52 protein-coding genes (1 of these 52 running past the window's edge) are annotated in these 56,498 nt (G+C 66.0%); 20 read left to right on the forward strand and 32 right to left on the reverse strand.

What is annotated here, in order from left to right:
* Positions 1-636: 636 nt before the first annotated feature.
* The 5 genes from AC6CIE_RS05380 to AC6CIE_RS05400 all read left to right on the forward strand — a co-directional run bounded on the left by AC6CIE_RS05380 (position 637) and on the right by AC6CIE_RS05400 (position 4,509).
* Positions 637-1,428 carry an amino acid ABC transporter substrate-binding protein gene (locus AC6CIE_RS05380; RefSeq protein WP_056561484.1) on the forward strand — a complete coding sequence of 264 codons (792 nt, stop codon included), beginning with the start codon at positions 637-639 and terminating at the stop codon, positions 1,426-1,428.
* 130 nt (positions 1,429-1,558) lie between these two features.
* The gene (locus tag AC6CIE_RS05385; protein ID WP_367352239.1) at positions 1,559-2,212 is read left to right on the forward strand and encodes an amino acid ABC transporter permease; all 654 of its coding nucleotides are present in this window, start codon (positions 1,559-1,561) and stop codon (positions 2,210-2,212) included.
* 31 nt (positions 2,213-2,243) lie between these two features.
* Entirely contained in the window at positions 2,244-2,996 is a 753-nt protein-coding gene (locus AC6CIE_RS05390) for an amino acid ABC transporter ATP-binding protein (RefSeq protein ID WP_175121977.1), read from the forward strand.
* A gap of 65 nt (positions 2,997-3,061) precedes the next feature.
* Entirely contained in the window at positions 3,062-3,706 is a 645-nt protein-coding gene (locus AC6CIE_RS05395) for an ABC transporter ATP-binding protein (protein WP_367352238.1), read from the forward strand.
* The gene (locus tag AC6CIE_RS05400) at positions 3,697-4,509 is read left to right on the forward strand and encodes an ABC transporter permease (RefSeq protein WP_498091562.1); all 813 of its coding nucleotides are present in this window, start codon (positions 3,697-3,699) and stop codon (positions 4,507-4,509) included. The genes AC6CIE_RS05395 and AC6CIE_RS05400 overlap by 10 nt, the downstream gene beginning before the upstream one ends.
* 7 nt (positions 4,510-4,516) lie before the next feature.
* Here AC6CIE_RS05400 and AC6CIE_RS05405 read toward each other — a convergent pair whose 3' ends face one another.
* Both AC6CIE_RS05405 and AC6CIE_RS05410 read right to left on the reverse strand, forming a co-directional pair.
* A complete protein-coding gene (locus AC6CIE_RS05405; RefSeq protein WP_175121430.1) occupies positions 4,517-4,819 on the reverse strand; it encodes a helix-turn-helix domain-containing protein in 303 nt (100 codons plus the stop codon).
* Between the two features lie 365 nt (positions 4,820-5,184).
* Entirely contained in the window at positions 5,185-7,413 is a 2,229-nt protein-coding gene (locus tag AC6CIE_RS05410; protein WP_481144980.1) for an NADP-dependent isocitrate dehydrogenase, read from the reverse strand.
* A 553-nt stretch (positions 7,414-7,966) separates the two neighbouring features.
* Between AC6CIE_RS05410 and ilvA the strand changes: the two genes are divergently transcribed.
* Positions 7,967-9,538, forward strand: coding sequence for a threonine ammonia-lyase, biosynthetic (ilvA, locus tag AC6CIE_RS05415; RefSeq protein ID WP_175136434.1), 1,572 nt, complete (start codon positions 7,967-7,969; stop codon positions 9,536-9,538).
* A gap of 3 nt (positions 9,539-9,541) precedes the next feature.
* Here the strand turns inward: ilvA and AC6CIE_RS05420 are convergent, their stop codons facing one another.
* From AC6CIE_RS05420 to AC6CIE_RS05440, 5 genes are all read right to left on the reverse strand, one after another.
* Positions 9,542-10,486, reverse strand: coding sequence for a hypothetical protein (locus AC6CIE_RS05420; RefSeq protein ID WP_498091564.1), 945 nt, complete (start codon positions 10,484-10,486; stop codon positions 9,542-9,544).
* A 185-nt stretch (positions 10,487-10,671) separates the two neighbouring features.
* Positions 10,672-11,442, reverse strand: coding sequence for an ABC transporter ATP-binding protein (locus AC6CIE_RS05425; protein ID WP_498091565.1), 771 nt, complete (start codon positions 11,440-11,442; stop codon positions 10,672-10,674).
* A 2-nt stretch (positions 11,443-11,444) separates the two neighbouring features.
* On the reverse strand, positions 11,445-11,897 hold the full coding sequence (gene azu / locus AC6CIE_RS05430) for an azurin (RefSeq protein ID WP_239213740.1): 453 nt from the start codon (positions 11,895-11,897) through the stop codon (positions 11,445-11,447).
* Positions 11,898-11,927: 30 nt separating this feature from the next.
* On the reverse strand, positions 11,928-13,010 hold the full coding sequence (locus tag AC6CIE_RS05435) for a FecCD family ABC transporter permease (protein WP_239213739.1): 1,083 nt from the start codon (positions 13,008-13,010) through the stop codon (positions 11,928-11,930).
* A gap of 6 nt (positions 13,011-13,016) precedes the next feature.
* The gene (locus tag AC6CIE_RS05440; protein ID WP_498091567.1) at positions 13,017-14,144 is read right to left on the reverse strand and encodes an ABC transporter substrate-binding protein; all 1,128 of its coding nucleotides are present in this window, start codon (positions 14,142-14,144) and stop codon (positions 13,017-13,019) included.
* Positions 14,145-14,340: 196 nt separating this feature from the next.
* On the opposite strand from AC6CIE_RS05440, the gene AC6CIE_RS05445 reads away from it, so the two are divergent.
* Both AC6CIE_RS05445 and AC6CIE_RS05450 read left to right on the forward strand, forming a co-directional pair.
* Positions 14,341-15,024 carry a response regulator transcription factor gene (locus tag AC6CIE_RS05445; RefSeq protein WP_291381555.1) on the forward strand — a complete coding sequence of 228 codons (684 nt, stop codon included), beginning with the start codon at positions 14,341-14,343 and terminating at the stop codon, positions 15,022-15,024.
* A gap of 43 nt (positions 15,025-15,067) precedes the next feature.
* On the forward strand, positions 15,068-16,318 hold the full coding sequence (locus tag AC6CIE_RS05450) for a sensor histidine kinase (protein WP_498091569.1): 1,251 nt from the start codon (positions 15,068-15,070) through the stop codon (positions 16,316-16,318).
* Here the strand turns inward: AC6CIE_RS05450 and AC6CIE_RS05455 are convergent.
* The 3 genes from AC6CIE_RS05455 to AC6CIE_RS05465 all read right to left on the reverse strand — a co-directional run bounded on the left by AC6CIE_RS05455 (position 16,315) and on the right by AC6CIE_RS05465 (position 20,319).
* On the reverse strand, positions 16,315-18,645 hold the full coding sequence (locus AC6CIE_RS05455; protein WP_498091571.1) for a TonB-dependent receptor: 2,331 nt from the start codon (positions 18,643-18,645) through the stop codon (positions 16,315-16,317). The two genes, AC6CIE_RS05450 and AC6CIE_RS05455, sit on opposite strands and share 4 nt — an antisense overlap.
* A 183-nt stretch (positions 18,646-18,828) precedes the next feature.
* Positions 18,829-19,296: a MarR family winged helix-turn-helix transcriptional regulator gene (locus AC6CIE_RS05460; protein ID WP_498091573.1), complete on the reverse strand. Its 468-nt coding sequence runs from the start codon at positions 19,294-19,296 to the stop codon at positions 18,829-18,831.
* On the reverse strand, positions 19,297-20,319 hold the full coding sequence (locus AC6CIE_RS05465) for an NADP-dependent oxidoreductase (RefSeq protein ID WP_498091575.1): 1,023 nt from the start codon (positions 20,317-20,319) through the stop codon (positions 19,297-19,299). It abuts the gene before it with no gap.
* Between the two features lie 85 nt (positions 20,320-20,404).
* Here AC6CIE_RS05465 and AC6CIE_RS05470 point away from each other — a divergent pair, with 85 nt between their 5' ends.
* The 8 genes from AC6CIE_RS05470 to AC6CIE_RS05505 all read left to right on the forward strand — a co-directional run bounded on the left by AC6CIE_RS05470 (position 20,405) and on the right by AC6CIE_RS05505 (position 28,647).
* Positions 20,405-20,914 carry a MaoC family dehydratase gene (locus AC6CIE_RS05470; RefSeq protein WP_498091576.1) on the forward strand — a complete coding sequence of 170 codons (510 nt, stop codon included), beginning with the start codon at positions 20,405-20,407 and terminating at the stop codon, positions 20,912-20,914.
* Positions 20,915-20,941: 27 nt separating this feature from the next.
* Positions 20,942-22,108 (forward strand): acyl-CoA dehydrogenase family protein, encoded by a 1,167-nt coding sequence (locus tag AC6CIE_RS05475; protein ID WP_498091578.1) that lies wholly within the window; start codon positions 20,942-20,944, stop codon positions 22,106-22,108.
* Positions 22,109-22,203: 95 nt separating this feature from the next.
* Complete coding sequence (locus tag AC6CIE_RS05480; protein ID WP_498091580.1) at positions 22,204-23,400, forward strand: CaiB/BaiF CoA transferase family protein; 1,197 nt, start codon at positions 22,204-22,206, stop codon at positions 23,398-23,400.
* A 1-nt stretch (position 23,401) separates the two neighbouring features.
* A complete protein-coding gene (locus AC6CIE_RS05485) occupies positions 23,402-24,175 on the forward strand; it encodes an enoyl-CoA hydratase/isomerase family protein (protein WP_498091582.1) in 774 nt (257 codons plus the stop codon).
* Positions 24,176-24,186: 11 nt separating this feature from the next.
* Positions 24,187-25,074 carry an HpcH/HpaI aldolase/citrate lyase family protein gene (locus tag AC6CIE_RS05490; protein WP_367352226.1) on the forward strand — a complete coding sequence of 296 codons (888 nt, stop codon included), beginning with the start codon at positions 24,187-24,189 and terminating at the stop codon, positions 25,072-25,074.
* 95 nt (positions 25,075-25,169) lie between these two features.
* A complete protein-coding gene (locus tag AC6CIE_RS05495; protein ID WP_367352225.1) occupies positions 25,170-26,147 on the forward strand; it encodes a Bug family tripartite tricarboxylate transporter substrate binding protein in 978 nt (325 codons plus the stop codon).
* Between the two features lie 239 nt (positions 26,148-26,386).
* Positions 26,387-27,550 (forward strand): acetyltransferase domain-containing protein, encoded by a 1,164-nt coding sequence (locus tag AC6CIE_RS05500; protein ID WP_498091584.1) that lies wholly within the window; start codon positions 26,387-26,389, stop codon positions 27,548-27,550.
* Positions 27,551-27,558: 8 nt separating this feature from the next.
* A complete protein-coding gene (locus AC6CIE_RS05505; protein ID WP_175185226.1) occupies positions 27,559-28,647 on the forward strand; it encodes a porin in 1,089 nt (362 codons plus the stop codon).
* A gap of 7 nt (positions 28,648-28,654) precedes the next feature.
* On the opposite strand, the gene AC6CIE_RS05510 is transcribed toward AC6CIE_RS05505, so the two are convergent.
* The 20 genes from AC6CIE_RS05510 to kdgD (AC6CIE_RS05605) form a co-directional block, all read right to left on the reverse strand.
* A complete protein-coding gene (locus tag AC6CIE_RS05510; RefSeq protein WP_175185227.1) occupies positions 28,655-29,623 on the reverse strand; it encodes an ABC transporter substrate-binding protein in 969 nt (322 codons plus the stop codon).
* Between the two features lie 26 nt (positions 29,624-29,649).
* Entirely contained in the window at positions 29,650-30,495 is an 846-nt protein-coding gene (locus AC6CIE_RS05515; RefSeq protein ID WP_175121444.1) for an ABC transporter permease, read from the reverse strand.
* Positions 30,492-31,289, reverse strand: a complete 798-nt coding sequence (locus AC6CIE_RS05520) for an ABC transporter ATP-binding protein (protein ID WP_175136445.1) — start codon at positions 31,287-31,289, stop codon at positions 30,492-30,494. The genes AC6CIE_RS05515 and AC6CIE_RS05520 overlap by 4 nt, the downstream gene beginning before the upstream one ends.
* Positions 31,290-31,311: 22 nt before the next feature.
* Positions 31,312-31,869, reverse strand: a complete 558-nt coding sequence (locus AC6CIE_RS05525; RefSeq protein ID WP_105239048.1) for a carboxymuconolactone decarboxylase family protein — start codon at positions 31,867-31,869, stop codon at positions 31,312-31,314.
* A gap of 142 nt (positions 31,870-32,011) precedes the next feature.
* On the reverse strand, positions 32,012-32,785 hold the full coding sequence (locus tag AC6CIE_RS05530) for an SDR family oxidoreductase (protein WP_498091586.1): 774 nt from the start codon (positions 32,783-32,785) through the stop codon (positions 32,012-32,014).
* Positions 32,782-34,323, reverse strand: a complete 1,542-nt coding sequence (locus AC6CIE_RS05535; protein WP_286940303.1) for a class I adenylate-forming enzyme family protein — start codon at positions 34,321-34,323, stop codon at positions 32,782-32,784. The genes AC6CIE_RS05530 and AC6CIE_RS05535 overlap by 4 nt, the downstream gene beginning before the upstream one ends.
* A 26-nt stretch (positions 34,324-34,349) precedes the next feature.
* Complete coding sequence (locus tag AC6CIE_RS05540; RefSeq protein ID WP_286940304.1) at positions 34,350-35,237, reverse strand: ABC transporter permease; 888 nt, start codon at positions 35,235-35,237, stop codon at positions 34,350-34,352.
* Position 35,238: 1 nt separating this feature from the next.
* On the reverse strand, positions 35,239-36,210 hold the full coding sequence (locus AC6CIE_RS05545) for an ABC transporter permease (protein ID WP_175121449.1): 972 nt from the start codon (positions 36,208-36,210) through the stop codon (positions 35,239-35,241).
* A 7-nt stretch (positions 36,211-36,217) separates the two neighbouring features.
* The gene (locus AC6CIE_RS05550; protein WP_498091588.1) at positions 36,218-37,864 is read right to left on the reverse strand and encodes an ABC transporter substrate-binding protein; all 1,647 of its coding nucleotides are present in this window, start codon (positions 37,862-37,864) and stop codon (positions 36,218-36,220) included.
* Positions 37,865-37,893: 29 nt separating this feature from the next.
* Complete coding sequence (locus AC6CIE_RS05555; RefSeq protein WP_498091590.1) at positions 37,894-38,316, reverse strand: PaaI family thioesterase; 423 nt, start codon at positions 38,314-38,316, stop codon at positions 37,894-37,896.
* Positions 38,313-39,326, reverse strand: a complete 1,014-nt coding sequence (locus AC6CIE_RS05560) for a quinone oxidoreductase family protein (protein ID WP_175136450.1) — start codon at positions 39,324-39,326, stop codon at positions 38,313-38,315. The genes AC6CIE_RS05555 and AC6CIE_RS05560 overlap by 4 nt, the downstream gene beginning before the upstream one ends.
* A 35-nt stretch (positions 39,327-39,361) precedes the next feature.
* Entirely contained in the window at positions 39,362-40,471 is a 1,110-nt protein-coding gene (locus AC6CIE_RS05565; protein WP_175121453.1) for a M14 family metallopeptidase, read from the reverse strand.
* 1 nt (position 40,472) lies between these two features.
* Positions 40,473-41,342 (reverse strand): VOC family protein, encoded by an 870-nt coding sequence (locus tag AC6CIE_RS05570; RefSeq protein ID WP_498091592.1) that lies wholly within the window; start codon positions 41,340-41,342, stop codon positions 40,473-40,475.
* A gap of 292 nt (positions 41,343-41,634) precedes the next feature.
* Positions 41,635-42,375 carry an amino acid ABC transporter ATP-binding protein gene (locus AC6CIE_RS05575; RefSeq protein WP_056318048.1) on the reverse strand — a complete coding sequence of 247 codons (741 nt, stop codon included), beginning with the start codon at positions 42,373-42,375 and terminating at the stop codon, positions 41,635-41,637.
* Positions 42,376-42,393: 18 nt separating this feature from the next.
* Positions 42,394-43,494, reverse strand: a complete 1,101-nt coding sequence (locus AC6CIE_RS05580) for an amino acid ABC transporter permease (RefSeq protein WP_498091594.1) — start codon at positions 43,492-43,494, stop codon at positions 42,394-42,396.
* 1 nt (position 43,495) lies between these two features.
* A complete protein-coding gene (locus AC6CIE_RS05585; protein WP_254594260.1) occupies positions 43,496-44,686 on the reverse strand; it encodes an amino acid ABC transporter permease in 1,191 nt (396 codons plus the stop codon).
* A gap of 3 nt (positions 44,687-44,689) precedes the next feature.
* The gene (locus AC6CIE_RS05590; protein ID WP_498091596.1) at positions 44,690-45,898 is read right to left on the reverse strand and encodes an aminotransferase class I/II-fold pyridoxal phosphate-dependent enzyme; all 1,209 of its coding nucleotides are present in this window, start codon (positions 45,896-45,898) and stop codon (positions 44,690-44,692) included.
* A gap of 96 nt (positions 45,899-45,994) precedes the next feature.
* Entirely contained in the window at positions 45,995-47,011 is a 1,017-nt protein-coding gene (locus AC6CIE_RS05595) for an amino acid ABC transporter substrate-binding protein (protein WP_175121457.1), read from the reverse strand.
* A 390-nt stretch (positions 47,012-47,401) separates the two neighbouring features.
* Positions 47,402-48,127 (reverse strand): FadR/GntR family transcriptional regulator, encoded by a 726-nt coding sequence (locus AC6CIE_RS05600; protein ID WP_498091598.1) that lies wholly within the window; start codon positions 48,125-48,127, stop codon positions 47,402-47,404.
* Between the two features lie 263 nt (positions 48,128-48,390).
* Positions 48,391-49,305, reverse strand: coding sequence for a 5-dehydro-4-deoxyglucarate dehydratase (kdgD, locus tag AC6CIE_RS05605; RefSeq protein ID WP_175121459.1), 915 nt, complete (start codon positions 49,303-49,305; stop codon positions 48,391-48,393).
* Between the two features lie 274 nt (positions 49,306-49,579).
* Between kdgD (AC6CIE_RS05605) and AC6CIE_RS05610 the strand changes: the two genes are divergently transcribed.
* A complete protein-coding gene (locus AC6CIE_RS05610) occupies positions 49,580-50,566 on the forward strand; it encodes a Bug family tripartite tricarboxylate transporter substrate binding protein (protein ID WP_175121460.1) in 987 nt (328 codons plus the stop codon).
* 215 nt (positions 50,567-50,781) lie between these two features.
* Here the strand turns inward: AC6CIE_RS05610 and AC6CIE_RS05615 are convergent, their stop codons facing one another.
* Both AC6CIE_RS05615 and kdgD (AC6CIE_RS05620) read right to left on the reverse strand, forming a co-directional pair.
* Complete coding sequence (locus AC6CIE_RS05615) at positions 50,782-52,365, reverse strand: aldehyde dehydrogenase (NADP(+)) (protein ID WP_452000426.1); 1,584 nt, start codon at positions 52,363-52,365, stop codon at positions 50,782-50,784.
* A gap of 115 nt (positions 52,366-52,480) precedes the next feature.
* On the reverse strand, positions 52,481-53,395 hold the full coding sequence (gene kdgD, locus AC6CIE_RS05620; RefSeq protein ID WP_175136457.1) for a 5-dehydro-4-deoxyglucarate dehydratase: 915 nt from the start codon (positions 53,393-53,395) through the stop codon (positions 52,481-52,483).
* Between the two features lie 244 nt (positions 53,396-53,639).
* On the opposite strand from kdgD (AC6CIE_RS05620), the gene garD reads away from it, so the two are divergent.
* The 3 genes from garD to AC6CIE_RS05635 all read left to right on the forward strand — a co-directional run.
* The gene (garD, locus tag AC6CIE_RS05625; RefSeq protein WP_452000423.1) at positions 53,640-55,208 is read left to right on the forward strand and encodes a galactarate dehydratase; all 1,569 of its coding nucleotides are present in this window, start codon (positions 53,640-53,642) and stop codon (positions 55,206-55,208) included.
* Between the two features lie 60 nt (positions 55,209-55,268).
* Complete coding sequence (locus AC6CIE_RS05630) at positions 55,269-56,318, forward strand: SMP-30/gluconolactonase/LRE family protein (protein WP_452000421.1); 1,050 nt, start codon at positions 55,269-55,271, stop codon at positions 56,316-56,318.
* 71 nt (positions 56,319-56,389) lie between these two features.
* A protein-coding gene (locus AC6CIE_RS05635; RefSeq protein ID WP_175121465.1) for a Bug family tripartite tricarboxylate transporter substrate binding protein crosses the window boundary here: on the forward strand, positions 56,390-56,498 show its 5' portion. The gene runs 869 nt beyond the window's last position; only the first 109 of its 978 coding nucleotides appear in the window; the start codon lies at positions 56,390-56,392; the stop codon falls past the right edge of the window.

Here is a 56,498-nt window from a genome sequence, read left to right on the forward strand (position 1 = left end):
CGTCGAAGGGCACTCACTTCATCTAACGGAGCGCCCAAGGAAATTGGGCGCATCGGCAAATTGGGCGCTTGTAAAACAGACGTCCGTCAATCGTTATGCCCGCAGAAGCTTTCCCGACGCACCGACGCGACATACAAGCTACCAAATAGTCTAACTTTTTGAAACATCGGGCGCCAGTCTGCTTCGTTTCGCGTGTTGAAGGGCAAAGGCTGCCCTGGCTTCCACTATCAGCTTTCGCCAGAATTGGCGCTTTGCGAAAAAGCCCAAAGGCTCGCAACCAGAACAAAGCCGTCAATACACCAAAATTTGGAATGTCCGCTCCTGGCCGATTTCGGTCGTTGCCGATATCGCACCTGAGTCCGATCTCGATATTCCCGGGAGCATTCGGGACGCCTGCAAGTCGCGGAAAGTGATGAGACGCAGAGTCATACGCCGCTGCTCGCGCCACCTCTAAGGCCAATCCGTCGCCAATTAGACGTTCCAAAGCGACCGCTACGGTCCGGCGGTCCTCGAGGCTCCCCACCGCCATTCCTGCCCCCGCCAGCAAATCCCCCCAACAACGCTAAAATACCGCCTCGCGGCATACCGCCCGCTTTCCCGGCTTTCTTCAATCCTGCGCCTCGCGCCCTCACAACGATGAAAAAACTGACTGCTGTACTTCTTGTGTCCGCCACTGCTTTGCTCACGGCCTGCGGTCCCAGCGACAACGCGCCTGCCGCTGGCGCCCAAGCGCCGGCGACGCCCAAGAAGGTCGTCGTTGGCCTGGACGACAACTTCCCCCCGATGGGATTCCGCGACGCCAGCAACCAGATCGTCGGTTTTGACATCGACATGGCCAAGGAAGCCAGCAAGCGTCTGGGCATTGAAGTGGAATTCAAGCCGATCGACTGGAGCGCCAAGGAAGCCGAGCTGAACGGCAAGCGCGTCGACGTGCTGTGGAACGGTCTGACCATTACCGAAGAGCGCAAGAAGAACATCAGCTTCACCGCGCCGTACATGGCCAACCACCAGATCATCATCGTGGGCAACACGTCGCCGGTGAAGGTCAAGAATGATCTGGCTGGCAAGGTCATCGGCGCGCAGGACGGCAGCAGTGCCACCGACGCCATCGCCAAGGACCCGGTTGCCGCGCAGATCAAGGAAGTGAAGAAGTTCGGCGACAACGTCACCGCGCTGATGGACCTGGCTGCTGGCCGTCTGGACGCCATCGTGGTGGATGAAGTGGTTGGCCGTTACCTGATCAGCAAGCGTGCGGGCGAGTATCGCGTGCTGGAAGAGAACTTCGGTACGGAAGATTACGGCGTTGGCGTGCGTAAGGACGACACCGAGTTGCTGGCCAAGCTGGACAAGACGCTGGATTCGATGAAGCAGGACGGCACCGCCGGCCGCATCGCCACCCAGTGGTTCGGCGCCAACATCATCAAGTAAGCGGGAAGGCGCCTGTGGCCTAGCCGGCCGCGGCGCCTTTGCCGTTGCAGTTCGCAGCCCGCCGCAGTGCCGCAAGGCCAGGCGGGCTTGCCCATGATTCTCTCTTGCCCTCGCGGCGCGAACCCACTGCATGGACTACGTAATCTCCCTTCTGGGGCCCTTGGCGGAAGGCGCGAAAGTCACCTTGACGCTGTTTTTCATCACGCTGGCGCTGGCGGTGCCGTTGGGGCTGGTACTGGCCCTGGCGCGCATCTCGAAGTGGCCGCTGCTGAGCCGCGCGGTCAATGGCTATATCTGGTTGATGCGCGGCACGCCGTTGATGCTCCAGATGCTGTTCATCTATTTCGCGCTGCCGTTCGTGCCGGTGATCGGCATCCGGCTGCCGGATTTTCCGGCGGCGGTGGTGGCGTTTGCGCTGAACTATGCGGCGTATTTTGCTGAGATCTTCCGCGCCGGTATCCAGTCGGTGGATCGGGGGCAGTACGAGGGCAGCAAGGTGCTGGGCATGACGTACCTGCAGACCCTGCGCCGCATCGTGCTGCCGCAGATGGTGCAGCGCGTGCTGCCGCCGATGAGCAACGAGACGATCACCCTGGTCAAGGACACTTCGCTGATTTACGTGCTGGCGCTGAACGACATTCTGCGCACCGCGCGGGGCATCGTGCAGCGCGATTTCACGACCACGCCGTTCCTCGTCGCCGCTGCCTTCTATCTGTTGATGACGCTGCTCCTGACGTGGTTCTTCCAGCACATGGAAAAGCGCTATGCAAAATATGACCAATAATTCCCCGGCCGGGCTTAGCCAGCGTCCGGTCATGATCGAAGCCCGCAATATCGTCAAATCGTTCGGTTCCAACCGCGTGCTCGACAACGTGTCGCTGAACCTGGAGCAGGGCGAAGTCGTGGCGGTGATCGGCCCGTCGGGGTCTGGCAAGAGCACGTTTTTGCGCTGCTTGAATCATCTTGAGACCATCGACGAAGGCAGCATCCAGATCGAAGGCGAGACGATGGCTGCGTCTGTACCGGGTGGCCGCAGCCAGTACGCCAGCGACGGCGACGTGCGGCGCATCTGCCGCAAGATGGGCATGGTGTTTCAGTCGTTCAATCTGTTCCCGCACATGACGGTGCTGCAGAACATCATCGAGGCGCCGATTACCGTGAAGGGTATGTCGCGCGCGGAGATCGTGCCGAAGGCCGAAGAGCTGCTGCGCAAGGTGGGTCTGTCGAACAAGCGCGACAACTATCCGACGCGTCTGTCAGGCGGCCAGAAGCAGCGTGTAGCGATTGCGCGGGCGCTGGCGATGGAGCCGGACATCATGCTGTTTGACGAGCCGACGTCGGCGCTGGACCCGGAGCTGACCGGCGAAGTGCTGCGCACCATGAAGCAGCTGGCCGACGAGCGCATGACGATGCTGGTCGTGACGCACGAAATGGGGTTTGCGCGTGAAGTGGCGCACCGGGTCATTTTCATGGACGATGGCCGCATCGTCGAGGAAGCGCCGTCCGCCGAGTTCTTTGCCGCGCCTCAGCATGCGCGCAGCCGTGAGTTCCTGGCGCATATGCTCTGATCCGAGCCGCCGCCGCATACCGTGAAGCCCGCCTTGCCGCGGGCTTTTCTATATGATGCCTACCCATGCAGTCCGCGCCGATTCCCTCGCAAGTTGTTTCTGACGCGCCGCCGTTGCTCAGGCTTCGAGGCCTGTACAGCGAGCGCCTGGCGCCCGTTAGCCTGGATCTGGCGGCGGGCGAGTGCGCGGCTGTGGTCGGCGCGTCGGGATCGGGCAAGTCGCTGCTGTTGCGGCAAATTGCGGATCTGGACCCCGGGCATGGTGAAGCGGAACTCGACGGGCGCCGCCGGTCGGCCATGCGCGGTTTCGAGTGGCGGCGTCTGGTGGTGTATTGCCAGGCCGAGGCGGGATGGTGGGATGACCACGTGTCCGCGCACTACGCGGACCGCGCGGGCGCGATCGCCATCATGGCGCGCCTCGGGCTGGCTGAGGTCAAGTTCGACGCATTGGTTCATGAGCTGTCCACGGGCGAGCGCCAGCGGATGGGCTTAGTGCGCGCGCTGATGCAGAACCCGCGCGTCCTGCTGCTGGATGAGCCGACCGCCGCGCTGGATCAGGAGGCGACAGCGTTAGTCGAGGCGGAACTGTCACGCGTCCTGGCTGCCGGCGCTGCCATTCTGCTGGTGACGCATAGCCCGGAACAGGCGGAGCGCCTGGCGCGCCGGCGTTGGCGGATGACGCAAGGCCACATGGAGCCGCTATGGACGTGATCAAGCTGCAGGCGCTGGATCTGGTGATCGCGTCGCTGCTGGTGCTGCTGAGCGCTGGCATTTCCTTCGCACTGCGGTTGAATCTGCAACGGCAGGTGCTGTGGGCGGCGGTGCGCACGGTGGTGCAACTGCTGCTGGTCGGTCAGATCCTGCGCATTGTGTTCGCCCATGCCGCGCCGTGGCTGACGGCGCTGGTGGTGGCGGTGATGATGGCGCTGGCCGCGCGCGAGGTCGCGGCCCGACCCAAGGCGCGTTTGACCGGGCATGGCAATGGTTGGGTCGGGACGTTGGCGGTGGTCAGCACCACGCTGGTAACTGCGTTGTTCATTCTGAATACGGCGCTGCGCCCGGACCCTTGGTTTGATCCGCGGTACACGATTGCACTGGTTGGCATCGTGCTGGGCAGCGTCTTGAATGCGGCCAGTCTGGCATTGGACGGAATGCTGTCGGGCGTGCGCCGCGAAAGGCTGGGCATCGAAGCGCGCCTGGCGCTGGGCGCGACCGTGCATCAGGCGTTTTCGGCCTTGCTGCGCGAATCGGTTCGGCGTGGCATCGTGCCCAGCATCAACCAGATGTCGGCGGCCGGGATCATCACGTTGCCGGGCATCATGACCGGGCAGATCATTGCGGGCATGGATCCGGTGGACGCGGCCAAGTATCAGATCCTGTTGATGTTTCTGCTGTGCGGCGCGAGCGGCATGGCGGCGATGGGAGCGGCTTATGGCGCGATGCGCCGATTGACGGACGAGCGGGGGAGATTGCGGTTGGACAGGCTGATGCCGGGAGTTGCTGCGAAGCGATAGCAGGGCGTCAGAGGATGGCTTGCAGGCCTTTGTCCGCCAGGATGTTCAGCAGTTTAAGGGCCGGCCCTGTCGGGCGGGTGTCGCCTTGTTCCCACTTTCGGACGGTCGAAGCGCTGGTATGCAGATGCAGGGCGAATACGGGCTGGCTGAACCGTAAATCTTCGCGAAGCCGCTTGATGTCGCCAGGACTAAAACTTCGGACAGGTGCGGGGCAGATGGCGTCAAAGTCTCGCATTGTGACTTTGTCTATCGACCCGGCGCGGTAAAGCGCGGCGAGATCGTCGCGCAAAGATTCAATGAGTTTGGTCACAGTTCACCTCAAGTAACACGCCTGCCTGTAGTGCGCTCAAAAGGGCGGATTCCGTCAAGCCAAGAAAGACCTTGCCGGCGAATTGCAGGGCCTTGTACCCGTAACGGGCATGTTTATGCCGTGTATTTTTTACGCAGGCATTCGCTAAAGCATACGTTTGAAAGAGGCGAAAGAGGCTATCCAGTGGGCCGTAAGTCAGTCGGATTTTGGATAACGGCAGAATAGGTGGTGCTAGGTGTCAGACACCCATCCGAGGACGCAGGCATTCAGAGAGCGCCCCATAAAAAAACCGGCAGCCCTCACGGGACTGCCGGTTTTTCACATGCCCGCCAGCCAGCAAACACTGGCCAGCAAGGGCAGGGGGCTTAGCCGATCGAGGCCAGCACCTTGTTCAGCGTGGCGCTGGGGCGCATGGCCTGGCTGGCCTTGGCTTCGTTCGGCTGGTAGTAGCCGCCGATGTCCACGGGCTTGCCTTGGGCGGCCTTGAGCTCGTCCAGGATCTTGTTCTCGCCTTCGGAGAAAGCGATCGCGGCGGGGGCGAACTGGGCGGCCAGGGCGCGGTCTTCGGTCTGGGCGGCCAGGGCTTGGGCCCAGTACATCGCCAGGTAGAAGTGGCTGCCGCGGTTATCCAGGCCGCCGACCTTGCGCTCGGGCGACTTGTTCTCGTCGAGGAACTTGGCCGTGGCCTGATCCAGCGTCTTGGCCAGGATCTGGGCGGTCGGGTTCTTGTACGTGCGGCCCAGGTGGTCGAGGGACTCGGCCAGCGCCATGAATTCGCCCAGCGAATCCCAGCGCAGGAAGCCTTCTTCCAGGAACTGTTGCACGTGCTTGGGGGCCGAACCGCCCGCGCCCGTTTCAAACAGGCCGCCGCCGGCGACCAGCGGCACGATCGACAGCATCTTGGCGCTGGTGCCCAGTTCCATGATGGGGAACAGGTCGGTCAGGTAGTCGCGCAGCACGTTGCCGGTGACCGAGATGGTGTCCAGGCCTTCGCGGATGCGCTTGACCGAGAACTTGGTGGCTTCGACGGGGTCGAGGATGCGCAGGTCCAGGCCGCTGGTGTCGTGGTCCTTGAGGTACTGCTTGACCTTGGCGATGACCTGGGCGTCGTGGGCACGCTTTTCGTCCAGCCAGAAGACGGCGGGCGTCTTGGTGGCGCGGGCGCGGGTGACGGCCAGCTTGACCCAGTCCTGGATCGCGGCGTCCTTGGTCTGGCACATGCGCCAGAGGTCGCCGGCTTCGACGGCCTGTTCCAGCAGCACGGCGCCAGCGGCGTCGGTGACGCGCACGGTGCCGGCAGCCGGGATGACGAAGGTCTTGTTGTGCGAACCGTATTCTTCAGCAGCCTGGGCCATCAGGCCGACGTTGGGCACGCTGCCCATCGTGACCGGATTGAAGGCGCCGTTGCGCTTGCAGTCGTCGATGACGGCCTGGTAGACGCCGGCGTAGCTGCGGTCCGGGATGACGGCCTTGGCGTCCTGCAGCTTGCCTTCGGCGTTCCACATCTTGCCGGAGTCGCGGATCATGGCGGGCATGGATGCGTCGACGATGACGTCGCTGGGCACGTGCAGGTTGGTGATGCCCTTGTCGGAATTCACCATGGCCAGTTGCGGCAGCGTCTTGTAGGCGGCGTCGATGTCGGCGGTGATCGCGGCCTGCTGGTCAGCGGGCAGCGACTGGATCTTGGCGTACAGGTCGCCAATGCCGTTGTTGGGGTCGAAACCGGCCTGCTTGAGGGCGTCGGCGTGCTTGGCCAGAACGTCCTTGTAGAACACGGAGACCACGTGGCCGAAGATGACGGGGTCGGAGACCTTCATCATGGTGGCCTTCAGGTGGACCGAGAACAGCACGCCGTTGGCGCGCGCGTCGTCGATCTGGGCCTGCAGGAAGGACTTGAGCTTGGCGGTCGACAGCACGGCGGCGTCGATGATCTCGCCGGCCTTGACCGGGGTCTTTTCCTTCAGGACGGTCTTGGTGCCGTCAGCGGCGGTCAGTTCGATCTTGACGTCGCCGGCGTCGGCGATGAGAGCCGACTTTTCAGTGCCGTAGAAGTCGCCTTCGCTCATGTGGGCAACGTGCGACTTGGAGTCGGACGTCCAGGCGCCCATCTTGTGCGGGTGCTTGCGGGCGTAGTTCTTGACCGACAGCGGGGCGCGGCGGTCGGAGTTGCCTTCGCGCAGGACCGGGTTGACGGCGCTGCCCTTGACCTTGTCGTAGCGGGCCTTGACGTCGCGCTCGGTGTCGTTGGCGGGGGCGTCCGGGTAGTCCGGCAGCTTGTAGCCCTGGTCTTGCAGTTCCTTGATGGCCGCCTTCAGTTGGGGCATCGAGGCGCTGATGTTGGGCAGCTTGATGATGTTGGCTTCGGGCTTGACCGCGAGGGCGCCCAGCTCAGCCAGGGCGTCGGACAGCTTCTGGCTGTCGTCGAGGTAATCCGGGAACAGGGCGATGATGCGGCCTGCCAGCGAAATGTCGCGGGTCTCGACCGTGATGCCTGCGGGTTTGGCGAATGCCTGGACGATGGGCAGCAGCGAACGGGTTGCCAGTGCCGGAGCTTCGTCGGTGAGGGTATAGATAATCTTCGGAGTAAGAGACATGATCCTTGAATCTGTTCGGCTCAGGCGATTAACGCGCAAACCCGAACATGCTATGCGGCGTACGCCGGTAGATGTTGTCGAGAGTGGGTTCGTATGGCGGGACGCGCAGGCAAGCCGTCCCACCAACATGACTGCCGCCCGTCCTATTGTTTGGCTGGACCGGCCGGCCGATAAATGGGCCGTATCCGGGTCCGCCTTGGAAGGTGCGACCGCCACGAACCTTCCATTGTAATACCGTGCTACGCATTGCGCCGGGAAATGGTTCTGTTTCTTGATGGCGACGCAATATGCTTATGACAGTTTTTGGGGGACGCATTGGGCGGGGCGGGCGGAATTTGGCATCAAAGCGTCTGCAATCGCCGTTTGACAAAGCCGGGCGATAGGAGGAAAGTACGCCCCATGAATTTCCGCGCCGTCCGCATTTCGCTGATTATTACCATCATTCCTGGAATGGTGGGTTAGCGCGCGACCGCAACAGTCACAAGCCACCCGCCCCACGAGGCGGGTTTTTTGTGGCCGCCTCTGCCGGGCAAGTAACCCAAGCAGAGAAACCATGTCCGATTCATCCTCCCACGCACCCTCGGCATTCCAGGCTGGCTCCGCCACGCCGATGGAGTACCTGCGGCAGATCCTGACCGCCCGGGTATACGACATTGCCCGTGAAACCGAGCTGGATCTGGCGCGTGGGCTATCCGCCCGGTTGGGCAACACCGTTCATTTCAAGCGCGAAGACAACCAGCCGGTGTTCTCGTTCAAGGTGCGCGGCGCCTACAACAAGATGCGCAACACGCCGCGCGCCGCGCTGGAGCGCGGGGTCATCACGGCGTCGGCGGGCAACCATGCGCAGGGCGTCGCGATTTCGGCGGCCAAGCTGGGCGTGCGGGCCATCATCGTCGTGCCGCAGACGGCGCCGCAGGTGAAAGTGGACGCGGTGCGCGCCCACGGCGGACCGACCGTGACGGTGGTGCAGGCCGGCGATTCGTACAACGACGCTTATGCGCATGCGCAGACGCTGGCGCAGGAGCAGGGCCTGACGTTCGTTCCCGCGTTCGACGATCCCTATGTCATCGCGGGGCAGGGCACGGTGGGCATGGAGATCCTGCGCCAGCATCCCGAGCCGCTGCACGCGATTTTCGTGCCGATCGGCGGCGGCAGTCTGGCGGCGGGCGTGTCGACCTATGTGAAGGCGGTGCATCCCGGCGTGAAGGTCATCGGCGTGCAGACCGAGGATTCCTGCGCGATGGCGCAATCGCTGCGAGTGGGCGAGCGGGTCATCCTGGCCGATGTCGGCCTGTTTTCGGACGGGACGGCCGTCAAGCTGGTGGGCGAGGAAACCTTCCGTCTGTGCCGCGAGTATCTGGATGAAGTAATCCTGGTGGACACGGATGCGGTCTGCGCGGCGATCAAGGACGTGTTCCTGGATACGCGCAGCGTGCTGGAACCCGCGGGTGCGTTGGCGGTGGCGGGGTTGAAGAAGTACGTGGAGCGCGAAGGCGCGCGCGGGCAGTCGCTGGTGGCGATCACGTCGGGCGCGAACATGAATTTTGACCGCATGCGCTTTGTGGCGGACCGCGCCGAAGTGGGCGAGGCGCGCGAGGCGGTGTTCGCGGTCACCATCCCCGAAGAGCGCGGCAGCTTCCGCCGGTTCTGCCGGGTGATCGGGCAGCGCAGCGTGACCGAGTTCAATTACCGCATTGCCGATGCGCGCACAGCCCGCATCTTCGTTAGCGTGCAGATTGCGCGGCGCGGTGAATCCGCCGAAATCCTGGCCGCGCTGCAGGCAGAGGGATTCTCGGCCTCCGACCTGACGAACAACGAAGTCTCGAAGCAGCACATCCGCTACATGGTGGGAGGACGTTCGCCGCTGGCAGGTGGCGAGCGCCTTTTCCGCTTTGAGTTTCCGGAGCGGCCGGGCGCGCTGATGAAGTTCCTGTCGGCGATGGCGCCCAACTGGAACATCAGCCTGTTCCATTACCGCAATCAAGGCACTGACTTCAGCTCGGCGCTGGTGGGCATTCAGGCGCCGGTGGCCGATGATGCGGCGCTGGATGGGTTCTTGCGGCAGCTTGGGTATGCGCACGCCGAGGAAACGGATAACGAGGCTTACCGGCAGTTTCTGATCTGAAGTTCAACCGGCCGTTCCGCCGGCCTTGCAGCCCGGCTTGCGCGGTAATTCCACGCCCGGCTTCAAGCGCAGCGTCGCGCGGCCCTGCGTCTGGGTCAGTTCCAATGCGCTCGCGCGCCACGCCGGGACATCGTCGAACGCGATAGCGGGCGTGGCGCTGGAAGCGGATTTCGCGTCGGACCGTTCGAATTGCAAGGCTGGCAGGCCCACACATTTGTCGTCGAAATCCAGCCGCGCCAGCTCGCGCCCATCGCTCAGGCGCACGGCCCGAAACGCCAGCGGCGTGTCCACGAACTTGGTGACTTCGGGCACGTATTGCAGGTCGCCGTGCGCGTCTTTTACGCGGGCGGCCGGCTGCAGCACGACGACCTTTCTGCCCGGCGGCACTGCCAGATAGGCCACGTCGCTGGCGATATCCAGCAGTTTTCCTGGGCCAAGGTTTTGCGCCTTCAGCGGCGCATGGCGGATCATCACGGTTTCGTTCCAGGCCGAGTCCACGCGCGTCCAGCCGGGCAGGCGGGCGTCCTCGAACCGCGTGCCGTGGATGCTGTCGCGGTCCGGCTTGTCGGAAAGCGGCAGGCGCTGCACACGTAGGGAGCCGTTGACGACCTGCAGATGCGCGAGCACGGTGCTGGCGCTGGAACTGGTAAAGAACGCCAGCACCGCATCGGTTTCCAGCATGGCGACCGGACCAGGGCAGAAGAACGCGCGAGCCTGCCGTGCATTGCTGCCAGGATAGAGTAGCGCGCCGACGTCGGTGCCGCACAAGGGCTTGCCTTGGAAGGTGATGGTGGTGGCGCGCGTGGTCTGGCGCTGACCGGTGTTCCAGTCGCTGCGGCTGCCGGTTTTCACGTCGACGACCAGGCCGTGATTGTCGTAGACGATGGCGGCGCCAGAGGGCGCGGCAAGCAGGCTGAGCAAAAATGCAAAGGCGCGGCGGCTCGTCACGGCGGACTCCCTGAATGGCACAAGGGATGACTATATACCGGTGCGCCTGCGCTGGTGTCTGGCTCCGATGATGAAGGCGGACGCGCGTTCGCCCGGTGTCTGGACACCCGTTTGAGAGGATCTTCACCCTGCAGAGCTAAGGCAAAGGTGTCAGACACCTCGATGCGGATACAGCTGTCATAAACCTACGCTGATGGGCGATCAGCCAGCCCATCCACGTGGATCTGCGCCTGGCCCTGCGGACAATGCTCGACGCGCGCACGCACGCGGTATATGCGGCGCAGCGTATCGGGCGTCACCACATCGCCCGGCAGCCCCTCGGCTTCGATCGCGCCAGCGTGCAGCAGCAGCGCGATGTTCAAGTCGTGCAGCACCACCAACGTGATCAGGCGGTGCAGCCGCGTCTGGCGGCGCAGCACGTCCATGACGTGGAATTGATAGTTCAGATCCAACGCCGACAAGGGCTCATCAAGCAGCAGCAGGCGCGGACGCCGCACCAGCGCCTGCGCCAGCGACGCCAGCTGCTTCTGCCCGCCGGACAGTTCGTCCAGGTGGCGGCTGGCGAGCGGCGCGATGCCCAGCTCGGTGATGACTGCCATGGCGTCTTCCATCAGCGCATGGCCAGGCTGTCCGTGACGGCCGGATCGCGCCGCCACGAGCACGGATTCGAAGACGGTCATGTGCACGCCCTTCGGCAGGGCCTGTGGCATGTACATCGCGCATTCGGCGCGGCGGGACGGGCTGGCGTTGGCCAGGTCCTCGCCGTCCAGCCAGATCGCGCCTTGCATTACCGGGTGCAAACCGGCCAGCGTCTTGAGCAGCGTCGATTTCCCGCTGCCGTTCGGCCCCAGCAGCGCGGTGACGGCGCCTTCGGCCATGGGACCGGCGCTGGCGTTGCGCAGCACCGGCCGCCCGCCATAGCCGGCGGACAGGGCCTGGATGCGTAGCTGCGTCATCGTCAGGGTTGCAGCACCAGCGTGCCGCGCATGTGCTGCGCGTGCGCGGGGAACGAGCAGTAGTAGGTGTACGACTGGCCCGCGCGCAGGCGGCTGACGGGGAAGGTGACGGTGGCCGTTTCGCCGCCGCCCAGCATGGGCGTCTTGGCAAGGATGCGGGCGTCGCCCGGCGCCAGGAAGTCGCTGCTGGCGCCGGCCTTGATGCCGTCGACCATCACTGCATCGATGTCTTCCGTCTTGGTCAGCACCCAGTTGTGGCCCGCTTTTTCCTTGCTGTTCTTGCCAGTGTGGATCAGGCGCACGGTGAAGTCCTGGCAGGTCGCGGGCACGACGATGTGGTCGGGGCCGAATTGCTTGCCGGGACGGCCTTCGACGTCGATGGAGCAAGCGGGCGCGGCATGGGCGGTGCCGGCGATCGTCAGGGCCGCGAGCGTCAGCGTCAGGCGGAATTTCATCGGGGTGTCTCCTTGTTGCGGTTGATGCCGTCAGGCGCGCTTGAGGGCGCGCACGACGATGGTGAGAAAGAAGGGAATGCCGACCAGCGAGGTCACGATGCCGACCGGGATGAGCGCGCCGGGCAGCACGGTCTTGGACGCCACGGACGCCAGCGACAGGATGAGCGCGCCGGCCAGCGCGCTGCCCGGCAGGTAGTAGCGGTGGTCTTCGCCCAAGAGCAGCCGGGCGATGTGCGGCGCGACCAGGCCGACGAAGCCGATCGTGCCGACGAACGACACGGCAAGCGCGGCCAGCGCGCTCACGCGCAGCAGGCTGACAAGCCGCAGCCGCTTGACGTCGATGCCGAAGCTGGCCGCGCGTTCCTCGCCAAGCCGCACGGCGGTGAGCTTCCAGGCGTCGCGCATGGAGAACGGAATAGCCAGGACCAGCGCCGCGGCCATGACGCCGACGGTGGTCCAGTTGGCGCGCGCCAGGCTGCCCATCGTCCAGAAGACGATGCCTTGCAGGGCCTCCTCGCTGGCGACGAACTGCAGCAGCATCACCAGCGCCTGGAACGAATACACCAGCGCGATGCCGAACAGCACCACGCCCAGCGTCGAGCCGCCACGCCAGCGCGCCACGCGTTCCAGCACCAGCACGGACAGCAGGGTGCAGGCGAAGGCCGATACGGAAACCGTCATGCCGGCCGGCAGCGCGGGCAGATGCCAGTCCAGCGTGATGGCAAGCGACGCGCCGAACGCCGCGGCGGCCGATACGCCCAGGGTGTAGGGGCTGGCGAGCGGGTTGTCCAGCATGGTTTGCATCTCGGCGCCGCCCAGGCCCAGCGCCACGCCGACCAGCAACGCCATCAGCGCATAGGGCAAGCGGAACTGCCAGACGATGACGCGCGTACCGGTGTCTGACACCTCGGGGTGCAGCAGCGTGTGCAGCAGGTCGGGCAGGGACAGCGAAGCCGGTCCGCTGGCGATGTCGGCCAGCAGGCTGGCCACGATGGCCAGCACCAGTACAACGGTCAGCAGCAGGCGCTTGCGCACCGCGCGCCGGTACGCGGCGATGGGATCGTCAGGCACTGACGCCGCGGGCGATGCGGCGGCGGGGGCGAATCCGGTCATGGCGGACTACTTCGCAGGTGCGGCCGGAGACGTCCAGAAGGCGCCCGCGTTGTCCAGATCCAGGAACTGGCCGTACAGCGCGTCCAGCGTGCCTTGCGGATCCAGCGCGGCGGCGCGTTCGGGATACAGCCATTTCGCCATCGCCTCGATGGCAGCAACGTTATAGGGCGAGTTGTAGAACGCGTGCCAGATGCCGTAGGCGCGATGCTGCTTGACGGCGTCCAGATCGCGGATGCCGTCGCGGTCCAGCAGCGTGGCCAGGCTGTCGGCGGATACCTTCGGATCGGCGCCGGGACCAGCCAAGAGGCCCGGACGGCCGGGTTCGGAACGGCTTCCGGTGGCGATGTAGACATCCGGCTTGGCGTCGATGACGAACTCCAGGCTCACGTCGCCGATCGCGCCGGGCAGCACGGGGGCCGCGACATTGACGCCGCCTGCGGCTTCCAGCAGGTCGCCGAAGCTGCCGTTGCCGGTGGTGTGGCAGCAGGCCGGCCAGACGCCCGCCAGCATCTCCACGAAGACGCGCGGCCGCTGCGCGGGCGGCACCGGTTCCACGACCTTGCGCACGCGGGCCAGGCGGTCTTCATAGAAGGCGATGTAGCTTTCCGCCTCGGCTTCGCGATCGAGGGCCTGGCCGAGGATGCGCATGCTGGGCACCGTGTTGCGCACGGGGTGCTGGCGGAAGTCGATGAAGACGATCGGGATGCCGGCTTCCTGCAACGCCGGGATCATCGGATTGTTGCGGCCCGGGCCATGGCCGCTGACGCTGAAAATCGCCACGTCGGGCCGCAGCGAGACGATCTTTTCGGGGCTGACGCTGGCTTCCGACGTCTTGCCGATCAGGGGTACGTCGGCCGCCTTGGGAAAGCGCTTGACGAGCTGGTTCCAGGAGTAGGGATCCTGTTGCTTCAGCTCTCCCTGCCAGCCGACTACACGCGCCACGGGATCGTGCCGGTCCAGCAGCGCCATCGCAAAGGCGAAGCGGCCTTCGCCGAGCAGAATGCGTTTCGGGTGGTCGGGCACTGTCACGACGCGGCCGGCCAGGTCGGTGACCTCGCGGGCATGGGCGCCAGGCAGGGCGCAGAACAGGGCGGCGGCGGTCACGGCCGCACGGAAAAGGGCAATCGAACGCATGGCGAATCCTTCAGGGGCGTCAGCCGCGGGGTGCAGGTAACGCGAACCATTCTTATCGCCGGGCAGTGTCCGCCAACCCTCCTCAAGAATTCGTTAAGACGCGCAGCGGCTGTGGCAATGGCGCCGCAACGCCGCCGCGCTCTTGGCCGCGCCCCTACAATGTGAGATTGATTGTTATTCGCCGAGCGGTTCCGCCATGCGCGTTCTCGTCATCGAAGACGACCCCGACATTCTTGCCAACATCACCCATCACCTGACGCGGCGCGGCTACATCGTCGATTGCGCCGAAGACGGCCAGCGCGGCTATGCGATGGCGGCCTCCGGCGAGTTCGACCTGATCGTGCTGGATCTGATGCTGCCGCGGCTGGACGGCTACGAGTTGTGCCGCCGGCTGCGCACCGAGGCCGCGTGCAACACCCCCGTCATCATGGTCACGGCCCGCGATACGCTGGACAACCGGCTGACCGGCTTTGACGCGGGCGCTGACGATTACCTGGTCAAGCCCTTTGCGTTAGCCGAGCTGGCCGCGCGGGTCAAGGCGCTGCTGCATCGCGCCAGCGGGGCGGGCGCGGCCCGCGTGCTGCGTGTGGGCGACCTGACGCTGGACACCGGCACCTTGGCGCTGGCGCGCGCGGGCCAGCCGCTGCGCCTGCCGCCGTCTCCGCTGCAACTGCTGACCCTGCTGATGCGCGCCAGTCCGGCCGTGGTCCATCGCGCGCGGCTGGAAGAGGCGTTGTGGCGCGACTCGCCGCCTGACAGCGATAGCCTGCGCACCCACATCCACCAGATCCGCCACGTGGTCGACAAGCCCTACGACACGCCGCTGCTGCACACGGTGCATGGCATCGGCTACCAGTTGCGGGCCGCGAATGATGGTTGACCGGGGCAGACGCGCGGCGCGGCGCGGGCTGGCGCGCCATCTTGTGTTGACCTATGTCGCGCTGGCGCTGCTGGTGGCGGGCCTGCTGACCTGGTTGTCGGTGTGGAGCGTCGGCAAGCTGGAGGCGCATCTTCAGCGCATCGACATGGGCATGGCGGTGGAGCGGGTGCGGGGCGATTTCCTGGCGGGCATCGACCCCGGGCGGCCCAACCGCTTCTTTCATGGCGATCCGGGAAGCAGGGCGTTTCCCGATTGGCTGCGGCCGCTGGCGCCGGGCTTTCACAAGATCGAGCGCAACGATCGCGTGTGGCACGTGATGGTCGACGACTTCGAGGGCCAGCGCTACATGCTGCTGCGCGACTACACCGAATACGAGCAGAACCAGTCGGCGTCGCACTGGACCGCAGTGACGGGACTGGCGGCCAGCCTGGCGCTGGCGTTCGTCCTGGGCATCCTGGCCACGCGGCGTCTGCTGCGTCCGCTTGCGCGGCTGGCTGCCCAGGTCAATACGCGCGGCGCGCAGCCGCCGCAGACCCGGCTGGCCGAAGACTATCCGCCGGACGAGATCGGCCAGCTTGCGGCGGCCTTCGACTCGACCTACAACCAACTCGAACAGGCGCTCAGGCGCGAGCAGCTCTTCACGGCCGACGTGGGGCACGAGTTGCGCACGCCGCTGATGGTGATCTCCAGTTCCTGCGAACTGCTGCGCGAGGAGCAGACGCTGGACGCGGCGGGACAGGCGCGCCTTGCCCGCATCGAGGCGGCGGCGGCCGACATGGGCGAGCGGCTGGACACCTACCTGATGCTGGCGCGCGGCGGCGACGCGGCCGGTCTGTTTCCGCGCGAAAGCGCCGCGGACACCGCGCGCGGTCAGTTGGCCGCCTGGTCACCGGTGGCGCAGCGGCGCGGCATGCAGTTGACGCTGAACGCATCGGGTGCGCCGGAAGCGGCCTTGCTGTTTCCCGCGCCGCTGCTGCGCGCCGTGCTGTCCAACCTGATCCGCAATTCGCTTCAGTACGCTGGCCCGCAGGCCAGCATCGTCGTCACGGCAGGACCCGATTACGTTCAGGTGAACGACAACGGTCCCGGCATTCCGGTGGAACGGCAGGCTTCCATCTTCAACCCCTTCGTACGTGGCGATCAGCCGGATGACGGCAATCTAGGGCTGGGCTTGTCGCTGGTGCAGCGCATCTGCGAGCACCAGGGCTGGCGCGTGTCGCTTCAGTCGCGCCCCGGGCAGGGGAGCCAGTTTCGGGTGGACCTGGCCGGCCCCGCGCCGGCCCCTGCGGGTTAGAACGCGACGTCGGCCGTGAACAATGCCGTGCGTCCCGCGCCCGGCACCCCGTACAGCTGGAAGCCATCCAGCGAGGCCCCGATGCGGCTGTAATAGAACTTGTTGAACAGGTTGTCCACGTTCACCCCCAGCGTCACGTTCTTGTTCAACCGGTAGCGCGCCGCCACGGAATGCAGCCAGTAGGACGGCGCCTTCTCGTTGTCGCGGACCCAGACCGGATGCGTGCCGTACGGACCGGACACGGTGGAACTGTTGTTGTTCTTGCCGCCGACGTACTTGTTGTCCGTGTAGCGCCGCTTGCCCACGTACTGCGCGCCATAGCTCAGCGACAGGTCTTCCGTGGCCGCGTAGGTGGCCCACAGGTTGAACGTCAGGTCTGGCACGTTCTTGGCTTCTTCGCCCTGGTTCGCGCCCTTGGTGATGCGGCTCTTCATGGCGCTGACGCCGGCAAAGGCGGACCAGCGCGGCGTGATGTTGCCCGACAGGCCCACCTCGATCCCGTCCACGCGCTTGGCGGGCAGGGCGCGCACGACATCGGTGGCGTCGTCGCCGTATTCCCATGAGTCCGTCAGTTCCGTGCGGAAGATGGCGCCGGTCAACGACAGGTCACCGCCCGCCACGTCCCACTTCGTGCCCAGTTCCCACGTGCGGGCGACGGCTGGCTTGTAGGTGTCGGAGCCGGTGGCGCCATAGATGTTGTTGTTGGTGGACGCGCCCATCGCCGACGGTTGCGCGGCCTGGCTGTATGACACGTAGACGCTGCCGTTCTCCACGGGCTTGTACGTCAGGCCGATGCGGCCGCTGAAGGCGCCGTCGGTGACGCGTTGCGTGGCGGCGCCGGCAGTTTGCGTGACGCGGTAGCGGTCGTAACGCAAGGCGCCTTGCAGCATCCATTGCGGGTTGAAGGTTACGGTGTCCGCGGCGTACAGGCCGGCATTGAAGACTTCGGCCTTGTTTCCCGAATCGCCCTTCAGCGTATCCACGCCGCCCATGTCCACGCCGCCGGTGTTGCGCAGGTCGAGCACGGGATTCACGGACGGGGCGCGGATCGTACGCGCATGGTCGCCGTAGGTTTCCTTGTAGAACTCCACGCCCGTCACCACGGCGTGCTTGATGGCGCCGGTATGGAAGTCGAGGTTCAGGTTGGTCTGGTTGGCCAGGATGGTGTAGCGCTTGGACGTGCCGAAGTCGTTGCCGCGCAATTGGGCATAGGGCGAGGGATCGCGCAGCGGCGTGAAACCGCTGTACGAGGCAATGCCGTCCGCGCTCTGCACCAGCGGGCCGGCGCCCACATAGCCGTACGAAATGCGCGACGTGGAATTGAAGCGTGCGGGGGCCAGCACGCCGATGCGGTCGGTCTGCTGCCAACGGCTGATGTTGGTTACGCGCGCCGCGTGGGTGAAGTCATGCTCGACCTTCATCGTTGCCTGATCGGTGCGCGTCTGCTCCGTGTACAGGCCGGGGTCGCCGTACCAGGCATTGCGTGCCACGTTGGGCATGCGCTTGCCGCCCGTGCCGCGCTGGATCGGCACGCCGCCGTCGGGGATGTTGTCGTCTTCCTGATGCAGGTAGTTCACGGTGACACGGGTGGGTGAACCCAGGCCCATTGCCAGCGAGGCCGCGACGCCAGACCGGTCAAACTCCGTCACGTCGCGCTCGGCCACGCCGTTGTGATGGCGCATGAGGTTCACGCGCAGGGCGGCGCTGTCAGACAGCTCCTGGTTCAGGTCCGCGGTGATGCGGCGGTAATGATCCGTGCCCAGTCCGCCGGACAGTTTGTAGAACGAGCCCAGTCGCGCTTCCTTGCTGGCCAGGTTGACGCTCCCGCCCACGGCCGAGATGCCGGATTCAATGGAGCCCGTGCCCTTGAAGACCTCGGCCTGTTCCAGGTTGAAGATGTCAGTGCGGCTGGACAGGCCCGCGTCGCGGATGCCGTCCACGGTAATGCTTTGCTCCGCCGAAAACCCGCGGATCGTGAACATGTCGCCCCAGCCGAGATTGCCTTCGCCCGAACTGAACGTGATGCCCGGCACGTTGCGCAGCACATCCTGCAGGCTCTTGGCCTGCTGCTCTTCCAGCACCGCGCGCGGCACGACGGTGATGCTTTGCGGGGTGTCGAGCAGCGGCTCGGTGAACTTGCCGGACTGCACGCGATCCGCCTTGAAGGGCGGGGCATCGGCCTGCACGGTGACGGGCGCCAGCAGTACGGCGTTGTCCGCCGGGGGCGTCTGGCCGTGGGCCTGCGTGGAAGCGGCGGCGCCCAGCGCCATGCCCAAGGTTTTCAGGGCGAACGCGCCCTGGGTGTGTGTTTTTTGTTGTTGCGCCATGGCGATCTTGAGTGCCTCAATGAGAATCGTTCCGGATTCTAGGGAGGCGTGTCTCAAGATCCTGTTAAGACAGCGCTGATAAGACGATCCTGCAATTGCGATCGTGGCAAGCGGCGGCGAAAAGGCGCAAGCGTGAAGGGCGGCGGCGCAGTGCGCGCCAACCGCACGGAATATGCGCGTCGCTCACATGCGCGATGTATCGAATGCGAGCAGATTGCGTTTGACGATGCCCAGCATGTCGGCAAGCTGGTGACGCTGTTCGGCATTGAGCCCCTGCAGGATCGCTTCGCTCATCACGTCGCTCTTGACCCGCATGCGCTCGATCATGGCGCGGCCTTCGGGCGTCAGCAGCACGAGCTTCGTGCGGCGGTCCTGATCGTCGGCGCCACGCCGCACGAAGCCGAGCGCCTCAAGCCGGTCGACCAGCCCGCCCAACGCCGCGCGTCCTAGATCCAGCACGTCGGCCAGATCGCTTTGGGACATGCCGTCATGGCGCGACAGGTGCGCCATGACCCACCACTGCGACCGCGTGATGCCCTCGGGCTTCATGACCTCGTCGAACACCTTGCGGCGCAGCCGCGAGACGTCATGCATCAGAAAACCCAGGCGCTGGTCCCAGTTTTCCGCGTGTGCTGCCACCTTCTTGGCCATTCAGGCATCCTCCAGCCGGATCAGGCGTTTACCCATGTTCTTGCCCTGGTACAGATCGGCAATCGAGCCCGGCGCGGCCTCGATGCCGTCCAGGATCTCTTCGCGATAGCGCAGCTTGCCCTCGCGCACCAGCGGGGCGAGCGCGGCGATGGCTTCCTCGTAGCGGTGCTCGTAGTCCCACACCAGAAAGCCCTGCATGCGCGCGGCCTTGTTGAGCAGGTGCCGTTCGATGCGCGGGCCTTGGGGCCAGGGGTCCCAACTGCTGACGGACGCCGTGCCGCAGATAACGATGCGCGCGTGCCGGTTGATCAGCGGATGGACCGCGTCGCTGATGCGCCCGGCCGTGTTGTCGAAGTACACGTCGACGCCGCCGGGGCAGGCGTCGGACAACGCTTGTTCAAGGCCGGGCGCATGATAATCCAGCGCGGCGTCGTAGCCGAAGGCCTCCACGCACAGACGCGCCTTGTCTTCGCCGCCGGCGATGCCCACGGCGCGGCAGCCCTGATGTCGCGCCAGTTGGCCGACGACAGAACCCACGGCACCCGCTGCGGTGGACACGACGACGGTCTCGCCGGCCTTGGGTTCACCGCAGGCATTCAGCGCGAAATAGGCGGTGATGCCATTCAGGCCCAGCACGCCCAGCGACAGCGAAAGCGGCAGGTCGGTTTCCCGGACCTGGCGGCGAATCGCCTTGCCGTCCGTGACGGCGTAGTCCTGCCAGCCGAGCAGGCCCATGACCAGGCTGCCTTCCGGATAGCGCGGATTGCGCGAGGCCACGACCCGGCCCGCGGAAAACGCGCGCATGACCTCGCCGATCCCGACCGGCTCCGAGTAATTGGCCGCGGCGTTCACCCACCCGCGCATCGCGGGGTCCACCGACAGGAACTGATTGCGCACCAGCAGTTCGCCGTCCTTGAGTTCGGGCAGGGGCGCGCTGCGGATCTCGAAATGTTCGGCCTGAGGAATGCCCAGCGGGCGGGCTTTCAGGACGACTTGGCGGTTGATGGCGGGGCTGGCGGGCATGGGATGTCTCCTCGGGTTGTTCCCAATATTGTATGCACACATACAGTATGTTAGCGTTCAGTTTAGCGCAACCGGCATGGTCCCCATGCCAAGACGGGACAGTATCCCGCGAGCGCGCAAGGAGACAACGATGGCCGGGTTGTATTTCGAGCAATTCCACGTCGGACAGCACTTCACGCACGATGTGCGGCGCACGGTCACCGAGACCGACAACGTGCTGTTCACCACCATGACCTTGAACCCCGCAGCAATCCACCTGGATGCGGAGTACGCGAAGACCACCGAGTTTGGCCGGCCGCTGGTCAACAGCGCCTTCACGCTGGGGTTGATGGTCGGGATCTCGGTTGGCGACACCACGCTGGGCACGACGGTCGGGAACCTGGGTTGGGATGAGGTGCGCTTTCCGGCGCCGGTATTCGCCGGCGACACCTTGCGCGTGGAATCCGAGGTGCTGGAACTGCGCGAGAGCCGGTCACGGCCCGAGAACGGCATCGTCGTCTTCGGCCATCGCGCCTTCAATCAGCGCAACGAACTGGTGGCGACCTGCCGGCGCGTGGCCCTGATGCTGCGCCAGCCGGCCGCGCGCGCCGCTTGACCCTTCCATTTTTCCGAGAGCTAGCCCATGGACTTTTCGCTGACTGACGATCAGACGGCCATCCGCCATGCGGTGCAAGACCTGTGCGCCGGGTTCGACGACGATTACTGGACCCGCAAGGACAAGGAGGGCGGCTTTCCCGAGGATTTCTATGCTGCCATGGCGGGCGCCGGCTGGCTGGGCGTGGCGATGCCTGCCGAATACGGTGGCGCGGGCCTGGGCATCCTGGAAGCGGCACTGATGATGGAGACGGTGGCGGCGTCCGGCGCGGGCATGTCCGGCGCGTCGGCCATCCACATGAACGTGTTCGGCCTGCACCCGGTGGTGGTGCATGGCAGCGACGCGCAGCGCGCTCGCTGGTTGCCCCCCATCATCAGCGGCGAGCAGAAGGCCTGCTTTGGCGTCACCGAGCCCAATACGGGACTGAACACGCTCAAGCTGCGCACGCTGGCCGTGCGCCAGGGCGACCGTTACGTCGTCAACGGCCAGAAGATCTGGATTTCCACGGCGCAGGTGGCCAGCAAGATCCTGCTGCTGGCGCGCACCACGCCGCTGGATCAGGTCAAGGAGCCGACGCAGGGCCTGAGCCTCTTCTATACCGATCTGGACCGCACCCGCATCAGCGTGCGCGAGATCGAAAAGCTGGGGCGCAAGGCCGTGGATTCCAACGAGCTCTTCATCGATGGGCTGGAAGTGCCGGTCGAAGACCGCATCGGCGAGGAGGGCAAGGGGTTCTCGTACATCCTGCATGGCCTGAATCCTGAGCGGGTGCTGCTGGCGGCCGAGGCCACCGGTCTGGGCCGTGCGGGCTTGAGGCGGGCCGCGGCCTATGCGGGCGAGCGCGTCGTGTTCGACCGGCCCATCGGCCAGAACCAGGGCGTGCAGCATCCGCTGGCCGAGCGCTGGGTGGAGCTGGAAGCGGCCGAGCTGCTGTTCCGCCGCGCCGCGTGGATGTATGACCAGGGCCTGCCGTGCGGCGCCGAGGCCAACGCGGCAAAGTTCTTCTGCGCCGAGGCGGGCTTCCGGGCGTGCGAGACCGCGGTGCTGACGCACGGCGGCATGGGCTACGCGAAGGAATACCACGTGGAACGGTACTTCCGCGAAGCCATGCTGCCGCGCATCGCACCCGTGTCGCCGCAGCTGATTCTTTGCTACATCGCCGAGAAGGTGCTGGGATTGCCGAAGTCGTACTGAACGTCGTACAGCGCGCGGGCAGGACCCCGTCCGAGGTCCGCGCCAGTGCCGCGCACCAAGGCGCGGCAAACACATACACACGGGAGACGGACGCGATGGATGCGTTGAAAGGTTTACGGGTGGTGGACTTTTCCAAGGTGCTGGCCGGGCCGTTGTGCACGCAGTACCTGGGCGACATGGGCGCCGAGGTCATCAAGGTCGAGCCGCTCAAGGGCGACGACACGCGGCGCTGGCCGCCGTTCCGGCAGGATGACGGCACCGTGTTCCTGAGCGTGAATCGCAACAAACGCAGCATCGCGCTGGACCTGAAGTCGCCGGAAGGACGCGAGGCCGCGCAAAGACTGATCGCCACCGCCGACATCGTGGTCGAGAGTTTCGGGCCGGGCGTCGCCGGCCGCCTGGGCATCGACTACGCCAGCGCGGCGGCGCTGCGGCCCGACGTGGTCTATTGCAGCATCTCGGGCTTTGGCAGCAAGGGGCCGCTGCGCCGCGGCAAGGGCTACGACGTCATCCTGCAGGCGTTCTGCGGCATGATGTCGATCACCGGCGAGGAGGACGGACCCGCCATCCGCAGCCCCATCTCGCCCATCGACCAGGCCACGGGCATGCACGCCGCCACCGGCATTCTGGCCGCTGTGGTGCGGCGGCTGCGCACAGGCAAGGGCTGCCAGGTCGAGGCGTCGCTGTTCGACACGTCCGTGGGCTTCATGGGCTACGTCATGCAGAGCTACTGGGAGCGCGGCACTGAACCCCGTCGTTGGGGCTCCGCGCACGAATCGCTGTGTCCGTATCAGGTCTTCGACGCCAGCGACCGTCCCTTGCTGCTGGGCGTGGCGAACGATTCCCTGTGGCGCACCTTCTGCGACGAGGTCGGCAAGCCTGAGCTGGCGACGGACCCGCGATACGCCACGAACGCGGATCGTGTGCGCAACCGGCCCGAGGTGCTGGCACTGGTGGCGCAGATAATGCGCGAGGACACGCGGGACGGATGGATCGAGCGGCTGGCGCAGGCCGGCATTCCCTGCGCGCCCATCCAGGCGGTGGGCGAAGTGTTGGCGCACGAACACATGGCCGCCAGCGAAATGATCTACCGCTTTGCGGATTCGGCGCACGGCGAACTGAACGTGGTGTCGCAGCCGCTGCGGTTTGACGGCGAACGGCCCAAGCCCACATCGCCGCCGCCTAAGGTCGGCCAGCACACGCGGCAGGTCCTGACGGAACTCGGCTATGACGAGGCGGCGATACAGCGCCATCTGGACGCGGTGGCGCCCACGGCTGGGGAGGCGGTCTGACATGTCGATCGACTTTCATGTGGAAGACGGCATTGCGCTGATCACCATCAACCGGCCCGAGAAAAGCAATGCGCTCGACCATGCGCACTACGAAGCGCTGTCGCAGGCGTGGCAGCGGGTACGTGACGAGGACGCGGTCCGCGTGGCGGTGATCACCGGCGCGGGCGAGAAATCCTTCTGCGCGGGGGCGGATCTGAAGTCCTTTGTCGGCGCGCCGCCCAGCCTGGGGGCGCTGATGAACACGCAACAAGGCCAACTGCTCAATCGCGGGCTGGAAGTCTGGAAGCCCGTGGTGGCCGCCGTCAACGGCTACTGCCTGGGCGGGGGTATGACGCTGCTGCTGGCCACCGACCTGCGCGTGTGCGTGCCGACGGCGACGTTCGGCTTGACGGAAGTGCAGCGCGGCGTGTTTCCGGCCAACGGCGGGACACAGCGCGTGGCGCAGCAGCTTCCGCACGCCATCGCCATGGAAATGCTGCTGCTGGGCGACGCGTTCGACGCCGATGCCGCGAGCCGGTGGGGGCTGGTGAACCGGGTGGTGCCGCGCGATGAACTGATGCCGGCAGCCATGTCCTATGCGCGCCGTCTGGCCGCCAATGCGCCGTTGGCTGTGCAGGCCGCCAAGGAACTGGCGTTGCGCAGCCGGGACGCGGACCTGGCCACCGGCCTGCGGATGGAGCAGCTGTTTTTGCGCCTGCTGCAGGACTCGGAAGATGTCACGGAAGGCAGGCAGGCGTTCGCCGAACGGCGCGCGCCCCGATTTCAAGGACGGTGAGGAGCAAGGATATGGCGTTGAGATCGTTGTTGTTCGTTCCCGGGGACAGCGAGCGCAAGCTCGCCAAAGCCCCAGCCAGCGGCGCGGACGCGCTGATCCTGGATCTGGAGGACGCGGTGGACGCGGCGCGGCTGCCCATCGCGCGCGGGATGGTGCGCGAGTATCTGGCGGCGCGTCCCGCGTCGGGGCCCGCGTCTGGTCCCGAACTTTGGGTGCGCATCAACCCGCTGGATTCGGGGCTGGCGCTGGACGATCTGGCGGAAGTGGTCCGAGGGCGTCCGGACGCAATCCTGCTGCCCAAAGGGCAGGGGGCGCCGGACATCGTCGTGCTGGACCACTATCTGTCGGCACTGGAAGTGCGCGAGGGGCTGCCGGCCGGCGGCATCGGCATCATGCCCGTCGCCACCGAGACGGCCGGCGCGATGTTCAACCTGGGCGGCTATGCCGGATGCAGCCCGCGGCTGCGCGGCCTGACGTGGGGCGCGGAGGATCTGGCCGCCGTTCTGGGCGCGGCCAGCAACCGGCGCGAGGATGGCGAATACGACCTGACCTATGAACTGGCGCGCTCGTTGTGCCTTCTCGGCGCGACGGCGGCCGGCGTGCCCGCCATTGACACGATCTGGGGCAACTTTCGCGACGCGGAAGGGCTGCAACGGGATGCGGCGCGGGCGCGGCGCGCGGGCTTCACGGGCAAGATCGCCATTCACCCCGATCAGGTGGCGCCCATCAACCAGGCGTTCACGCCCGACCCGGCCGACGTGGCGCGGGCGCGGCGCATCGTGCAGGCCTTCGAGGACGCGCCGGGGGTGGGCACCTTGCAGCTCGACGGCGAAATGCTGGATCGCCCGCATCTCAAGCAGGCCCTCCGCATCCTGGCCAGCGCGCCGGCAGGCGGCTGAACGGCGCAAAAAACCGCAGGATCCGCGGCGGTTCCGCCGCAGCCACTTATCGCGACCGCCCGGCACAGGCGCGGCGCGCCACCAAGGAGACTGACATGTTGCGTGATGTGTTCAAGCCGCTGTGCGCGGCGGCGTTGCTTGCGTGCGGCCTGACGGGGCCTGCCGCGCAGGCGGCGGATTATCCGAATCAACCGGTGAAGCTGGTCACGGCATTCGGGGCGGGCAGCGCCAGCGACATCGTCGCGCGGCTGATCGCCGAGCGGTTGCAGGCCGCGCTGGGACAGCCCGTGATCGTCGAGAACAGGCCCGGCGCTTCGGGCCAGGTGGCCACGGATCTGGTCGCGCGCGCCCAGCCGGACGGCTACACGATCATGCTGGCCACCAACACCACGCATTCCTCCAATCCGCATCTATACAAGAGCCTGCGCTACAACCCCGTCAAGGACTTCACGCCGCTGGTGCAGGTGTGCAATTTTCCGTTCGTGCTGGCCGTCAGCGCCAAGCTGCCGATCAGCAGCGTCGACGACCTGCTGCGCTACGGCAAGGCCAATCCGGGCAGCCTGAATTACGCCTATGGCAACAGCACCGGCCAGATCTCGGCCGCGTCGTTCGACAAGCTGACCGGCCTGGGGGCGACGGCTGTGCCCTACAAGAGCACGCCGCAGGCAATGACGGACATCATCGGCGGGCGCGCCACGTTCATGTTCGTGGATCTGGCGTCGGCGGCCGCGCATATCCAGGCCGGTACGCTCAAGGCCCTGGCGGTGTCTACGGAGAAGCGCAGCGCGCTTGCGCCCAATCTGCCCAGCGTGTCCGAAGCGCTGGCGCAACCGGGCTTCGACCTGGCCGCGTGGGTGGGCATCTTTGGCCCCGCGAAACTTCCGGCGCCCATCGCGCAGCGGCTGGGCGACGAACTCTACAAGATCGTGTCGGCGCCGGACTTCAAGCAGAAGCTGACGCAGATGGGCGCGGAGCCCACACCGGCGCAGGCGTCGGCATTCGGACCGTTTGTCGTGCAACAGGAAAAGGTGTGGGGCGACAAGGTCAGGCAGGCGGGGATTCAGGCGGAATAGCGGGGTTCGGCGGGCAGGGCGGGTGGCAAGCCTGCAACCCGCAGCAAGGAGGGCCGTTCTTTTCGACGGCCCTTTGCATTTGGAACGCTTCGGATCTCCCGACCGAGCGCAGGCACAATTCAGTCAGGCACCATTATTGTCTTGGAATAGTAATGTTATTACATTACTATTCTGGCTTTTTTCGCGCGGCCCGCCGCCCGGCGTGCCACCGGCATTTCAAGCATCTCCCGCATTCCTCCATGGCTTCTCTCATTTCCCCTCCCGCCGCCACCCGGCTGCGGTCCATCGACGCGCTGCGCGGCCTGGTCATCGTCATCATGCTGCTCGATCACGTGCGCGAAACCTTTTTCCTGCATCACCAGGTCGGCGACCCGATGGACGTGTCCGCCACGCCGCCGGACCTGTTTTTCTCGCGCCTGCTGGCGCATCTGTGCGCGCCGGTGTTCGTGTTTTTGACGGGCCTGTCGGCCTGGCTGTATGGGGCGAAGGCGGGTGACCGCAGCGCCACGGCGGCGTTTCTGGCGAAGCGGGGCGCATTCTTGATCGCGCTCGAAGTCATCGTCGTGAACTTCGCGTGGACCTTCCAGTTTCCGCCGTCGGTCGTGTACCTGCAGGTGATCTGGGTGATCGGCCTGTCCATGCTGTCGCTCGCGGCCTTGCTGTGGCTGCCGCGCTGGGCGCTGGTTGTCGTGGGCGTGGTGCTGGTCGCGGGTCACAACGCGCTGGATGCCGTGCACTTTGCCGCCGGCCACGCGATGCACGTGCCGTGGGCTGTGCTGCATGATCGCGGCTGGATTGAAGTCAGCGACACGTTGCGCTTGCGCACGTCGTACCCGTTGCTGCCGTGGATCGGCGTGATTGCGCTGGGGTATGCGGCCGGCCCGTGGTTCCAGCCGGGTTCGGACGCCGCCGAACGCCAGCGTCGTTTGTGGACGGCCGGGCTGGCGGCAGTGGCGGGCTTTGTGGTCCTGCGTGCGCTCAATGGCTACGGGCAGTCGCAGAAGTGGGCGGTGCAGGATGACACGCTCCATACCGTCATGAGCTTTGTGAACATCACCAAATACCCGCCGTCGCTGATGTTCCTGCTGCTGACGCTGGGGTTGGGACTGTGCTTGCTGGTGCTGATCGAACGCGCGCAATCGGCGGCCTGGGTCCGCGCGTTGTGCGTGTTTGGCGCCGCGCCGATGTTCTTCTATCTGCTGCACCTGTATGTCTTGAAGGCGCTGTACCTGGGCGGCGAAGCGATCTGGGGCCTGAACCAGGGCAAATACTTCGGCGTGGATGGCATGGCGTCGGTGTGGGTGATTTCGATCCTGCTGGCCGTGGCGCTGTTCTGGCCGGTGCGCTGGTTCGGACGCCTGAAGGCCGCGCGGCGCGATATCGCGTGGCTCAAGTATCTGTGAGGCAGGCGATGGCAGCACGCAAGTTTGCCGTGGGCGTCGCGGCATTGATGGCGCCATGGGCGGCCGACGCGCAGCAGAATGCGGTGACGCTGTATGGCGTCGTCGACCTGAGCATCGCGGGGTTTTCCACGCAAGAGCGCGGCACGGCCATCAACATGCAGTCGGGCGTGCAGTCCGGCTCGCGCTGGGGGCTGCGCGGCAGCGAAGACCTGGGCAACGGCCTGCGCGCGAACTTCCAGCTGGAAAGCGGCTTCCTGGCCAACAACGGCAACTCGGCGCAAGGCAGGCGCCTGTTCGGCCGCGCGGCGTGGGTGGGCGTGTCGGGCGGTTTCGGCGATCTGCGGCTGGGGCGGCAGACCTCGGTCTCGTCCGCCACGCTGGCGGACTACGATGCGTTCCTGGCGTCGTACCTGATCACCGGCGCGCAGACCGCGCTTCTGCCGTACAACGCCAATCGCGCCGACAACACGGTGTCGTATTGGAGTCCATCCGTGGGCGGCCTGCGTGCGGGTGTGGATGCCAGCATGGATTACGACGGCGGCGGCGGATTCAAGACCGCGTCCACCAACAAGCTGTACAGCGCCGCCGTTGTGTTCGACCAGCCGGGCTATTCGATTGCCGCTACCTACGAAGGCGCGAGCTGGGCGGACGGGACGGTGCAATCGGCCGCCATGGCGAACGCCGGGGCCGACCGCCGGCCATATGCGTACACGCTGGCGGGCCGCGCGAGGGTGGACGCGTTCACGCTCTATGCCGGCTGGTCGGTGATGCGCAATGGCTCGACCATCCCGGCGGTGCCGTCACCCGGGCAGCGGGTGTACTTTCCGGGCAGCACGGTGCACGGCGTGATGGCGGGCGCTGCCTGGCGCACGGGCGCTAGCACCGTGATGGCATCTTGGCAGGGCAGCCTGCCGGGCGGTGGGGCGCTCGAGCGCGAGGGCGCCACGCATTCCCAGCAGATCTATTCGGCAGGCTACGTGTATGACCTGTCCAAGCGCACCAACGTGTACGCCATCTACGGCTATATGCGGGGCGCCTGGGACGATCCGTCCTGGCATCAGTCCCAGTACGCGGTCGGCATGCGCCACCGCTTCTGACGGGGTATCAGTAGGCCTTCCCGGCAATCGAATCCGCATAACCGAGATCCAGCCATTTGCCATCGGCGGGGATGCGATCCAGATTGCCCAGGTCGATCTGGGTCTGGAGCGCGTCCTTCAAGGCCTGCTCAGGCACCGCCACGGAATCGGCGAACACACCGTCGTCAATCAGACGTTGCACCGACGCGCGCACGACGGCGGGATCCAGGTTGGGAAAGAGCTTCAGGCCGCTGGCCACGGCGGCGGCAGGGTCCTTGCGGATCGTCTTGAGCGCGCGGTCGATGCCGGAGACGAGCTTCTGCGAGACCTGAGGGTCGATGTCCTGGCGCGTGGAAATGGCCGAGAACGTGTACGGGCCGATCTCGCGCGAGAACGCCGAAACCACCTTGAAGCCCTGGGCCTGCGCTTGGGATGCGCCCGGCTCGTAGAGCACCGCGCAATCGGCCTGGCCGGAACTGAGCGGGCCGATCTCGTTGCCCAGCGGCACTTCCAGCAGGTTCACATCGCGCTTGGGGTCCAGGCCGGCGTTCTTGACCAGCTTGATGAACGCGGACGAACTGGTGGTCGGCATGGCGCCGGTGGCGATGGTGGCGCCTTTCAGGCTCTTGAAGCCGTCGAACGCGAAGGCGGGCTTGCAGGTCAGCCACACGCCCAGGCGGTTCAGCGTGCCGCCCACCACCTTGACGGGCGCGCCGCGGCCGAAGGAGATTGCGGTCCATTCGGGGCCGTGCAGGGAGAAGTCAGCACTCTTGGAGATGACGGCGGCCAGCGCGTTGGTAGACGACGACGCAACGTCGATGCGCACGTCCAGGCCTTCGTCCTTGAAGTAGCCGTGTTCCTCGGCGAAATACACCGGCAGGTAGAACACGGACTTGAACGCGGCCGAGACAACGGCCTTGTCATTGGCCATCGCCGACACGGACAGCAGGGAGGCAGCCGCGGCGGCGGCGATGCGCAGGGTGGTACGGATTTTCATGGGTTTGCAGCGGCGCAATGTGCGCTTCACAGTTTGAATTGAGTGGCGTAGGTCTGGTCTTTCCAGCGCAGCAGGCGCTTTTCGGCGATGTCCACGCCGGCATACAGGACGAAGCCCAGCGCCATCAGCGAGAAGATGCCGACCCAGACCGTGTTCAGGTCATAGAGCGACGAGGCGACGAAGATGATGTGGCCCAGGCCGTACTTGGACGAGATGAATTCGCCCACGACCGTGCCCACCAGCGCAAAGCCGATGTTGATGCGGAACGTGGCGATGATGGCGGGCAGCGCCGACGGCACGACGACCTTGGCGAAGATCTGCCGTTTGGTGGCGCCCAGCGACACGAGCATCTTCTGGATGTCCGGGTCCGCGTCCTTGGCGGCCTGAAAGGCGGCCAGCAGCGCGACGATGGACGTCAGGGAAATCGACAGCGCCACCTTGGAAATCAGGCCCGTGCCGAACCACAGGATGACCAGCGGCGCGAACGCGATCTTGGGCACGCTGTTGATCGCGACCAGAAAGGGCTCGACCACCTTGGCGCCATAGGGCGAATACCACAGCGCCAGGCCCGGAATGGTGCCCACCACGGTGCCGACGACGAATCCAGCGGCCGACGCCCACAGCGTGTAGTTGGCGTGCTCCCAGAGTTCGCCGGACACGATCAGCTTCCAGCCTGCCTGCACCACGCCGGCGGGGGATCCAAAAAGAAAGCCAGACACCGCGCCGGTGCGCACGGCGGCTTCCCACGCGCCAAACAGCACGGCAAGAATGAACAGCTGCGTCGCCAGGACAGGAACGCGAAAGCCCGGACGCGGGCGCGCGGGTGCGGGCGAAGCGACGCCCTGGGCAAGAGATGCGGAGGTCTGGGTCATGCGTGGGTGCCGTCCTTGCGGGCGGTCTGTATGTCGAGTTCCTGGCACAGCAGGTCGAAGTAGCCGGGAAAGCGGCTGTCGTGGCGCGCATGCAGCGGCGAGCGTGTACCCAGCTCGATCCGGTGCTCGCTTTTCAGGCGGCCGGGGCGGGCGCTCAGGACGAAGATGCGCTCGGACAGCGCGATGGCCTCGTCGATGTCGTGGGTCACCAGCACTACGGTCTTGCCCTGCTTGCTGACCGTGTCGGCCAGCATCGATTCGAGGAACAGGCGGGTCTGGTAATCCAGCGCAGAAAAGGGTTCGTCCAGCAGCAGCACGTCCGGATCTGGCAGCAGCGTGCGCGCCAGGGCCACGCGTTGGCGCATGCCGCCGGACAGCGCCTTCGGATAGCTGTCCTGAAAGGGCAGCAGGCCGAAGGTGTCCAGGTACTCGCGGGCGCGTTCCACGGATTCGGCCTTGGGCGCGCCGCGGATTTCCAGGCCGACCAGGACGTTGTCCAGCACGGTGCGCCACGGCATCAGCAGGTCGCGCTGCAGCATGTAGCCGACGCGCCCGCGCAGGTTGGGCAGCGGGCGGCCGTCCAGCGCGATGGTGCCGGCGTCGTGTTCCAGAAGACCGGTCAGGATGTTGAACAGCGTGGACTTGCCGCAGCCGGACGGGCCGATGATGCTGACGAACTCGCCGCTGGCGGCGTTCAGGCTGATGTCGTCCAGGACCTGCACCGGGCCGGTGTCGGTGTGGAAGCGCTTGGAGAGATTGCGGATCTCAAGTTTCAGGGGCGGGGTAGGGCTCATGGCGAAACGACTGCACGCCGCCTCAAGCCGCGCCATGCTCCAGTTCCAGCGCCACCACGTCTTCGTGCGGCACTTCCAGCGCCTCGTTGAAGCGCTTGAAGAAGCTGCACAGCGCAATGCGGATGGTCAGCTCGACGATCTGTTCTTCGCTGAAGAACGATTGCAGCTTCGCGTAGAACGCATCGCTGACCTGCGCCGGCGTCAGCGTGACCAGCACCGCGTAGTCGCGCACCACCAGGTCTTTCTCGTCCAGGCCCGGCACCTGCGGTTCCAGCAGGCGGTCGATGGCTTCCTGCGAGATGCCGTGCGCCGCCAGCTTGGGCGTATGCAGTGTGACGCAGTAATGGCAGGCATGCGCCTTGGACGCGGTCAGCAGCGCGATTTCCAGGTGGCGCGGCGAGATCAGCCCGTCTTCGCGCGACTGCACCAGGTACGAAAAGAAGTGCTTCAAGGCTGGCGGGCGGGGCGCGAACGCGCTCAGCATGTTCGCGTACGGGCCGTAGTCCTGCAGAAGCTGATTGAAGAGTTGGGCGGTCGCGGGATCCAGCTTGGCGGGATCCAAAGGAGTGAGGCGTGACACGGCAATTCCAGCGTAGGGAAGAAGAACGCAGGAATCCTAAGAGACATGCGGCCGCGTGAAAAATACCGATATCACATATGTATATGGGTATGCCGGCGTGGCGGGCGGCTCCGCTGCCATGCCGCGCTAGCGTCGCGCCTGTCTACAGCCGCTGTCCTCCCGTCGCGTCGATGCGCTGTCCCGTGATCCAGCGCCCCTCGTTGGACGCCAGGAATGCGACGATGTCCGCGATGTCTTCGGGCTGGCCCACGCGGCCCAGCGCGATGCTCTGTGCGATGACGCGGCTCAGTGCCGGGTCGCGGGCGCGCTGGTTCAGATCAGTGGCGGTGGCGCCGGGCAAGACCGCATTCACGGTAATGCCGCGCGCGCCCAGTTCGCTGGCCAGCAGCAGCGTCAGCGCTTCCAGGCCCGCCTTGGCTGGTGCGTAGACGCTCATTTCGGGATACGCGGCGCGCGTGCCCATCGACGAGATGTTGATGATGCGGCCGCCATCGCGCAGGAAGGGCAGGCAATGCTGGATCAGAAAGAACGGCGTCTTCAGGTTCACCTGCAGCACGCGGTCGAAGTCCGCCGGCGTCACCTCGGGCAGGCGGGCGCGCAGGCCTACGCCCGCGTTATTGACGAGGATGTCGAGGCCCTCGTCGCCGGTGCGTTCGCACAAACTGGCGCGTGCCTCCTGCGCCAACCGCTCGGCCGCCTCGGGGTCCGCCAAGTCGGCCTGCAACGTCCAGGCCTGGCCGCCGGCCGCCCGGATCTGGCCGACGACTTCATCGGCGGCGTCGGCCTGCGCGTTGTAGTGCACGGCGACGAGCGCGCCGCGGCGGCCCAACGCCAGCGCGATCGCGCGGCCAATGCCCCGGCTGGCGCCGGTGACGAGGGCGGTCTTACCCGCCAGGGAATCTGGTGTGGCGCTCATGCGGCCTCCTTTTCGGGTTGTGTCCAGGCTTGCCGGGCTTCCAATGCCCGCGCCTGCAGCAGCAAGGCATTTCGATCGACCTTGTTGGTGCCCGCCCACGGCAGGTCGTCCAGGAAGCGGATGCGGCGCGGGTGCTGGTAAGCCGGACCGTTATCGAGAGCGTGCTGCTTGAGCGTGTCGGCGTCCAGCGTGCTGCCGGCACGCCGTACGACGAACGCGACCGGGATGTGGCCGCGCTCTTCGTCCGCTAATGGCACCACGCAGCTCTGTCGCACGTCGGGGTGCGATTCCAGCAGCTTCTCGACTTCAACGGGATAGATGTTCTCGCCCGCGCAGACGAACATGTCGTCCGCGCGGCCTACAAAGTAGTGGAATCCGTCGGGGTCGCGGCGCATCACGTCGCCGCTGTAGTACCAGCCGTCGTTCAGCACCTGCGCGCTCTTCTCCGGCAGGTTGTGATAGCCGCCCAGCACGGCGGGATTCTTCATTTCCAGCACGCCTTCGTCCGGGGTGGCGCCGCCCGTCAGCCGGACCTGCGCGGCGTCCAGCGGATAGCCGACCGACAGCGGCGGCGTGGGCAGGCCATCAGGATGCGGTCCGAACACGGCGGGACCGGCCTCGGTCGTGCCATAGCCGTGGGTGATGCGCACGTGCGGCAGCGCGCGCTGGATGCGGTCGAACAGAGCCGTCGTCATCGGCGCGGAGCCCAGCATCACGCGCTCCAGCGCCGACAGGTCGCGGTCCTGCAGCAAGGCGGGATCCTTGACCAGCCGCGCAAACATCGTGGGCACGGCGGTCAGGATGGTGATGCGATAGCGCGCCAGCGCATCCGCGTAGGCGGCCACGTCGAACCCGGGCTGGATCACCAGCAGGCTGTTGCTGGCAAATGCGCGCTTGGACATGAAGAGACCATTCATGTGAAAGAGCGGCTGCGCCAGCAGGTAGCGCGCTTGCGGCGCGTCCGGATTCGCGGGGCCGGACGTGGCGGTCAGCGCCCACAGTTGTCCGGCATGGGTCAGCGGCACGCCCTTGGGTTTGCCGGTGGACCCTGACGTGTACAGCATCTGCGCGATGTCTTCGGGCGCGGGCGTGACGCTCGTGAATGTGGTGGGGACGATCTGCGCCGCAAACCCCTGGGGGCCCGCGTCATCGAAATCCAGCACCGGCACGGTTGCCTCGAAGCCGGCGCGGCGGGGGCCATCCACGAACGCGAGCGCAATGTCCGCATCGCGCAGCACGTAGTCGATATTCTCTTGCGACTGCTTGATGTTGATGGGCACGGCCACGTAACCGGCGCGCATGATGCCGAAGTAAGCCAGCAAGTATTCGGCGCGGTTCAGCGCGGCGATGGCGATGCGCGAGCCGGGCGGCAGGCCACGCTCCGTCAGCCACGCGGCCACGCCGCCGCCCAGCTGGTCGGCCTCGCCATGTGTCAGTTGCCACGGCGCGTCAGGCAGGCGCAGGTCGATGAGCGCGGGCAGCTCGGCCGGCAGGCGCGGATCGGCAAGATCGCCCAGGTTTCGGGGGGAATGCGTCATAAGAAGGACTTCCAGAAGTTGGCGGCTCAGCGCTTTTGCAGCTTGGGATTGAGCGCGTCGTTCAGGCCGTCGCCGACCAGGTTCAGCGACAGCACGGTAAGCATGATGGCCACGCCGGGCACGGCGCAGATGTACCAGGAGGATCGGATCAGGCTGCGGCCTTCGCCCACCAGCCGGCCCCAGCTTGCGATGTTGGGATCGCCCAGGCCCAGGAAGGACACCACCGACTCGTAGAGGATGGCGCCGGCCACGACCAGCGACGACATCACGATGACCGGCGGCAGCGCATTCGGCAGGACTTCGGCGGCGGCGATGCGCCACGGGCTCATGCCGACGGCGCGGCAGGCCTGCACGAACTCGCGCTCCTTGAAGGACAGGAATTCCGCGCGGGTCAGGCGGGCGATCGGGGGCCACGACACCAGGCCCACGGCGAGCGTGATGTTCTCGATTCGCGGCCCCAGCACTGACACGACCGTCAGCACGAACACCACATTGGGAATGATCTGGAACAGCTCGGTCAGGCGCATCAGCCCCTCGTCGATCCAGCCGCCCGCCCACGCAGCGGCCGCGCCGACGGTGACGCCGATCAGCGTGGCGGTGGCGGCGGCCACCAGGCCGATCAGCAGCGTGGCGCGGGCGCCGTGGGCGATGAGTGCGGCGATGTCGCGGCCCATCGAGTCCGTGCCCAGCGGATAACGCCAGGACTCGAACGGCCAGATCTCGGGCGCGCCCACGATGCGCAGCGGATTGACGGGGTAAAGCCAGTCGGCGCTGGCCGCCACCAGCGCGACCAGCAGCAGGACCAGCGCGCCCGCCACGGCGCCGCGGTTGCGGGCAAAGCGCACGGCGAACGCGTCCGGGCGGCGGGCGGCGGGCGCGCCGGCAGGAACAGTTGCAGCGGAAGTAGCGGACATGTCAGGCGGCCTTGATGCGCGGATCCAGGCGCGTGTATGCCAGATCCACGAAGATGTTGGCGATGATGACCACGACCGAACTGAGCACCAGGATGCCCAGCACGACGGGATAGTTGCGGCTCATGACGCTGTCGAACAGCACGGCGCCGATGCCGGGCCAGCTGAACACCGACTCGATCACGATGCTGCCGCCCAGCACGGCGCCCAGTTGCAGGCCAAGCAGGGTGACGATGGGAAGGACGGCGTTGCGCAACACGTGGCGCAGCACCACGGCGACGCGCGTCAGACCCTTGGCGTAGGCGGTGCGCACGTAATCCATGCGGCTGACTTCCAGCATCGAGGCGCGCATCACACGCGCATAGGCTGCCGAATAGAACAAGCCCAGTGCCACCGCCGGCAACGCCAGATGATGCAGGATGTCCAGCGCCTGCCGCCACAGCCCGCCGTCCAGCCCGATGGTGACCATGCCGCCCACCGGAAACCAGCCCAGCTTCACCGAGAACATGATGATCAGCATGATTCCCAGCCAGAAGCTCGGTGCGGCAAAGCACAGCACGGCGAAGGCGGACACGGCGCTGTCCCACCATGTGTTGACCTTGACGGCCGACACGATGCCGGCCGCCACGCCCACCAGCACGGCGATAGCGATGCTGGCCAGCATCAGCACCAGCGTGGCGGGCAGGTGCGCCAGGATGACGTCCAGCACCGGCAGGTTATGCCGGTAGGAATAGCCCAGGTCCAGCTGCGCGACCGACCCGATGTACTTGAGCAACTGCACTGCCGGTGGCTGGTCCAGCCCGTAGGTCACGCGCAGGCGCTCGATCAGCGCCGGGTCGGTGACCTGCTGCTCGGCCGTCATGACGTCCAGGAAGGTCCCCGGCACGGACTGGATCAGGGCAAAATTCAGGACCACCACGCCCAGCAGCAGCGGGATGGCCTGAAGCAGCCGGCGCGAGATCAGGCGCAGAGCCATGTCGTCCTCAGGCCTGCAGCCAGACGTCGGCCAGCGTTTCGCCCTGGACGTTGGCGCCGGTCGTGAAGTTGCGCACGTTCCTGCCGGCCAGGGTGAACGACTGGATTTCCACCAGCGGCACGATCGGCACATCGGTGGACGCCAGGCGGGCGAACTGCGCGGCCAGATTGCGGCGGGCCTCCGGGTCGGTTTCGACGGCCAGCTTGCCGACGATGCCATCCATCTCCGAACTGGAATAGCCCGTGGCATTGCGGAACGCGGCGCCTTTGACGATGCCGTCGGTCGTGAAGAACTGCGTCACGGTGGGCACCAGCTCCAGCGGTGACGTGAAGTTGGACACCGCGATGTCGTAGTCGTATTCGCCATAGATGCGCTTGAGCGCGGTGGCGCGGTCCACGGAATCGAGCTTCACGGCGATGCCCACGTCTTCCAGCGCCTGCTTCAGGTACTGGCCGAGCTTGGCGTTTTCCTCGAACCAGGCCGCGGCCAGCAGGTTGACGGTGAAGCGCTTGCCGTCCTTGACCGGCAAGCCTGCCGCGTCCAGCAGGGCGGCCGCCTTCTTCGGATCGAAGGCATAGCGCGGCACGTCCTCGGTGAAGAACAGCGGATTGCTGCTGAAGATGGGCGCAATCGCAGGCTTGCCGCGGCCGTAGTAGATGGTGTCGACGATGAACTGGCGGTCGATGGCGTGCAGGATGGCCTGGCGGACCTCGCGGCGGTTGACGATGTCGCGCCGCTGGTTGAACTCGACGGTGACCGTCCACGCGGTGTTCTGGTAGCCGCGCGTGTCCACGACGACCTTGCCGGTCTTGACCAGCCGGTCGATGTCGCGCGCGGGCACGGGGTTGGAATAGGCCAGACCCAGCTCGCCGGTTTCCAGCGCCGCGCCGCGCGAGGCGGGGTCCGCCCACCAGCGGATCACCAGCTTGTCCAGGTTCGGCTGCGTGGCGTTCCAGTACTTGTCGTTGCGCAGGTACTCGACATGGCTGCCGCGCACCCACTTGCCGTACTTCCACGGCCCGGTGCCCACCGGCGTGTTGTTCAGCGGGTTGGTGATGAGGTCCTTGCCGTCGTACAGGTGCTTGGGCACCAGCAGCTGATACTGGCCCGACAGGGTGGACTTCAGGAAGAACTCGGGCACCGGGGCGTTGAAGGTCAGCACGACCGTGTGCGGATCCGGCGCCGAGGCTTCTGTCAGCGACTTGAGCGCGATGCCGGCAGAAATGGGCTTCCAGTGCTGCAGCACGTTGTAGACCACGTCGGCCGACGTGAACGGCGTGCCGTCGTGCCAGGTGACGTTCTCGCGCAGCTTGATCGTGTAGCTGCGGAAATCAGCGGACGGCGTGACTGACAGGGCCAATGCGGGCTGGAACTTCAGGTCGGCGTCCAGCTTGAGCAGGCGTTCCAGGATCTTGGTGGACGTCTGAAACGGGCTGGAACCGCCGCCGCCCGGTACGAACAGGGCTTGTGGCTCCAGGCCGCCCCACGTGGCGACGAGCGTGCCGCCGCGGCGGGCGGGGCCGGCGTCGGACCCGGGGCGGTCCGTGGCGGCGAGCAGCGTGCGCGGCGCGACGCCCAGGCCGGCCGCAGCCAGACCGCCGGCGGCGGAGCGGGTCAGAAAGGCGCGCCGTCCGGCGCGGGTTGCTTGTGTCATGACGGAAGTCCTTGTCTTGAGCGCGCGGCTCAGCCCTGGCTGAGCGTGGCGTAGGTGGCGCGGCCGATGGCCACCAGCGCGCCCTGGTCGTTGTAGAGGTCGACGTCGGCCACACCCACGCTGCGGCCGTTGCGGCGCACGCGTGCCACCGCGGTCAGCGAGGTATTGATGGCAGGGCGCAGATAGTCGACGCGAAAGTTGATGGTGGGCAGGCCGCGTCCAAGCAGCATGCCAACGGCAAAGTCGCCGACCGTGTCGATCACGGCGGCCAGCGGACCGCCATGCCATTGGCCGCTCTGCGCGCCGCGTTCGAACTCCGGACGGAAGGGGGCGACCACGGTCAGTTCACCCTGATCGTGGTCGACATTGCGTACCGACAGGTCCAGCCACGCAATGAAGGGCGATCCGTCGAACTTGGCCTGGATATCCACGGCGTTCAGCTGCGCGCTCATGACGCCACCAGCACTTTGCCGACGATCTTGCGATCTTCCAGCGAGGCCAGCGCCTCGGCGCCTTGTTCCAGCGGCCACACGCGGTCCACTTCGACACGCAGGCGGCCATCGCGCACCAGCGCCAGCAGCTCGTGCAGGTCCTCGCGGTCCCACCCGTTGGAGCCGCGGATCTGCAGCTCGAACGTCCAGATGTAGCGCAGGTCTTCCTTGGGATCGAAGCCCGCCGTCGCGCCGCAGGTCAGGAGGCGTCCGCCCAGGCGCAGGCAGCGCAGGGACTTCACCCACGTGTCGCCGCCCGTGAAGTTCACCACCACGTCCACGCCGCCCGGCTTGCCGCCGCGCCGGCGCGAGGGCTTGCCGAAGCGTTCCTGCACGGCCTTCAGGAAGTCTTCCTCGGTGTACAGGATGATGTGGTCGGCGCCCAGCGCGCGCAGCGCCTCGCCTTTCTCCGGCGTGCCGGCGCAGGCGATGACTTCGGCGCCCGCCAGCTTGGCGAGCTGCACCGCGCACACGCCCACGCCGCCGCTGGCGCCCAGGATCAGCACCTTTTCGCCGGCCTGCACCTGGCCGATACGGTTCATCATGCGCAGCGCGGTGCCATAGGCCACCGGCAGCGCGGCGGCCTGCTCGAAGCTGACTTCGTCGGGCAGGCGCAGGAGCTGGTGCGCGGGCACGCGGCACAGTTCGGCCAGTCCGCCGTGGATGGTCTCGCCGACCAGCCCGCCGTCCACGCGGTCGATCGGGTCGACCAGCACGCGGTCGCCGGCCTTCCAGTCGCGCACGTTCTCGCCGGTCTTCACGATCTCGCCGGCCACGTCCAGGCCGATGATGACGGGGAAAGGCAGCTTGATGCCGGGCATGCCGCGGCGGGTGAAGACGTCGTGGTAGTTCAGGGACGAAGCCTTGACGCGGATCACCACGTCATCGGGGCCGGCCACGGGATCGGGGAAGTTGGTTTCCAGGCGCAGCTTTTCGTTGCCGCCGTGCTCACGCAAAACAATCGCTTTCATGAATGCCAGATAAAAGGGGATTTAGAGAAAGGAAGTCACCAGCCCGCGACGCCGTCGATGGCCTGGCGGGTGATGTGCAGGCCATGCGAGACGACGCTGCGCCGCCACACGCTGGATACCGGTACAAACGCGTCCACCAGGTCCGCGCGCAGTTGCGCATCGCGGGCGGCATCGGGCGTCTGCGGCGCCTTGAAGCGCAGCCATTGGTCCAGCCGCAGCGCGGGCCGCATCTGCAGACCGCGCGTGCCGAATTCGACGACCGCGCCGGCCAACGGACGATCGCCCAGGGCCTGCTGCACGCCGCGGAACACCAGGCCCTGATAGTCGGGGCGTGCCAGGCCGTGCGGGCGCTGGTCGCGCACGCGTTCAGTACCCCACCAGCGCGCGGCCTGCGTTTGCTCGGCGCTGTCTTCGTCGTTGAAGCACAGGAAGAAGGGCTCGCCGTATTCGCCGATGCCGGTGTGCCAGTCGATGAACGCGACACGCTCGCTGGCCGCCAGGTGCTCGTCCACAATGCGCCGCAGCGTGCGGTTGGACCATTCCGGCCCCTGGCCGCCGTAGACGAGGCCGTCCGGATGCGTGTACTGGCCGCTGGCCGTCACGTTGAACAGGGTATCCGCGCCATGTGTGGCCTTGAACGTGTCCAGCGCCTGCGCGGCGGCCTCGTGCGTGGCCTCGGTCCATTGCGCCGGAATCAGGTGGGGATGCAGCGTCGCGTAATGCGGATTGGCGGGATAGGGCCGCGTGTGGTCGACGAAGTTGCGATTCAGGTCGACGTTGTTTTCGGTGGTGCGGGTGTCGTGGGCGTAGCCGTACGGGTTCAGCGCGTGCACCAGGACGACGTTCACGTCGTCGGGCAGGAGCTTCGCGCCGTCGGCGGCCAGCCATGCGCGCTGCACCGCGGACCCGGCCGCGCCTTCCAGCCCGTGGGTGCCGCTGATCGCGAGGTGCGTGCGCGGCGCATCGCGGCGGCCCAGGATCGCGACGTCCACGCTCAACGCGTCGCCCTGCGGGTCCTTGAGCGTGGGGTGTTCATAGCGGAACAGCGCGGCCCCGCGCGCGGCCGCGTCGTCGACGAAAGCCTGCCGCGCGGACGAATAGTCGTTGGCAAAGCAGTTCCAGTAATCGGGCAGGGGCTGGCTCATCTCACGCCTCCTGCACGAAGACCTGCAACGCGCCGCCGGCGTCGTCCGGCGCCACGACCAGTTCGCCGCGTGCGTTGGCGCGGTACGTCACCTGGTTGGCGTCGAACAGCGCGCGTGTCTTGTCCAGATCCCGAACGCCGATCACGGAGCCCGCGAACCATCCGCCCTGCGACGCGGCGGGCAGGCCAGTGGGCACGCGAACCTGCGGATAGCGCTGCTCGAACGCGGCCGGCGCAAGAAAGTCGATGCGCAGGCTGCCGCGCCGCACCTGCAGACCGCTGTCGGGCAGCTCGCTGGTCGCGATGGCGCCGAAGACGCGCTCGTATCCTGCGCGTAGCGAACGGGGCTCGGGATGCACGACGATCAAGGACTCGATGCGGCGCGCGCCGTTGGCGTGGTCCTGCCATTCGGGGCGGTAAACCAGATGGCGCGTCAGATGGCCGCAGGTGAAGAAGTCCGGCACGCCAAGCAGGCCGGCCGGAAACTGGGTGTTGTTCCAGGCGGCGTCTTCGCTGCCCTCAGGCAGATGCACCGGGCGGCCGCCGCTGATGGGCGGTTCGGCATCGATGCCCAACTTCGCCAGTTCCGCGTGCACGGCCGTGCTGTCTGTGGTCTGCAAGGCAGTGGCCACCGGGCCTTCGTACGCATCGTCAAATCCGCCGAAGCGCGACTGCGCCTTGAGTTCTTCGGGGAACGTCAGCAGTTCAAGATAGTTGGCATCCAGAATGATCGTCTGGTTGCGCGTGCCGCGATGGTGCCGGCCCTGCGGGGCCAGGCTGAAACCCAGCTTGACGTAGCGGTCGGTCGCCGCCTGCAGGTCGTTGACCCGGATGATGTAGTGGTCCAGGCCCGTGACTGAAGGAAGGGACATCGGTATTCCTGTATGCGCTTAGAGAAAGACGCAGTCTGGCCGATGCGCCGTCGCGCTAGAACGATTGAATTCTCATGTCGATATCTGATTTCTGATTCGGCGCCCCTGGGCCGCAGCGGGGCTGCAGCGGCATATTCAAATCACTAATACGCATTCCGGGGGGATGCGGGGCGGCAGCGCCGCGTTCTGGTTCTTTCGGCCGCTTGGTGCGGAGACGCCAAGCAATCCCCAAAAGAAAAAGCCGCCTTGCAGGAAGGCGGCTTGAAGCACTGCTTGGCGGTTTTTCAGCGCGTCAATGCAGGATCTGGCTCAGGAACAGCTTCGTCCGTTCGCTCTGCGGATGATCAAAGAAATCGTCCGGATTGTTTTCCTCGATGATCTCGCCGCGGTCCATGAAGATCACGCGATTCGCCACCTTGCGCGCAAAACCCATTTCGTGGGTCACGCAGATCATCGTCATGCCGCTTTCCTGCGCCAGCGTCACCATCACGTCCAGCACTTCCTTGACCATTTCCGGGTCCAGCGCCGACGTGGGCTCGTCGAACAGCATGACCTTCGGGTTCATGCACAGCGACCGCGCGATCGCCACGCGCTGCTGCTGCCCGCCGGACAACTGGCCGGGGAATTTGGCGGCCTGATCGGGAATGCGGACGCGCTCCAGGTACTTCATGGCCGTGGCCTCAGCCTGGGCGCGCGACTGCTTCAACACCCACATCGGGCCCAGTGTCAGGTTTTCCAGCACCGTCAGGTGCGGGAACAGATTGAAGTGCTGGAACACCATGCCGACTTCGCGGCGGATGGTCTCGATGTGCTTGAGGTCGCTGGTCAGCTCGGTGCCGTCGACGATGATCTGGCCCTTCTGGTGTTCCTCCAGCCGGTTGATGCAGCGGATCATCGTGGACTTGCCCGAGCCCGACGGGCCGCACACCACAATGCGCTCGCCCTGAGCGACGTTCAGATTGATGTTGCGCAGCACGTGGAACTGGCCGTACCACTTGTTCACGTCCTGCAGACGAATGATGGCATCGGACATGCCTGTTCTCCTTCGGGTTTACCGGGCGTGCCCGGTGGCCAGGCGCTGCTCGAGCGCGCGGCTGTATTTGGACATGGAATAGCAGAAGACGAAGTAGATCAGCGAGATGAAGAGATAGGCCTCCACCCCGAAACCTCGCCATGCCGCGTCGGACAGAGCCGCCTTGGCCGCCAGCGTCAGATCGAAGATGCCGATGATCACGACCAGCGACGTGTCCTTGAACAGGCTGATGAAGATGCCCACCAGCGGCGGGATCACGATCTTGAGCGCCTGCGGCAGGATGATCTTGCGCATCTGCTGCCAGTAGTTCAGGCCCAGCGAATCCGCGCCTTCATACTGACCCTTCGGAATCGCCTGCAGGCCGCCGCGCACCGTTTCCGCGATGTAAGCCGCGGCAAACATGATGATCGCGATCTGCGCGCGCAGCAGCTTGTCGATGGTGAAGCCCTCCGGAAGGAAGAGCGGCAGCATGACCGACGACATGAACAGCAGGCTGATGAGCGGCACGCCACGGATCAGCTCGATGTACACGACGCACAGGGCCTTGATGGCCGGCATTTTCGAGCGGCGTCCCAGCGCCAGCAGCACGCCGATCGGAAACGCGAAGGCAATGCCGAAGGTCGCCAGGATCAGCGTCAGCGGCAGGCCGCCCCAACGGGCGTTCTCGACGTAGGCCAGGCCAAACACGCCGCCCCACATCAGCACGGACACGGCCGCCAGTCCCAGCGTCCAGATGAGCGCCAGCTTGCCGTTCCAGAAACGGCGCATGCCGCTGGCCACGATCACCGCGATCAGGATGCCGGTGGCGATCAGCGGACGCCATTGCTCGTCGAACGGATAGGTGCCGAACAGGATGAGCCGGTGCTTTTCCACGATGAACGCCCAGCAGGCGCCGCCCGCGCCGCGGCATTCATGCGCGTTGGTGGCGTCAAAGCTCGCCTTGATGAAGGCCCATTCCACCAGCGCCGGCACGGCCATCAAGAGGCACCATGCCAGCAGCACGGTGATCAGGATGTTGAGCGGCGAGGAGAACAGGCGCGACCGCATCCAGGCCCAGGCGCCGGTTTGCGCGCCGGGCGGAGCGACGTTGGCGCTCAGGGTTTGCGTAGTGCTGCTCATCTCAACGCTCCACCAGCGCGATGCGCTTGTTGTACCAGTTCATGAATATCGAGATCGACAGGCTGACCGTGAGATAGGCGGCCATGATGATGAGGATGCCCTCGATGGCCTGGCCCGTCTGGTTCAGCGTGGTGTTCACCACCGACACGATGTCCGGATAACCGATGGCCACCGCCAGCGAGCTGTTCTTCAGCAGGTTCAGGTATTGGCTGGTCATCGGCGGGATGATGACGCGCAACGCCTGCGGCAGGATCACCAGGCGCAGCACCAGCCGGCGCGGCAGACCCAGCGAACCGGCGGCTTCCCACTGGCCGTTGTTGACGGCCTGGATGCCCGAGCGCACAACTTCGGCGATGAAGGCGGACGTATAGACGGTCAGACCCAGGAAGAGGGCGACGAACTCCGGCGAGAGCGTCAGGCCGCCCACGAAGTTGAAGCCCTTGAGCGCGGGCATGTCCAGCGTCAGCGATGCGCCGCTGGCGAGCCAACCGACGACCGGAAAGGCGACCAGCAGGCCGATGGCCGTGCGTCCCAGCTTGAACGGCTGTCCCGTCGCTTCCTGGCGCTTGGTGGCCCAATGACCCACGGCGATGATCGCCAGGATGGCCAGCCCCAGTCCGCATAGCACCCAGTCCAGCGATGCGCCTTCCAGCCCCGGCACCTTGAGGCCGCGGTTGGAGATGAAGACGCCCGGCAGCGGGTTATGCGCCTGGCGCGGGCCCGGCATGTTCTCGGTGATCAGCGCATACCAGAAGAACAACTGCAGCAGCAGCGGCACGTTGCGCATCACCTCGACGTACACCGAGGTGATCTTGTTGACCAGCCAGTTCTTGGAAAGGCGGCCGATGCCGATGAAGACGCCCAGGACGGTCGCGGCGATCAGCGCCAGCAGGCCCACGCGTAGCGTGTTCAGGATGCCGGCGAAGATGGCGCGTCCGTAGGTGTCGGCGGGCGTGTAGGCGATGACGGATTCGCCGATGGCAAAGCCGGCCTCGCGGTTGAGAAAGCCGAAACCCGTCGCGATGTTGCGCAACGACAGGTTGTGCAGCGTGTTGTGGACCAGGAACCAGACGGCGGCCCCGACGAGCGCCAGGGCCAGCGCCTGGTACACCAGCGCCCGCGTGGCCGGATCGTTCCAGGAAACCCGGCGCGGCGGCCGCTGCACCGGGTGTTGAGCGGTGTGCTGCGCCACGGTTCAGCCCGCCATCAGGGCGCTGACCGCGACGGCCAGACGGTCCATGCCTTGCTCGATGACCTCGGTGGAGGTCGCGAACGAGAAGCGCACGTACGGCGACAGGCCATACGAACCGCCGTCGATCACGGCCACGCCCGCTTCGCGCAGGAAGAACAGGCTCACGTCCAGGTCCGTCTTCAATTCGCCGTCGGGACCCTTCTTGCCGATCAGGCCCTGCACGTTGGCGTACACGTAGAACGCGCCGTCCGGCATGGCGCACGAGATGCCGGGGATGGCGTTCAGGCGGCTCACGATGAGGTCGCGGCGCTTCTTGAAGATCCCGACCATTTCCGTGACGCTGGACTGGTCGCCTTCCAGGGCTGCCTGCGCTGCCGCTTGCGAGATCGCGCTAGGGCACGAGGTGCTTTGCGACATCACGGTGCTCATGGCCTTGATCAAATCGGCAGGCCCGGCGCCGTAGCCGACGCGCCAGCCGGTCATGGCGTAGGACTTGGACATGCCGTTGACGATCAGCGTGCGCTCAACCAGCCTGGGTTCGACCTGCACGGGCGAGGCGTGGGCCTGGCCGCTGTACGTGAAGGGCGCGTAGATCTCGTCGCTCAGAATCCACACGTGCGGATGGCGCAGCAGCACGTCGGTCAGCGCGCGCAGCTCGTTGGCGCTGTAGACGGCGCCGCTGGGGTTGCTGGGCGAATTCAGGATCAGCCAGCGCGTGCGCGGCGTGATGGCCGCTTCCAGCGTGGCGGCGTCCAGCTTGAAGCCTTGCGACTCGGGGCCGGTGACGACGACAGGCTTGCCTTCGCCCAGCAGCACCATGTCCGGATAGGAAACCCAGTACGGCGCGCAAACGATCACTTCGTCACCCGGCTCCAGGCTGGCGGTCAGCGCGGCGGCGATGATCTGCTTGGCGCCGGCGCCCACGGTGATCTGGTCCATGCCGTAGCGCACGCCCACGGTCCGTTCGAGGCTGTTGGCGATCGCTTTGCGCAGACCCACGGTGCCGTTCGGGCTGGTGTAGCGGATGTCGCCGCCCGCGATGGCTTCCTGGCCGGCGCGCGCGATGTGCGCGGGCGTGGGCATGTCGGGCTCGCCCAGCGTGTAGTCGGCGATCTCGCGGCCCTGGCGGCGGAGTTCGTCCACGACGATCTTGGCGGCCATGCTGGGCGAGGGTTTGATCTGTTTGAGACGGGCGTTGACGATGCTGTTCATGGTGTTGCTGCGTAAAGAGTGTTCTGGCGCGGGCGTGCCCGCAGGCCGGGGAAATGAAGCGCGGCCCCGCACAGGGCGGAGCCGCGGGAGCGATGCTTAGCGCACCGGCCAGCCGTACATCAGGCCGCCTTGCGTCCACAGCTTGTTCAGGCCGCGGTCCAGCTTCAGCGGGCTGTCCTTGCCCATGGCGCGGTCATAGCTTTCGCCGTAATTGCCGACTTGCTTGATGATGTTGTAGGCCCACTTGTCGTCCAGGCCCAGGTTCTTGCCCATGCCCGGCGTCACGCCCAGGATGCGCTGGACGTTCGGGTTGGTGCTCTTCAACATTTCATCGACGTTCTTGGACGTGATGCCGTATTCCTCGGCTTCCAGCATCGCGTTCAGCGACCAGCGCACGACGTTGAACCACTGCTCGTCGCCTTGGCGGACCATGGGGCCGAGCGGTTCCTTGGACAGGTTCTCGGTCAGGATTTCCCAGTCGTCGGGCTTGGCCAGGCGCGTGCGCATGTTGGCGGCGGTATTGGACTTGTCGTTGGTGTAGGCGTCGCAGCGGCCCGATTCCAGCAGACGGAAGTTTTCGTCGTAGTTCTCGACCAGCACGGGCTTGAACGTCAGGCCGCGGCTGCGGAAGTAGTCGGCCAGGTTCAGTTCGGTGGTGGTGCCGGGCTGCACGCAGATGGTGGCGCCGTCCAGTTCCTTCACGCTCTTGACGTTCATCGCCTTCTTCACGATCAGGCCCTGGGCGTCATAGAAGTTCACGCCCACGCCGATCAGGCCCAGCGTGGTGTCGCGGGTCAGGGTCTGCGTGGTGTTGCGCGACAGCATGTCGATCTCGCCGGATTGCAGCGCCGTGAACTTCGCCTGCGCGGTCAGCACGTTGCCCTTGACCTTGGAGGCATCGCCAAACATTGCGGCCGCGACGGCGCGGCACATGTCCACGTCCAGGCCGGTCCATTCGCCCTTGCTGTCGAGCACCGAGAAACCGGGAATGCCGGCAAAGCCGCACTGCAGGAAGCCCTTTTTCTTGACGGCGTCAAACGTCACGCCGGCCTGTGCGCCAGACGCGACGCACAGCAGGGTTGCCGCAACGGCGGAGCTCAGAAACTTGCGCATGGAGATTTCTCCTGGGGATCGAAAGTGATTGAAAAGCGGTGGGGTCGAAAACGGCCAAGCGTGCGGGGTCCGCCCCGGCAAGCCGGGGAGGGTGCGTCGCGCATTCGGACGGGGTACGGGAATTGGGGGGAAAAGCGCCGGCTCGTGGCCGGTCAGGCGGTGCGCCGGTGAATGCGCGTGGCGTAGGGGTGGTACGTACTGCGGAGGGTAAGAATGGGGCTCATCGGCGGCACTGGTACGGCAGGTCTTACGGATCGCGGAAGACGCAGGCAGTACTGAAGCCGCGTCGTATTACGCTATGCAATAAGACGTATGATGGCAGCCGTCATACAAGTAAACAAGTAAGGGGATTCCCGTAATTGGCATTACGGGAGGGCACGCGAGCGTGGCTTAAATCGCTGGGGGATGGGACAGCAGCTTGCGGTACCGCGCGATGCTGTCGCCCAGGTGGCGGGCCATGGCGGCGCGCGCGGCGCCGGGGTCGCGGCGCATGATGGCCGTGAGGATGGCTTCGTGCTCGCGCACGTTGCGCGTCTCGTACATTTCAAGCTCTTCGGGCGTCTTGCCGCCGTGCTTGATGTTCAGATCGAGCATGACGTCGCGCACGGCCGCCTTCAGCAGGGCCGGAAAATGCGGGTTGTTCGACGCGCGGGCGATCGACAGGTGGAATTCATAATCGGCCTTGACGGCGGCTTCCATGTCGCGCGTAGCGCGGTTGAAGGCGTCGAAGGCTTCGACGATGCCGCTCAGATCCGCCGCGCTGCGGCGCTCTGCCGCCAGTCCACAGGCTTCCACCTCAAGGCCCGCGCGCAATTCCATAATGTGCAGCGCCCAACGCGGATCCGTGGCGGGTTCGACGACAAAATCGATGGGCTTTTCGCGGTCTTCGGTCACGAAAACACCGATGCCGGGCTTGCTGACCAGGCGGCCGCTCAGGCGCATGGAAGCCACGGCTTCGCGGATGACGGTGCGGCTGACCTCGAATTCGTCGCACAGCGCGTGCTCGGAGGGCAGCTTGTCGCCGGCGCGGTACTGGCGCCCATCAAGGCGCTTGGTCAGTTCCTCGATAACGAAATCGGTCAGGCGCGAGCGGGGTGGCCGGGAGGGAGTTTGCATTGTCTCTCTTATACGGAAAATCGCTGCGGGCGAGGCTGGCGGCCTGGCGCGCAGCCGCAAGTGTACGCGTTCCTCTGATGCCCCACGGGTGTCCGGCCCGATGGGTTCGGCCGCGCCGATAGCACGCGACCGCAAGGATGCACTGGGGCCATATGACAACATACGGGGCGAAATCCGCCAACTTTTCTTTGCATCAAGAAGCAAAACGCCCTCCAGGGGAGGGCGTTCTGGCGGCTAGTCACGCACGGTCAAGTGCGGACGGTTTATTCGGCGCCGGACTTCTTGATCAGCGCGTGCAGCATTTCCATTTCTTCGCCGGTCAGGTCGGTCAGCGGTGCGCGCACCGGGCCCGCGTCGTGGCCGACCAGCTTGGCGCCGGCCTTGACGATGCTGACGGCGTAGCCGGCCTTGCGGTTGCGGATTTCCAGGTACGGCAGGAAGAAATCGTCCAGCAGTCGGTTGGTGGTGTCGCTGTCGCCGGCGGCGATGGCGTTGTAGAACTCCATGGCCATCTTGGGCACGAAGTTGAAGACGGCCGACGAGTAGACCGGCACGCCCAGCGCGCGGTAGGCGGCGGCATAGACTTCAGCGGTGGGCAGGCCGCCCAGGTACGAGAAGCGGTCGCCCAGCTTGCGGCGGATGCGGACCATCGATTCGATGTCGCCGATGCCGTCCTTGAAACCGACCAGGTTGGGGCAGCGATCAGCCAGGCGGGCCAGGCTGTCGGCCGACAGACGCGACTGGGCGCGGTTGTAGACGATGACGCCGATGTTGACCGACTTGCAGACCTGCTCGACGTGGGCGGCGATGCCGTCCTGCGAGGCTTCGGTCAGGTAGTGGGGCAACAGCAGGACGCCCTTGGCGCCTTGGCGCTCGGCTTCTTGTGCGTAAGCGATGGCGGTGCGGGTGGGGCCGCCGGCGCCGGCCAGGATCGGCACCTTGCCCTTGCAGGTCTGCACGGCGGTGCGGATGACGTCGGAGTATTCATCAGGGGCCAGCGAGAAGAACTCACCGGTGCCGCCGGCTGCGAACAGGGCGGTGGCGCCGTAGGGGGCCAGCCATTCCAGACGAGCCGCATAGCTCTTGGCGTTGAAATCGCCGTTCTGGTCGAAGTCGGTCACGGGGAAGGAGAGCAATCCTTCCGAGACGATGGCTTTGAGTTCCTGGGGAGTCGTCATGGCTGTCTTCCAAATATAAGGAATGGGTATTGAAAAGGCGGTATGCCGTGGCCGCGGCGTTGTTCGATCCGCGATGTCAGTCATCGTACAACATATAAGTCGGGCATACAACGGCTTCCCGGGAGAAATGTTGTCGTACAACAAGCCGAATGTATCTTTTGAATCTAGGAATTTCCCTATATTGAACGGAGAAGTCGGCCGCGCTATCCTCAGCGCTCATTGTCGTACGACAACGTACAAGAACGGCGACAATTCCAATCTCTAGGAGACAAGTTTGAAGGCATTCCCCCTGTTGAGCCGCCTGTCGGCCGTCCTGGCCGTCGCCACCGCTTTTGCCGCACCTGTCCACGCCGCTGATGACTGGCCGTCTGCGAAGGCCATCACGCTGGTGGTTCCGTTTGCGGCGGGCGGCACGTCCGACATTCTGGGGCGCTTGATCGCCCAGGAACTGGGCACGACGCTCAAGCAGACCGTCGTCGTTGAAAACAAGGGTGGCGCCGGTGGCGTACTGGGCGCGGACGCCGTGGCGCGCGCCAAGCCGGACGGCTACACGCTGCTGCTGGGCACGATCGCCACGCACGCGATCAACCCGTCGCTGCTGCCCAGCATCAACTACAACGCGGCCAAGGATTTCTCGCCCGTGATCCTGCTGGGCAGCATTTCCAATGTGCTGCTGGTAGGCGCGAACCAGCCCTATAAGAGCGTGCAGGATGTCGTTGCCGCCGCCAAGGCCAATCCCGACACCATCGCCTTCGGCTCGGCCGGGCAGGGCACGTCGCAGCATTTGTCGGGCGAAGTGTTCAAGCAGCTGACGGGCGCGCACCTGACGCACGTGCCGTACCGCGGCAGCGCGCCGGCCATTTCGGACCTGATCGGCGGGCAGATCCCCAGCTCGTTCGAAACCGCCCTGGTCGCGTTGCCGTATGTGCAAAGCGGCAAGGTCCGCGCGCTGGCGGTCACGTCCGCCAAGCGCACCGCCGTGCTGCCGGACGTGCCCACCATGCAGGAAGCCGGCGTGCCGGGCTTTGACGTCAGCAGCTGGCAGGCCATCTACGCCCCGGCCAACACGCCGCCGGCCGTGGTCGAAAAGCTGAACAAGACGATTGCCGAGATCGTGGCCAAGCCGGAAGTCACCGCCAAGATGCAGGGCCTGGGTCTGGCCTACACGCCGAACACGCCGGCGGAATTCACGGCATTCCAGGCGGCCGAGCAGGCCAAGTGGGCCAAGATCATTGCCGATGGAAAGCTGAAGGCGCAGTGATTGCGTTGTTAGCTATGAAAGCCTGGCGCGGGGAGTCGATCCTCGCGCCAGGTTTTTTTTATTGGGTTGGAGTTTTGACGGGGTGAATCGGGGTTTGCAATGGGCGTCTCAGTAGGTGTCTGACGCCGGCGCGAAATGGCGTAGGCCCCGGGCCGCGTGGGGCGGCGCCGGGGCCTATTTGTTGATGCGACGCCCGAAATCCAGGCGTCAACCCATTACGCCTTGACCAGCGTGCCGTCCACCATGCGCGTCAGACCCAGCGGGTTACCGCGCTGGACGCCTTCCGGCAGCAGGCCGTCGGGCAGGTCCTGGTAGCAGACCGGACGCAGGAAGCGACGGATCGCCGTGGCGCCCACCGAGGTCGAGGCCGGGTTCGACGTGGCCGGGAAGGGGCCGCCGTGGACCATGGCGTGGCTGACTTCCACGCCGGTCGGGTAGCCGTTGGCCAGGATGCGGCCGGCCTTGCGTTCCAGTACGGGCAGCAGGGCGCGGGCATCGTCCAGGTCGGCGCCGTCCACGAACAGCGTCGCGGTCAGTTGGCCTTCCAGGTGCTCGGCCACGGCGCGGACCTGCGCGGCGTCCTTGCACGCGACAACCAGCGAAGCGGGGCCGAACACTTCGGCTTCCAGCTCGTGCGAGGCCAGGAACTGGTCGGCGCTGGCGCCGAACACCACGGCGCCGGCGGCGTTGCATGCCGGGTTCGAGGGTTCGCCGCGGCCGACGGTGGACACGCTGGCGTGGCGCGCGAGGGCATCCGCGCCTTGCTCATAGGCCGAGAAAATGCCCGGCGTCAGCATGGTGGCGGCGCCCTTGGCCTTGACGGCCTCGGCGGCAGCCTGGCGGAAGCGGTCCAGCGCCGGACCTTCGATGCCGATCACCAGGCCAGGGTTCGTGCAGAACTGGCCCACGCCCATCGACAGCGAATCCACGAAGCCCTTGGCGATGGTCTCGGCGCGCGCTTCCAGCGCGGCGGGCAGCAGGAAGACGGGGTTGATGCTGGACATTTCCGCGTAGACGGGAATCGGCACGGGGCGGGCGTTGGCGGCAGCGACCAGCGCCAGGCCGCCGCGGCGCGAGCCGGTGAAGCCGATGGCCGTGATGGCCGGGTGCGTTGCCAGTGCCGTGCCGATTTCATTGCCGGCGCCAAACAGCAGCGAGAACGTGCCTTCCGGCAGACCGTGCTTGGCGACGGCTTGCTGGATGGCGCGGCCGACCAGCTCGGACGTGCCGGGGTGGGCGTTGTGCGCCTTGACGATCACCGGGCAACCGGCGGCCAATGCCGATGCGGTGTCGCCGCCCGCAACCGAGAAGGCGAGCGGGAAGTTGCTGGCGCCAAACACCACCACGGGGCCCAGGGGAACGTTGGCCAGGCGCAGGTCGGCGCGCGGCAACGGCTGGCGCTCGGGTTGGGCCGGGTCGATCGTGGCGTCCAGGAAGTAGCCATCGCGCACGACGCGGGCGAACAGACGCAGCTGGCCGACCGTGCGGCCACGCTCGCCTTGCAGGCGGGCGACGGGCAGGCCGGTTTCCTGGTGCGCGCGCTCGATCAGCGCGTCGCCGATGGCCACGATGTTCTCAGCGATGCTTTCCAGGAATTGGGCGCGCGTTTCCAGCGGCAGGGCGCGGTACGGGTCGAACGCGGCGCGGGCCAGTTCGGCGGCGCGCGACACGTCGTCGGCGGAGCCGGCGGGGTAGGCGGGTTCCAGGCGTTCGCCGGTGGCGGGATTGATGGCGTGCTGGGCAGCGCCCGCGCCCAGGACGGCGGTCGAGCCGATCAACATCTGGCCGGTCAGGTTCATGGTCATCTCCAAAAATAGGCGCCGATCCGAAGGATGGGCGTTGTCGCCCCCGACGGGTCCGGGGAAAAAAATGCCCCCGGACCGGGGGCAGATAGCAGGTGTCAATGCGGACCGATTACTCGGCGCCGGACTTCTTGATCAGGGCGGCAAGCATTTCCATTTCTTCGCCGGTCAGGTCGGTCAGCGGTGCGCGCACCGGGCCGGCGTCGTGGCCGACCAGCTTGGCGCCGGCCTTGACGATGCTGACGGCGTAGCCGGCCTTGCGGTTGCGGATTTCCAGATACGGCAGGAAGAAATCGTCCAGCAGTCGGTTGGTGGTGTCGCTGTCGCCGGCGGCGATGGCGTTGTAGAACTCCATGGCCATCTTGGGCACGAAGTTGAAGACGGCCGACGAGTAGACCGGCACGCCCAGCGCGCGGTAGGCGGCTGCGTAGACTTCGGCGGTGGGCAGGCCGCCCAGGTACGAGAAGCGGTCGCCCATCTTGCGGCGGATGCGGACCATCGATTCGATGTCGCCGATGCCGTCCTTGAAACCGACCAGGTTGGGGCAGCGATCAGCCAGGCGGGCCAGGCTGTCGGCCGACAGACGCGACTGGGCGCGGTTGTAGACGATGACGCCGATGTTGACGGACTTGCAGACCTGCTCGACGTGGGCGGCGATGCCGTCCTGCGAGGCTTCGGTCAGGTAGTGGGGCAACAGCAGAACGCCCTTGGCGCCTTGGCGCTCGGCTTCTTGGGCGTAGGCGATGGCGGTGCGGGTGGGGCCGCCGGCGCCGGCCAGGATCGGCACCTTGCCTTTGCAGGTCTGCACGGCGGTGCGAATGACGTCGGAGTATTCATCGGGGGCCAGCGAGAAGAACTCACCGGTGCCGCCGGCGGCGAACAGGGCGGTGGCGCCGTAGGGAGCCAGCCATTCCAGACGAGCCGCATAGCTCTTGGCGTTGAAGTCGCCGTTCTGGTCGAAGTCGGTCACGGGGAAGGAAAGCAAACCTTCCGAAACAATGGCCTTGAGTTCTTGCGGAGTCGTCATGTTGCGCTCATCCCTAAATGGCCGTCGCAGGCGAAAGGTAGGTGCTTGCGAACGGGATGCGGTGGTAAAAGGTGAGTCATCGTACAACATCAATTTGCCGGATTCAAGGCGTGTCCCCATGTGGCGCAGCATTTACAAGGGGAAACCCGAAATTCCTTTCTAGAGCCTTTCAGCGATATTCTCTTGGTTGTACGATAACGTACGGTGCCCGCAGCGGGGCATCCATCAGGCTAAAGGATTCATCATGCAGGTTGCAGTCGAGCAGGCGCCCGTTCTCATCAAGATTCATCCCGACGACAACGTCGCCATCGTGGCCAACGATGGCGGATTGCCGTCGGGAACCGTTCTGCCCGATGGGCTTCAATTGGTCGACGCCGTGCCGCAAGGGCATAAGGTTGCCCTGACCGATCTGGCCGAGGGCGACGAGGTCCGGCGCTACAACGTGGTGGTCGGCTACGCCGCCAAGGCGCTGCCGCGCGGCAGTTGGATCAACGAGCGCGTCACCACGATGCCGACGGCCCGCACGCTGGAAGACCTGCCGGTCTCCACGCGGATTGCGCCGCTGCCGCCGCTCAAGGGCTACACCTTCCAGGGCTATCGCAACGCGGACGGCACCGTCGGCACGCGCAATATTCTTGCCATCAGCACCACGGTGCAGTGCGTGCAGGGCGTCGTCGAGCACGCGGTTGCGCGTATCCGCCGCGAACTGCTGCCGCTGTATCCGAACGTGGACGACGTGGTGGGCATCGAGCACACCTACGGCTGCGGCGTGGCCATTGACGCGCCCGGCGCGGCGATTCCCATCCGCACGCTGCACAACATTGCCCGCAACCCGAACTTCGGCGGCACGTCCATGGTCGTCAGCCTGGGCTGTGAAAAGTTGCAGCCGGACCGCCTCCTGGCGCCCACCGCCATTCCGATCCGCGCCGGCTCGGGCATGGGCGGCGACGGCGTGGACACCATCGTCCTGCAGGACGAAGAGAACATCGGCTTCGATTCGATGATCCAGCTCATCATGCGCACCGCCGAGCGCCACCTGCAGAAACTCAACGCCCGCCAGCGCGAAACCTGCCCGGTGTCGGACCTGACCGTCGGCGTGCAGTGCGGCGGCAGCGATGCGTTTTCCGGCGTGACGGCCAACCCTGCCGTGGGTTTTGCCACCGACCTGCTGGTGCGCGCCGGCGGCACGGTGATGTTCTCCGAAAACACCGAGGTGCGCGACGGCATCGACCAGTTGACCGCGCGCGCCGAAACGCCCGAAGTCGCGGACGCATTGATCCGCGAAATGGCCTGGTACGACGCGTACCTGCAGCGCGGCATGGCCGACCGCAGCGCCAACACCAGCCCCGGTAATAAGAAGGGCGGCCTGTCCAACATTGTCGAAAAGGCCATGGGCTCGATCGTCAAGTCGGGGTCCTCGCCGATTCATGGCGTGCTGTCGCCCGGCGACCGCCTGACACGCAAGGGCCTGATCTTTGCGGCCACGCCCGCCAGCGACTTCATCTGCGGCACGCTGCAGCTGGCTGCCGGCATGAACCTGCACATCTTCACCACCGGCCGCGGCACGCCCTACGGGCTGGCGCAGGTGCCGGTCATCAAGGTCGCCACGCGCTCGGCGCTGGCGCGCCGCTGGCACGACCTGATGGACGTGGATGCCGGCGTCATCGCCACCGGCCAGGCCTCGATCGAGGAAGTGGGCTGGCAGCTCTTTCAGATGATGCTGGACGTGGCCAGCGGCAAGAAGCAGACCTGTGCCGAAAAACTCAAGCTGCACAACGCCCTGGCGCTGTTCAACCCGGGCCCCGTGACCTGATCGGGACCCAACCCGTCCGTAGCGCCATCGCAGAATAAAACCACCGAGAGGAGACAGCCGATGGAAATTGACCCGCAAGTCCAGGCCGGCCGGCGCCGGCTGCTGGGCGCCGCGCTTGCACTGGCCCCCGCCAGTCTGGTGCACGCGCAGTCTTTCAGCTTCACCCCGCAGCAGCGCTACCCGGACCCCTCGGTCCGGATCCTGGACCCGGAATTCGCCAAGTACCGCATCTACAGCAGCAGCGTGGAGCAGCTTGCGACCGGCTTCCGCTGGCTGGAAGGTCCGGTGTGGTTTGGCGACGGGCGCTATCTGCTCGCCTCGGACATTCCCAATAACCGCATCATCCGCTGGGACGAAACCACGGGCGAAACCAGCGTGTTCCGCCATCCGTCCAACTTCAGCAACGGGCTCGCCCGGGATCGTCAGGGCCGCCTGCTGGCCTGCGAACACCTGACGCGCCGCGTCACGCGCACGGAATACGACGGCAGCATCACGGTGCTGGCGGACCGCTTTGACGGCAAGCCGTTCAATTCCCCCAACGACATCGTGTGCCAGCGCAATGGCGCCATCTGGTTCACCGATCCGCCCTTCGGCATCGGCGGGCACTGGGAAGGCGACAAGGCCACGCCCGAGCTGCCGCATTCCGTCTATCGCATCGATCCCGGCAACGGCCGTGTGACGCTGGCGCTTGCCGATCTGGCCGGTCCCAACGGCCTGTGCTTTTCGCCCGACGAGAAAGTGCTGTACATCGTCGAATCGCGTCACCAGCCCAATCGCGTGATCTGGGCCTTTGACGTGGGCGCGGACGGCGCGTTGTCCAACAAGCGCCTGCACGTTGACGCGCAAGGGCCCGGCGCCATCGACGGCATCAAGTGCGACGAGGCCGGCAACCTGTGGTGCGGCTGGGGCAGCAACGGCTCGCCCGACGCCAAAGCCGAGGACCTGGACGGCGTGATGGTGTTCAACCCCGCGGGCAAGGCCATCGGCCACATCCGCCTGCCGGAACGCTGCGCCAATCTTTGCTTTGGCGGCGCCAAGCGCAACCGCCTCTTCATGGCGAGCAGCCATTCGCTCTATGCCCTGTACGTGGAGACCCGCGGCGCGGCATAGGCACATCCCCACCGCGGCCTCACCAGGCCGCGGGACACTTCAACACACATACCAAACAGTGTGGAGACAGCATGAACCCGAGCAAGAGACAGTTCCTGGGCAGCGCCGCGGCGCTTTGCCTGACGCCCCTGGTGCCGGCATGGGCCCAATCGGCGGAATGGCCGACGCGGCCCGTGCGCA

It is taken from the genome of Achromobacter sp. GQ309, assembly GCF_059759315.1.

What these genes read in the sequence shown, in the direction of transcription:
- AC6CIE_RS05535 (WP_286940303.1), bottom strand. Translation starts at nt 34,323, where the DNA reads ATGACGCATTCCCCCCGAAACCTGGGCGATCTTGCCGATCCGCGCCTG.
- AC6CIE_RS05590 (WP_498091596.1), bottom strand. Translation starts at nt 45,898, where the DNA reads ATGAACAGCATCGTCAACGCCCGTCTCAAACAGATCAAACCCTCGCCC.
- AC6CIE_RS05570 (WP_498091592.1), bottom strand. Translation starts at nt 41,342, where the DNA reads ATGTCCCTTCCTTCAGTCACGGGCCTGGACCACTACATCATCCGGGTC.
- kdgD (WP_175121459.1), bottom strand. Translation starts at nt 49,305, where the DNA reads ATGACGACTCCCCAGGAACTCAAAGCCATCGTCTCGGAAGGATTGCTC.
- AC6CIE_RS05385 (WP_367352239.1), top strand. Translation starts at nt 1,559, where the DNA reads ATGGACTACGTAATCTCCCTTCTGGGGCCCTTGGCGGAAGGCGCGAAA.
- AC6CIE_RS05380 (WP_056561484.1), top strand. Translation starts at nt 637, where the DNA reads ATGAAAAAACTGACTGCTGTACTTCTTGTGTCCGCCACTGCTTTGCTC.
- AC6CIE_RS05555 (WP_498091590.1), bottom strand. Translation starts at nt 38,316, where the DNA reads ATGAGCGCGCAGCTGAACGCCGTGGATATCCAGGCCAAGTTCGACGGA.
- AC6CIE_RS05565 (WP_175121453.1), bottom strand. Translation starts at nt 40,471, where the DNA reads ATGAGCCAGCCCCTGCCCGATTACTGGAACTGCTTTGCCAACGACTAT.
- AC6CIE_RS05445 (WP_291381555.1), top strand. Translation starts at nt 14,341, where the DNA reads ATGCGCGTTCTCGTCATCGAAGACGACCCCGACATTCTTGCCAACATC.
- AC6CIE_RS05485 (WP_498091582.1), top strand. Translation starts at nt 23,402, where the DNA reads ATGTCGATCGACTTTCATGTGGAAGACGGCATTGCGCTGATCACCATC.
- AC6CIE_RS05495 (WP_367352225.1), top strand. Translation starts at nt 25,170, where the DNA reads ATGTTGCGTGATGTGTTCAAGCCGCTGTGCGCGGCGGCGTTGCTTGCG.
- AC6CIE_RS05460 (WP_498091573.1), bottom strand. Translation starts at nt 19,296, where the DNA reads ATGGCCAAGAAGGTGGCAGCACACGCGGAAAACTGGGACCAGCGCCTG.
- AC6CIE_RS05510 (WP_175185227.1), bottom strand. Translation starts at nt 29,623, where the DNA reads ATGAAAATCCGTACCACCCTGCGCATCGCCGCCGCCGCGGCTGCCTCC.
- AC6CIE_RS05595 (WP_175121457.1), bottom strand. Translation starts at nt 47,011, where the DNA reads ATGCGCAAGTTTCTGAGCTCCGCCGTTGCGGCAACCCTGCTGTGCGTC.
- AC6CIE_RS05530 (WP_498091586.1), bottom strand. Translation starts at nt 32,785, where the DNA reads ATGAGCGCCACACCAGATTCCCTGGCGGGTAAGACCGCCCTCGTCACC.
- azu (WP_239213740.1), bottom strand. Translation starts at nt 11,897, where the DNA reads ATGAAATTCCGCCTGACGCTGACGCTCGCGGCCCTGACGATCGCCGGC.
- AC6CIE_RS05425 (WP_498091565.1), bottom strand. Translation starts at nt 11,442, where the DNA reads ATGACGCAGCTACGCATCCAGGCCCTGTCCGCCGGCTATGGCGGGCGG.
- AC6CIE_RS05435 (WP_239213739.1), bottom strand. Translation starts at nt 13,010, where the DNA reads ATGACCGGATTCGCCCCCGCCGCCGCATCGCCCGCGGCGTCAGTGCCT.
- kdgD (WP_175136457.1), bottom strand. Translation starts at nt 53,395, where the DNA reads ATGACGACTCCGCAAGAACTCAAGGCCATTGTTTCGGAAGGTTTGCTT.
- AC6CIE_RS05440 (WP_498091567.1), bottom strand. Translation starts at nt 14,144, where the DNA reads ATGCGTTCGATTGCCCTTTTCCGTGCGGCCGTGACCGCCGCCGCCCTG.
- AC6CIE_RS05600 (WP_498091598.1), bottom strand. Translation starts at nt 48,127, where the DNA reads ATGCAAACTCCCTCCCGGCCACCCCGCTCGCGCCTGACCGATTTCGTT.
- AC6CIE_RS05390 (WP_175121977.1), top strand. Translation starts at nt 2,244, where the DNA reads ATGATCGAAGCCCGCAATATCGTCAAATCGTTCGGTTCCAACCGCGTG.
- AC6CIE_RS05575 (WP_056318048.1), bottom strand. Translation starts at nt 42,375, where the DNA reads ATGTCCGATGCCATCATTCGTCTGCAGGACGTGAACAAGTGGTACGGC.
- AC6CIE_RS05500 (WP_498091584.1), top strand. Translation starts at nt 26,387, where the DNA reads ATGGCTTCTCTCATTTCCCCTCCCGCCGCCACCCGGCTGCGGTCCATC.
- AC6CIE_RS05400 (WP_498091562.1), top strand. Translation starts at nt 3,697, where the DNA reads ATGGACGTGATCAAGCTGCAGGCGCTGGATCTGGTGATCGCGTCGCTG.
- AC6CIE_RS05395 (WP_367352238.1), top strand. Translation starts at nt 3,062, where the DNA reads ATGCAGTCCGCGCCGATTCCCTCGCAAGTTGTTTCTGACGCGCCGCCG.
- AC6CIE_RS05475 (WP_498091578.1), top strand. Translation starts at nt 20,942, where the DNA reads ATGGACTTTTCGCTGACTGACGATCAGACGGCCATCCGCCATGCGGTG.
- AC6CIE_RS05550 (WP_498091588.1), bottom strand. Translation starts at nt 37,864, where the DNA reads ATGACACAAGCAACCCGCGCCGGACGGCGCGCCTTTCTGACCCGCTCC.
- AC6CIE_RS05410 (WP_481144980.1), bottom strand. Translation starts at nt 7,413, where the DNA reads ATGTCTCTTACTCCGAAGATTATCTATACCCTCACCGACGAAGCTCCG.
- AC6CIE_RS05480 (WP_498091580.1), top strand. Translation starts at nt 22,204, where the DNA reads ATGGATGCGTTGAAAGGTTTACGGGTGGTGGACTTTTCCAAGGTGCTG.
- AC6CIE_RS05505 (WP_175185226.1), top strand. Translation starts at nt 27,559, where the DNA reads ATGGCAGCACGCAAGTTTGCCGTGGGCGTCGCGGCATTGATGGCGCCA.
- AC6CIE_RS05545 (WP_175121449.1), bottom strand. Translation starts at nt 36,210, where the DNA reads ATGGCTCTGCGCCTGATCTCGCGCCGGCTGCTTCAGGCCATCCCGCTG.
- AC6CIE_RS05490 (WP_367352226.1), top strand. Translation starts at nt 24,187, where the DNA reads ATGGCGTTGAGATCGTTGTTGTTCGTTCCCGGGGACAGCGAGCGCAAG.
- garD (WP_452000423.1), top strand. Translation starts at nt 53,640, where the DNA reads ATGCAGGTTGCAGTCGAGCAGGCGCCCGTTCTCATCAAGATTCATCCC.
- ilvA (WP_175136434.1), top strand. Translation starts at nt 7,967, where the DNA reads ATGTCCGATTCATCCTCCCACGCACCCTCGGCATTCCAGGCTGGCTCC.
- AC6CIE_RS05630 (WP_452000421.1), top strand. Translation starts at nt 55,269, where the DNA reads ATGGAAATTGACCCGCAAGTCCAGGCCGGCCGGCGCCGGCTGCTGGGC.
- AC6CIE_RS05455 (WP_498091571.1), bottom strand. Translation starts at nt 18,645, where the DNA reads ATGGCGCAACAACAAAAAACACACACCCAGGGCGCGTTCGCCCTGAAA.
- AC6CIE_RS05520 (WP_175136445.1), bottom strand. Translation starts at nt 31,289, where the DNA reads ATGAGCCCTACCCCGCCCCTGAAACTTGAGATCCGCAATCTCTCCAAG.
- AC6CIE_RS05615 (WP_452000426.1), bottom strand. Translation starts at nt 52,365, where the DNA reads ATGAACCTGACCGGCCAGATGTTGATCGGCTCGACCGCCGTCCTGGGC.
- AC6CIE_RS05540 (WP_286940304.1), bottom strand. Translation starts at nt 35,237, where the DNA reads ATGTCCGCTACTTCCGCTGCAACTGTTCCTGCCGGCGCGCCCGCCGCC.
- AC6CIE_RS05560 (WP_175136450.1), bottom strand. Translation starts at nt 39,326, where the DNA reads ATGAAAGCGATTGTTTTGCGTGAGCACGGCGGCAACGAAAAGCTGCGC.
- AC6CIE_RS05515 (WP_175121444.1), bottom strand. Translation starts at nt 30,495, where the DNA reads ATGACCCAGACCTCCGCATCTCTTGCCCAGGGCGTCGCTTCGCCCGCA.
- AC6CIE_RS05580 (WP_498091594.1), bottom strand. Translation starts at nt 43,494, where the DNA reads ATGAGCAGCACTACGCAAACCCTGAGCGCCAACGTCGCTCCGCCCGGC.
- AC6CIE_RS05465 (WP_498091575.1), bottom strand. Translation starts at nt 20,319, where the DNA reads ATGCCCGCCAGCCCCGCCATCAACCGCCAAGTCGTCCTGAAAGCCCGC.
- AC6CIE_RS05470 (WP_498091576.1), top strand. Translation starts at nt 20,405, where the DNA reads ATGCCAAGACGGGACAGTATCCCGCGAGCGCGCAAGGAGACAACGATG.